We start from the raw sequence: 57,671 nt of genomic DNA, 5'->3' as shown, positions 1-57,671 counted from the left end.
ACGCATCCCGCTGGATCATGGCCCCCATCTATCTTGGGCTCAGCCTCATACTGCTGGCACTGGGGGTGAAATTCTTTCAGGAGATCCTCCATATCCTGCCCAACATACTGGAGATGAAAGAGGTGGATCTGGTGCTGGTCACACTGTCGCTGATCGATATCACCCTGGTAGGGGGACTTATCGTGATGGTGATGTTTTCCGGCTATGAGAACTTCGTCTCGCGCCTCGATGTAGGGGATGAGAGCGACAAACTGGTGTGGCTCGGCAAGCTCGATGCCGGCTCCCTGAAAAACAAGGTCGCCGCCTCCATTGTCGCCATCTCCTCCATTCACCTGCTCAAGGTGTTTATGAATGCCGAAAACCTCCCCAACGACAAGATCAAGTGGTACCTGCTGATCCACATCACCTTTGTCCTCTCGGCCTTCGCCATGGGCTACCTCGACAAGCTGACCCGCAAATAGAAGTCAGCCTGTAATAGACGCTATGCCCGATAACGCAATCCGGATCGGGCATAGCGGTCGCCCCGAGCTGGGGATGGATTGGCAACGGGGATAAGCAAGTCACCAACATAGATGGCCGCCCGCCTTGGCCGGTATTGTGGCCGCCTTGAATGCCATGGCGGCATTCTCTACAATGACCCACTTTTTATTCATTTCGGGTTATATCGATGAGCGATACCAGCACCAAACCGGCTCTGCCGGATCACCTCTCCTGCAATCCCCGCAGCCCTCACTATGTGGCAGCCTGCTTCGAGCACCCGATCGGTATTCGCCTGAACGGCAAAGAGCGCACCGATGTCGAGGAGTACTGCATCAGTGAAGGCTGGGTGAAGATCCCCTCCCCCAAGGCGCTGGATCGCCGTGGTCAACCCATCCTGATCAAACTCAAGGGCACCGTCGAAGCCTATTACAGCTAATCGCGGCAACCCGCTTCGGGTAAAACAGAAGGCCACCCTCGCGGTGGCCTTCTGTTTTTCGGCATTTGTGCTGGCATCTGCGCTCGCATCGTCGCCAGCACCAGACCATATTTCTCGCCGGGCAGCCCTTATACCCCCAACCGATCGCGTAAGGTGTACCAGGCGGCGCCCGCGGCGGTGAAGGGAATGCGGAACAGGCGACCGCCCGGGAAGGGGTAGTGCGGCAGCTTGGCAAAGGCATCGAAGCGCTCCGCCTGACCGCTCAGCACCTCGGAGAGCAGCTTGCCCGCCAGATGGGTACAGGTGACACCGTGGCCGCTGTAGCCCTGCATGTAGTAGATGTTGGGGCCGATGCGACCAAACTGTGGCAGCCTCGACAGGGTGAGCAGGAAATTGCCTGTCCAGGTGTACTCCACCTTGACGTCTTTAAGCTGGGGGAAGGTCTTGAGCATCTTGGGGATGATCAGCCGCTCGATATCTGCCGGATCCCGTGCGCCATAGACCACGCCGCCGCCATAGATCAGCCGGTGATCGGCGCTGGTGCGGTAGTAGTCGAGCAGGTAGTTGCAATCCTCCAGGCAGTAATTCTGCGGCAGCAGCTCGCGGGCCCGCTCCTCCCCCAGCACCTCGGTGGCGATCACCTGGGTGCCGCAAGGCATGCTCTTGCCGGCAAGCTCGGGCACCAGATTGCCGAGGTAGGCGTTACCGGCCACCACTATGTAGCGCGCCTTCACCGCTCCTTTGGCGGTCTTGACCAGAGCAGGCTGGCCCGGGGTGATGCTGGTAACGGCAGACTGCTCGAAGATCTGCCCACCCTGCATGCGGATCGCTTCAGCCTCGCCGAGAGCCAGATTGAGGGGGTGAATATGGCCGCCGCTCTTGTCGAGCAGGGCGCCGACGTAGCGATCGCTCTCCACCACTTCGCGCACGCCTCTGGCATCGAGCAGCTCCAGCTTGTCGTTGCCCCACTTCTGCCAGCGCGCCTGCTGCGCCTTGAGCTCGTGGAACTGTTTCTCGGTCTCGGCGGCAAAGACGCCCCCCTCCTGCAGATCGCACTGGATGTTGTAGCGTTTGATCCGCTCGCGGATGATCTGCCCCCCCTCAAACAGCATGGAACCGAGCAGCCTGGCCTGATCCGGCGGGCAGTTCGCTTCTATGGTGTCAATGTCGCGGCTGTAGGAGTTGACTATTTGGCCGCCGTTGCGGCCGCTGGCGCCAAAACCGACCCGGGCTGCCTCCAGTACCACCACCTTGTAGCCCTTCTCCACCAGATGCAGGGCACTGGAGAGGCCGGTATACCCCGCCCCGATGACGCAGACATCGCACTCCAGCTGCTCGGTCAGTGTCGGGTAGGGCGCGTGTTTATTGGCGCTGGCTGCGTAGTAACTGTTTACATGTTCGGTCATGATCCTGTTTCCTTACCGGTTTGGTTGGCAAACCCTATTCCAAGATTAAAAACTGGCCGGGGTATGGGCACTGACGATGCGACAGGTCTCCCCCGACGGATTGCTGAAGCTGTGGGGTTCGCCAGTGTCGATCACATAGCTGTCACCCGCCTCCAGCTGATAACTCTCTCCTGCCACGGTCAGGATCACCGAACCCTCCAGCACAGTGCCCACCTCTTCTCCCTGGTGGGTCACCTGACCACCGGTGTCGGTGCCCGGGGGGTAGGTCTCCAGCATAAAGCCGAGCTGGCGGCGGTTGTTGCCGTTGTGCACCAGCTTCATCGAGACCCCCTGACTGCCCAGCTCGATCAACTGATCACCCTTGATCACCACCTGCGGCGGGCGACTCAGCTCCTCTTCGGCAAAAAAGCGTGACAATGGCAAGCCATATACGGTGAGCAGCTTTTGCAGCGAGGCGACCGAGGGGCTCACCTTATCCTGCTCGATCATGCAGATAGCACCGTGGGTCAGGCCGCTCAGCTCGGCCGCCCTCCGCTGGGAGAGCCCAAGTTGATGACGCACCGCCGCCAGCCGCTCCCCCATGCTCGCCTGCCGTGCAGCCCCCTGACCGAAGCGGGTACTGCTGCTCTGGGTTGGCGCCCCGCTCATGGCAGGCCTCCGCCATCGATTCCCTTGTCACGTTGGTACATTGGCCACCTCCCTGTTGCCACTGGTTAAAATAGCGGACCAGCCATGGCATCACTGTTTGCTATCTTACACAGCCTGGCGTTCATTATTTTGCACACCACTTATCGTGCGATACCCTGTTCATCTGGTTAAACTGCGCTACACAGCCCAATTTCTAGCATGCGACACACCAACAATTCAAATATATTTAACACTTGAAAAACATTTGCGCTCAATTTATGGTCTCTCTGTGCTTATTATTTTATACGGCAGCAGTACAGGATGAGCCGCATCATCGCCACCTTGCTGCCAGGTTTCATCATCGAGGCTTGCCATGTCCGCTACCAGTTCCAATCAAAGCTTGATCAAATCCCGTGCCTATATAGCTGGTCACTGGTGCGAGGCCGCCAGCGGCCGCACCTTCGAGGTGACCAATCCTGCCAGCGGGGCCGTCATTACCCAGGTGCCCGACATGGATGCCGAGGATACCCGCCGCGCCATCGCGGCCGCCCACGCGGCGCAACCCGCCTGGGCTGCGCTGACCGCCAAGGAGCGCAGCAACAAGCTCTACGCCTGGTTTGCCGCCATCACAACCCATAGCGACGAGCTGGCGCGCATCATGACCTGCGAGCAGGGCAAGCCGCTGGCAGAAGCCAAGGGCGAGGTGGCCTATGGCGCCAGCTTTATCCAGTGGTTCGCCGAGGAGGGCAAGCGCGCCTATGGCCGCACCATCCCGGGTTTTAGCGGCGATCGCCGGCTGGCCACCATCAAGCAGCCGGTCGGGGTAGTCGCCGCCATCACTCCGTGGAACTTCCCCATTGCCATGATCACCCGCAAGGCGGGCCCTGCGCTGGCAGCGGGTTGCACCATCGTCATCAAACCCGCCGCAGAAACGCCGCTCTGCGCGCTGGCGCTGGCGGTGTTGGCCGAGCAGGCGGGCATCCCCGCCGGTGTCATCAATATCGTCACCAGCCATCAGGCGAGCGCTGTGGGCAACGAGCTGTGCAGCAATCCGGTGGTGCGCAAGCTCTCCTTCACCGGCTCCACCCGCATCGGCAAGCTGCTGATGCGCCAGTGCGCCGACACCATGAAGAAGCTGTCGCTGGAGCTGGGCGGTAACGCCCCCTTTATCGTCTTTGACGACGCCGACCTCGACGCCGCCGTGGCCGGGGCACTCGCCTCCAAATACCGCAACGCCGGGCAAACCTGCGTCTGCGCCAACCGCATTCTGGTGCAGGCCAGTATCTATGACGCCTTCGCCGAGAAGCTGACCGCTGCCGTCAGAGCCTTCAAGGTGGGAGATGGCATGGCGGAAGGCACCCAGATCGGCCCGCTCATCAACCCCGCCGCCGCCAGCAAGGTAGCCGAGTTGGTGCAGCAATCAGTCGCCGCCGGTGCCGAAGTACTGCTGGGGGGCGAAGCCCACCCCGCCGGCCCCCTCTTCTACCAACCCACCATTTTGGGCAAGGTGGATAAAACCAACCCCATCCTGCAGGAGGAGATCTTCGGCCCGGTCGCCCCGCTGGTGCGCTTCGAGACGGAAGCCGAAGCCATCGCGCTGGCTAACGATACCCCTTATGGGCTCGCCGCCTACTTCTATGGCCGCGATATCGCCCGTGTCTGGCGCGTCGCCGAGCAGCTTGAATACGGCATGGTCGGCATCAACGAGGGGATCATTTCAACTGAGCTGGCTCCCTTCGGCGGCATCAAGGAGTCAGGTCTGGGCCGGGAAGGGGCCGCCGAGGGGCTGGAGGAGTATCTGGAGACCAAATATCTCTGCTTTGGCGCCATTCGCTAGGGCAGTAAAACAGAGACGACAGGCCGCCGATCTGGCCCGATGGGCTGTTCGGCGGTAATGGGCGCCAGATCGCCCACCACATTTTCAGGGAATATCCGGGGCTGCGGCCCCTCAGGGAGGAAAGATGAGTCAGTCAGAATCAAACAAGGCGTGGCAAGCACGCCGCGAAGCGGCCGTGGTCAACGGCGTCGGCACCCTGCTGCCGGTCTTTATCGACCGTGCGCAAAATGCCGAGCTGTGGGATGTGGAGGGCAACCGCTACATCGACTTTGCCTCCGGCATCGCCGTGCTCAACACCGGCCACAACCACCCGAAGGTGGTGGCGGCGGTGCGCGAGCAGCTGGAAAAATTCAGCCACACCTGCTTTCAGGTCACCCCTTACCCGGGCTATATCGAGCTTGCCGAAAAGCTCAACGCCCTGGTGCCCGGCCCGACCCCGAAACGCACCCTGTTTCTCTCCACCGGTGCCGAGGCAGTCGAGAACGCCATCAAGATCGCCCGCGCCCATACCGGTCGCAGCGGCACCATCGCTTTCAAGGGGGGCTTTCACGGCCGCACCATGATGGGGATGGCGCTCACCGGCAAGGTGGTCCCCTACAAGAGCGGCTTTGGCCCCTTCCCGGGTGAGGTCTACCACATCCCCTTCCCCGCCGATTATCTCGGGGTAAGTGAAGAGGATGCCCTGCACGCCCTCGATCTCTGCTTCAGCGCCGACATCGAACCCTCCCGCGTTGCCGCCATCATCATCGAGCCGGTACAGGGAGAAGGGGGCTTCTATCCTGCCTCCGCGAGCTTTATGCAAAAGCTGCGCAGCATCTGCGATCAGCACGGCATTCTGCTCATCTGTGACGAGATCCAGAGCGGCTTCTGCCGCACCGGCAAGACCTTCGCCACCGAGTATGCCGGCATCGAGCCGGACATCATGACCCTGGCCAAGAGTCTGGCGGGGGGCTTCCCGCTCTCTGCAGTAGTCGGCAAGGCAGAGATCATGAATGCCGCCAAGCCGGGGGGCCTGGGTGGCACCTATGCCGGTTCCCCCATTGCCTGCGCCGCCGCGCTGGCGGTGTTGCAGGTGATCGAAGAGGAGCAGCTCAACCAGAAGGCCCAGGCGCAAGGTGAGCAGATCAAGGCGGGACTGGAACGCATAGCCGAGCGTTTTGACTGCATAGGTCAAATTCGTGGACCCGGAGCCATGGTGGCCATGGAGCTGGTGAAACGGCGTGATGCCAGTCAGCCCGATCCCGACCTTACCAAGCGACTGGTGGCCGAGGCGGGCAAACGGGGTCTGGTCCTGCTCTCATGCGGGGTGCGCGCAAATGTCATCCGATTTCTCGCCCCCCTGACCGCCCCTGCGGCAGTGATTGACGAGGGGCTGCAACTCCTTGAAAAATCACTGGAGGCCGTGCTGGCCTGACCAGCAGGAAAGTGACCACTTACCTGTGCAAATAAATGCAATTTTGCCCCCTTTTTTTCTTGTCAAGGGGGCCCTGCAAATGCACAATGCGCCGCCACTGAAAGAACCGATGTAAAACAATGGCATCGGTTCTTTTTTAGACAGTGAACACACCCATAAACGAGGCCGGATCACCCCCGGAAAAGATAGCGAGATTGGCAGCAGTCTCCCGACACCAAGTCTAGTGAGGAACAACATGGGGCATCTCAATGCTTTCCAACCGGCCATGGCCGGTGTGCGCCGCCCTGGCGCCCTTGATTCCCGGGCCTCTCTCCCGGTTTCGTTGATGGAGTGTGCCGCCCTGGCACCGCGTGAGGAACAGGCATGATGAACGCCCAACCGGTTGGTCTGAAAAAGACCCTGAAACTGTGGCAGGTCGTGGTCATGGGTCTTGCCTACCTCACTCCCATGGCGGTATTCGATACCTTCGGCATCGTCACCGAAATTACCGAAGGCCATGTGCCGACCGCCTACCTCTTTGCCCTCATCGGCATGTTGTTCACAGCCCTGAGCTACGGCCATCTGGTACGCAAGTTCCCGTCGGCAGGCTCCGCCTATACCTATGCCCAGAAGGTGTTTCACCCCTATGTCGGCTTTATGGTGGGCTGGACCTCCCTGCTCGACTATATGTTCATGCCGATGATCAACATGCTGCTGGCCAAGATCTATCTGCAGGCTCTCTTCCCCGAGGTGGAGCCCTGGACCTATATTTTTGGTCTGGCGGCGGTGATGACCGCCCTTAACCTGCGCGGTATCAAGCTGGTGGCCAACTTCAACAGCCTGATCGTCATCATGCAGTTCAGTATTATCGCCGTCTTCATCGGCCTGATCGCCTGGGGCGTCCACAACGGTGAAGGGTTGGGGACCGTGGCCAGCAGCCGTCCCTTCTTCTCCGAGCAGATCAACATCTCGCCGTTGTTGATGGGTGCCTCCATCCTCTGTCTGTCGTTCCTCGGCTTTGATGCCATCAGCACCCTGTCGGAAGAGACACCGGACGCGGATCGGGTGATCCCCCGCGCCATCGTGCTGACGGCGCTGATCGGCGGTGTGCTGTTTGTCAGCACGTCCTACTTCCTGCAGCTCTACTTCCCGGACATCTCCCGCTTCAAGCAACCGGATGCAGTCCTGCCGGAGATCGCTCTCTATGTCGGTGGCAAACTGTTCCAGGCGGTGGTACTGGTCTGCACTACGGTGGCGGTGCTGGCCTCGGGACTCGCCTCTCACGCCGGGGTGTCGCGCCTGCTTTATGTAATGGGTCGTGATCGCGCTCTGCCGAGTCGCTTCTTCTCCTATGTGCATCCGAAGTGGCAGACCCCGGCATGCAATGTGCTGCTGGTCGGTCTGCTGGCCCTCTCCGCGGTATCGTTCGATCTCGAGATGGCACTGGCACTGATCAACTTTGGCGCCCTGGTGGCCTTCACCTTCGTCAATCTGGCGGTGATTGCCCACTTCTATGTGAAGCTGGGCCGCAACAAGTGTCTCAAGGATCACCTGATGTACCTGCTGCTGCCGCTCTGTGGCGCCGCCTGCATCGGGGTGTTGTGGCTCAATCTGGAACCCGCCTCCTTCGAGCTGGGGCTGATCTGGGCGGCGCTGGGTGCCATCTACCTGTTCCTGCGCCTCACCGTGTTCCGCATCCCGCTACAACCTGCTGACAAGGTGGAGATCGCCCAGTAATCGCGGCTCAACCATACCGCCATACAAAACAAGGAGCCTGCGGGCTCCTTGTTGTTTTTGCGGCGAGCTGGTTGCCAGAAACGCGGTTTCTGCAGGAAGTGTGACTGATTTCAAATAACTACCCAGCCGGACCGCTCGCCGTGCCATGGCCCGAGCCGCGTCGCCTCCTATCATTAGTCACTAATGTGAATGGATATGCAATCACTCTTTTTCCATTTCACCCCCTCCCATCCCCCGCCAGCCGATAAGATCGCTGGACTCGAGCCCGGGGGAACGCCGGCAAATATGATCAGGATCAATGTTGAGGCGCTATGCACCCTGCAGCCCCAATTTGCCGACTTTTCATACGTTACGACAGGGTTCTCTTCCCCCCCGAAAAGGGGGGAGCGGCTCGGGGACGGCTGCCGGGGGCGAGTGACCACTTACCCGCCCCCTGCGTATGCAAAAAAATGCGTTTATCCGCCCTTTTTTGCTTGTCAAGGGGGCTGACCGAATGCACAATACGCCGCCAATAAAGGACCGATGTTCACTGCGACATCGGTTTTTCTATTTTGAAGTGCAGTACAAACCCACCACAAGAGGCCGGAACATTTCCGGAAGTGATATCCGAGATTGCCAAACAATCTCCCGACGTTGAGAGGATAACAATGGGGCGTTTTAATGCTTTCCTGCCGGTACAGCCCGGTATGCGCCTCCCCGGCGCCCTTGATGTACAGGCTTGCGAATCCATCGTATCCCTGCGCTCGTTGCAAGCACGTGCTGCGGCACTGATTGAGGAGAAAGCGTAATGGCATCGCAAAACGCCAAGCTGCTCAAGACCCTTACCCTGACACAAGTGATTGTGATGGGTCTGGCCTATCTAACCCCCATGGCTGTCTTCGACACCTTCGCCATCGTCGGTGACATCACCGATGGCCGGGTCGCCACCGCCTATCTGCTGGCTCTGGGTGGCATCCTGCTCACCGCTTTCAGCTACGGTCATCTGGTACGCAAGTTCCCCTCTGCGGGCTCTGCCTATACCTATGCCCAGAAGGTGTTCAACCCCTACGTCGGTTTCATGGTCGGCTGGTCATCCCTGCTCGACTACATGTTCATGCCGATGATCAACATTCTGCTGGCCAAGATCTACCTGACCGCCATGTTCCCGGGCGTCGAGCCCTGGGTGTTCATCTTCGGTCTGGTGACCGTGATGACCTTCCTGAACCTGCGCGGCATCAATCTGGTGGCCAACTTCAACGGTCTGATCGTGGTGATCCAGCTGGCCATCATCACCCTCTTTATCGGCCTGATGGCGTGGGGCATCTACCACGGTGAAGGGGCTGGCACCCTGATGAGCAGCCGTCCGTTCCACTTCGAGTCAGCACAGCTGGTGCCGCTCTTCACCGGTGCCACCATCCTCTGCTTCTCGTTCCTTGGCTTTGACGGTCTGAGCTCCCTCTCCGAAGAGACCCCGAATGCCGGCAAGGTGATCCCCAAGGCGATCGTGCTGACGGCCCTTATCGGCGGCATCATCTTCGTGGTGGTCTCTTACTGCCTGCAGCTCTACTTCCCGAGCCTCGCCCGCTTCCAGCATCCGGATGCGGTACTGCCGGAGATCGCCCTCTACGTTGGCGGCACCTTCTTCCAGTCCGTGGTGCTGGTCTGCACCACGGTCGCGGTACTGGCCTCCGGCATGGCGGCTCACGCCGGCGTGTCGCGCATCCTCTACGTGATGGGGCGTGACCGCATGATCCCGGAGCGGGTGTTTGGCTACATCCACCCGAAATACCGCACTCCGGCCATCAACGTGCTGATGGTGGGCGGTCTGGCCCTCTCCGCCGTGTCGTTTGATCTGGATACCGCACTGGCGCTGGTCAACTTCGGCGCACTGGTGGCGTTCAGCTTCGTCAACCTGTCGGTGATCGGTCAGTTCTGGGTGCGCGAGAAGCGCAACAAGACCCTCAAGGATCACGTCATCTACCTGTTGATGCCGCTGCTCGGCGCCGCCACCATAGGTGCTCTGTGGATCAACCTGGAGCAGAGCTCGCTGGAGCTGGGCCTGATCTGGGCGGGCCTCGGCGCAACCTATCTGTTCCTGCGTCTGGCGGTGTTCCGCATCCCGTTCCGCCAGTACGAAGAGGCGGCTGACGCCTGATCCTTTGCGGATAATGGATAGACAGAAGGGGAGCCATGGCTCCCCTTCTTGCTGCCGGTCTGTGGCCGGTCACACGGGCTTGGGCCCGGTCTGCTTACTGCTTATCCAGTACGGCGGTCGCCGCAGCCTTGAGCGGATCGCGAGCGATGCTCTTGGCATCCTGCTCCGCCTTGTGCAGCTGCTGGTTTGCCTTGTCCATCTTCTGCTGCATACCGTTGCCGCTCTCCTTGAGGTCGGCACGCTTCTCGCCCAGCAGGTCGGTGCGGCCTTTTTGCACCTCAGCTTTCACCTTCTCTTTCTCCTGCTTCACCAGCTTGCTGGTATCACAGTTGCCCTTGACTCCCAGAGTGGCATTCACCGCTTCGTTTTTGAGGGCCTTGTCGAGGTTGCAGTCGGTTTTCAACAGGCTGGCCTGTGCCCCTGCCGAGAGCAGCCCCAGCGACAGAGAGAGGATCCATGCACGCATCATCTTGTTTACTCCTGCTTGCCAATAAAGGGGCGCAGTGTAGCGATCACATTCCGGCTGACAAGGCGGCAGTGCTTTCGTCCCCCCTTTTGCCACCCCAGAGCCAACTGGCTCGGTCAGCGCCTGTCGCCGCAGTTCGTCGTCATAAAAACATCATCGAAATGTCACGTTGTCATATTTCTGTCATTAACCATTGATTAAATGCGCGGGTCATCAACAACCCAAGACGGAACGACCGTCTCAAGAGGCTTTATGCAACACCATCACTCCTTGTCACAGCCGCCCGCGACCCGCGCCCTGTTCAACTGGATGAGTGTCATCGTACTGGTCTACCTGATCCTGGTTGCCGTGGGCGCCATCTCCCACGGCTTCAAAGATTTCTCCGGCGGCGCCGAGGGCGCAGCCCAGATCTTCGCCTTTGCCAACAACCCCTTTGTCGCCCTGCTGCTGGGTATTCTCGCTACCGCGCTGGTGCAATCCTCCAGCACCGTCACCTCGGTGATCGTCGGTCTGGTGGCTGGCGGCCTGCCCATCAGCATGGCCATCCCCATGGTGATGGGTGCCAACCTCGGCACCACCATCACCAACACCATTGTCTCCATGGGCCATGTGCGGGATCGCGCCGAGTTCCGCCGCGCCTTCGCCGCCGCCACCGTGCACGACTTCTTCAATCTGCTGGCGGTGTTCATCTTCCTGCCGCTGGAGCTGATGTTCGGTCTGCTGCAACACAGCGCCGAGTGGCTGGCCAACCTGCTGGTAGGCTCCGCCAATATGTCGATGAAGGGCATGGATTTCATGAAGCCGCTGACCGCACCGGCCCAGCAGCTGATTGACAGCGCCGTTGCCTTCCTGCCGGGCAAGGGTGCCGCCATCGCCACTATCGTCATCGGTATCCTGCTGATCCTCGCCTGCGTCACTTATCTGGGCAAAGTGCTGCAACAGGTACTGGTTGGCCGTGCCAAAGAGGTGCTGCACAAGGCGCTGGGCCGTGGCCCGCTGACCGGCATTACCTCCGGTGCGCTGGTGACCATCATGGTGCAATCTTCCTCCACCACCACCAGCCTGATGATCCCGCTGGCCGGCGGCGGCGTGTTCAGCACCCGTCAGCTCTACCCCTTCACCCTGGGGGCCAATATCGGGACCACCATCACCGCCCTGCTGGCTGCCACCGCCATCAGTGGAGCCGGTGCCCAGCTGGCCCTGACCATCGCGCTGGTCCACGTGCTATTCAACCTCTTTGCCGTGGTCATCATCTATGGCATCCCCTTCCTGCGTGACCTGCCGGTACGCGCCGCCGAGGGGCTGGCCCGGGTCGGCAGCGAGAACAAACTGCTGGCTCTGGGTTATGTAACAGGTCTCTTCTTCGCCCTGCCCGCCCTGATGATGGTGGCCGCCAAGTAAGCGTCACAACAATGACAAGGGGCGAGTCAGCGACTCGCCCCTTTTTGCGTCCAGCTCGCCGGGCTTTGCCTGCCCGCTCACATCCTCCCGCCCTGTGGCTCGCCATCAGGGGCGGTGCGCGATAAGATGGCGTCCTCATTGCACTTTTTACATTTCATGGAACAGGAAAAACCGATGAAATTCATACTGATCGCGCTGCTCATCGCCGGTGTGGCCTACTACTTCTACTCCAGCAGCAACAACAAGAAGCTGGCGGCCGACAACGTGCGGATTGGCGCCGAGTTCCTCGCCAGCAACAAGGACAAACCGCTGGTGACCACCACCGCCTCCGGCCTGCAGTACGAAGTGCTGACCCCCGGCACCGGCACCGTTCACCCCACCGCCACCAGCAAGGTGAAGGTGCACTACGAGGGCAAACTGCTGGACGGCACCGTCTTTGATAGCTCGGTCGCCCGTGGCGAGCCCACCGAGTTTGGCCTCAATCAGGTGATCGCTGGCTGGACCGAAGGGGTGCAGCTGATGGTGGAAGGTGAGAAGACCCGTTTCTACATCCCCGCCAACCTCGCCTACGGCGACCGCGCCGCAGGCAAAATCCCCCCGGGATCAGTCCTGATCTTTGACGTGGAGCTGTTGGGTATCCAGTAAGCGCACCATCAGCAACAAGGCCAGCATTATGCTGGCCTTGTTGCTATGGGAACCTCATTCCCCCTTGGCGATCCCTTCCCGGCGCGGATCCGCTGCGCCAAACCAGCCGCCAGCGTTTCGCTCAACCCCCTGCAGGCCGGAAGTTTGTTCATTTAGCACCACCTCGTGTCCCCTCTCCTTCAATCCCTCGACCACCGACATGGGGGTGCGTCCCGCTTCCAGCTCGGTGGGGCCGTTGCGGCTGCCAAAGTTGGGCAGGTTGATGGCCTGTTGCAGGTTCAGGCCCCAATCCTGAGTACCGAGCAGGGTCTTGCCCACATAGTTGATGATGGCGGAGCCCCCCGGCGAGCCCAGCGTCATGGTCAGCTCGCCGCTTGGCTTGTCAAACACCAGCAGCGGTGACATGGAGGAGCGGGGCCGCTTGCCCGGCTCCACCCGGTTTGCCACCGGCAGACCGGCGGCATCCACCGAGGTGAAGGAGAAATCGGTGAGCTGGTTGTTGAGCAGGTAGCCGTTGACCATCTGACGCGATCCGAAACCATCCTCGATGGAGCTGGTCATGGAGATGGCCATCCCCGCCTTGTCGACGATCGAGACATGGCTGGTAGAGGGGAGTTCCGGGGTCGCATCCTTGCCGCGCGCCAGCGCCAGTGGCGGCGTACCGGGCTTGGCAATCCCCATGGAGTGCTGACCGACAAGCTTGCCGCGCTCGGCCAGATAGCCCTTGTCCAACAACCCCTGCACCGGCACGCTGACAAAATCGCTGTCGGCGACGTACTGGTTGCGATCGGCGAAGGCCAGACGCGCCGCTTCGCTGTAGAGGTGGATAGCCTCGCTGGAGGCAGCCAGTCCCCCCTCCTTCGTGGTGATCGGCTTGAGGGCCGCCATATCACGGCTCTCCAGCATGCCGAAAATCTGGCCGAGCGCCAGAGTGCCGGACGAGGGAGTGGGGAAACCGCAGATCTTGCTCTGGCGATAGTCAAAGCAGAGGCCATCCCGCAGTTTGGCCTGATAGCTGGCCAGATCGGTGGCCGCCAGTACCCCGGGATTGGTGGGATGCTGGCGAACCTTGGCCACCATGGCATCCGCCAGCGGCCCCTGATAGAAGGCATCCACCCCCTCAGTGGCCAGAGTGTGCAACACCCTGGCCAACGCCGGGTTGGTCAGCCGGGTGCCCGCCGTTTTGGGGCTGCCATCCGCCTGATAGAAATAGGCTCGCGCCTGCGGATCCCGTGCCAGATAGGGATCCTTGGCCAGCAATGTGGCCAGCCGTGGACTTATCACAAATCCTTGTTCTGCCAGCGTGATGGCGGGCTCGAACAGCGCAGCCCAGGGCAACTTGCCATAACGCTGATGGGCCAGTGCCAGAGCGCGCAGGGTGCCGGGAACGCCGACCGAGCGGCCCCCCACCACCCCGTCATAAAACGCCAGCGACTTGCCATCTTGCATAAACAGCTGGTCGGTGGCGGCAGCCGGCGCCATCTCGCGGCCATCCACCGCACTCACCTTGCGGCCATCCCACACCAGCAGCAGCGTCCCGCCACCGATCCCGGAAGATTGCGGCTCCACCAGCGTCAACACCAACTGCACCGCAATGGCGGCATCGACAGCACTGCCACCGGCCTTGATGATCTGGTAGCCCGCATCCACCGCCAGCGGGTTGGCGGCCGCCACCATGAAATCATGGCCCTGCCAGCCCTGTTTGTCGGTCCAGCCACTGGCGGCTTCGGGTGCGATCAGGGTCTGGGCTGGCGGGGTGTAGTGAAAGCCGTTGTCACTGGCACAACCGGCCAGCAGGGCAAGGGCGACAGCCAGCCCCAGAGGTTTGCGCAACATGACACTCTCCTTGTCTGTTTTATGACCATGAAGAGGGACTATGTCACGATTGGCGCTGACAGCTCAAGTTATTGAACCAGATCAATATCTTACTCATCTATCAATAATGGCAATCCGCAATAGATATAAAAAAACCGCCCGAAGGCGGTTTTTACGATGGAATGGCAGAGGCCAAACAGGCGCAAGTCCGGTTAGATGGACTGCTCTTCGCCACCCAGGGCAGCAAACAGCGCCGGGATAAACTGGGACAGCTCGGCGGTGACCAGCGCGAAGTCCGCATCCAGACGGGCGGCCGGATCTTCGCTGGTGACATCGTCGTTCTGCTCGCGCAGCTCTTCGCTGAATTTCAGGCGTTTGATGGAGAGATCATCCCCCAGCACGAAGCTGACGGTCTCGCCCCAGTTGAGGGCCAGCTTGGTCACCAGCTTGTCGTTGGCCAGGTGGTTCTTGATTTCATCCGTCATCAGATCCTGCTGCTTGCAGCGGATGATGCCGCCGTGCTCCATGGCACTGCGCAGCTCGGCTTCGTCTTCCAGAGTGAAGGAGGCTGGCAGATTGCCCTCGTTCAGCCACTCGGTCATGGTGATCTCGGGCGGGTTCTTGAGGGCCACCGGCACCACCGGCAGGGAGCCGATGGATTTGCGCAGCAGCGCCAGCAGATCGTCCGCCTTCTTGGCAGAACCTGCATCCACCACCATTAAATTGTCGGCCGGATTGATCCAGGCGAAGGTCTGGCTGGTACGACTGAAGGCACGGGGCAGCAGGGTGTGGAGGATCTCCTCTTTCAGCGCCTCCTTCTCTTTCTTCTTGAGGGCGCGTCCCTGTTCGAACTCGATCGCTTCTACCTTCTCGGCCAGCATCTCCTTGACCACGGTGCCGGGCAGCATCTTCTCCTCTTTGCGGGCGCAGATGAGGATGTGGCCGGAGGCAGAGTGGGTCAGGGTTGAGCCGAATTTGCCAAGGGGCTTGACCCACCCGAAACGGGAGATGTCCTGACTGCCGCAAGGGGTGAAGGCACAGGCTTCCAGCTGGGTTTCCAGCTGATCCACGGTCAGGTCAAAGGGGCGGGTAAAGCGATAAATCTGCAGGTTTTTAAACCACATGGCGTCCTCGGTCTCTAGATTGTCCGGCGGGCATTGTACTAGAGAGGCGCTTTGTGATCAGCCAATCATTCTCGCTAAATAAAGGGCGATCGACCTCACAGGGTCTCATTTATATCACCTGAACGGCCGTCAAGTTCCCCTAGACTGCGAGTGTACAAGTTGTTACCAAGGATGGATTTATGTTGCGGCCCAGTCGCCCGGAAGATATGGAAGAGATCGTCGAAATCTGGCTGCTGGCCTCCCTGCAGGCCCACGATTTCGTCGATGCCTCCTGCTGGTGGCAGGCCCAGGAGGATCTGCGTACCCGCTATCTCGATCGTGCCGCCATCTGGGTGTTTGAGGAGCGCGGCGATCTGCTCGGCTTTATGGCGCTGGTGGACAACTATCTCGCCGCCCTCTTTGTGCGTCCCGACCGTCAGGGTCGCGGTGTCGGCCACGCCCTGCTGCAGGAGGCCAAGCGTCAGGGGGCGTCGCTCTACGCCCGGGTCTTCGTCGAGAACGATCAGGCGGTACGTTTCTATCGTCGCCACGGTTTCGTCATCAAGGGTGAAGAGTCCGATCCCCTCACCGGTCACCCCCAGTACAAGATGTGCTGCGAACCCGCATGAACTGATGACAGACCGCTGTTTTACTTGAAAAAAGCACGGGGCATCCTCATCTTGTCTCCATCGGGTGCCGCGGGCACCATCCCTGCAACCGGGCTGCTTTCCAATGAAAATCCTCCATACCGCCGACTGGCATCTTGGCCATCAACTCCATGGTCATGACCGCCGTTTTGAACACGATGCCTTCCTCGACTGGCTGAGCGACACCCTCAAGGCGCGCGAGATCGACGCCCTGTTGGTAGCGGGCGATCTGTTTGATACCGCCAATCCGCCCGCCAGCGCCTGGCAACAACTCTACCGTTTTCTGGCGCGGCTGCGCGCCGAGATGCCCCACCTCAACATGGTGCTGATCGGCGGCAACCACGACTCTCCCTCCAAGCTCGATGCCCCCCACGAGCTGCTGCGCGCCTTTGATCTGCATCTGGTGGGCAGCATCAGTCGCGACAGTGAGGGCAAGCTCGAGACCGACCGCCTGCTGGTACCGCTGCAAGACAAGGAGGGCAACATTGCCGCCTGGTGCGCCGCCGTGCCGTTCCTGCGCAGCAGCGACTTGCGGGTGGAGCCGTTGGAAGAAGGGCAGGACCGGCTGATCGAAGGGGTACGCCAAATCTACGCCGAGGTATTGGCCGAAGGGCGCGCCCGCTGCGGGGAGGGTCTGCCGCTCATCGCCATGGGCCATGCCTATCTGGCGGCGGGCCAGCTCTCGGAGCTGTCGGAGCGGCGGGTGCTCGGCGGCAACCAACACGCACTGCCTGCCGAACTCTTTGCCGGTGCCGACTACACGGCGCTCGGCCACCTCCATCTGGCCCAGAGCCCGGCCGAGGGGGTGCACTACAGCGGCTCGCCGCTGCCGCTTTCGCTGGCCGAAGCCAACTACAACCATCAGGTGCTGGAAGTGACCTTTTCAGAGGGGAAACTGGCCGGGCTGGAGCGGATCCCTGTACCCCGCGCGGTGGAGATGATCCGCCTGCCCCAGAGCAGCCTCGACGACGCACTCCAAGCCATCGCATCGCTCGAGCTGCCTGCTTGTCCACAAGAGGCACAACCCTTCCTCGAAGTGCGGCTGCTGCTGCCCAAGCCAGAAGCGCGCATCCGCGAGCGCATTCTCGCCGCAATCGCAGACAAACCGGTGCGTCTGGCCCGCATCAGCACCCAGTATCAGGGCTCGGGCGAAGGGCTGGCCGATGGTCGCGAGCGGCGCAGGCTCGATGAGCTCTCCCCCACCGAGGTGTTTCGCCTCTGCTATCAGCGCCAGTTCGATGGGGAACCCGAAGCACAACTGGTCGCCTCGTTTGAAGAGATCCTGGAGCAGGTGAAGGAGTCAAACCAATGAAAATCTTGTCTCTGTCAGGTGAGAATCTGGCCAGTCTGACCGGCCCCTTCACCATCGACTTTACCAGGGGGGCGCTCGGCGCCGCCGGTCTGTTTGCCATCACCGGCAACACTGGCGCGGGCAAGAGCACATTGCTCGACGCCATTTGTCTGGCCCTCTACGATGAGATGCCGCGCTTTATTGCCAATCGCAAGAACGTGGCCGAAGTGGGCCGCATGGATGACGAAGAGAAGCTCAAGGCCAACGACGTGCGTGGCATCCTCAGTCGCGGCCACGCCAGCGGCTTTGCCGAGGTGCAGTTTCGTGGCTGCGATGGCCGCATTTGGCTGGCCCGCTGGGCGGTGCGCCGGGCGCGAAACCGCTCGGAGGGGCGTTTTCAGGCGCAGGAGCGAACCCTGACCGATGTGGAGTCAGGGCAGGTTTTCTCCGGCAGCAAGCGGGAGCTGCAGGATCGCATCGACGAGCTGGTGGGTCTCTCCTGGGAGCAGTTCCGCCGCGCGGTGATCCTGCCGCAGGGGGAATTTGCCGCCTTCCTCAAATCGGATGCCAACGAGCGCTCCGCCCTGCTCGAACGGATGACCGGCACCGAGCTCTACTCCGCCATCTCCATCCAGACCTATGAACGGGCACGGGAAGAGCAGCAGAAGCTGGCCACCATCGCCCAGCGCCTCGGCGATGTGGCGCTGATGGACGAGGCCACCCGCGAACAGTGGGTAAGCCAGCAGGTAAGCCTCTCCACCACCCTCAAACACGAGCAGCAACAGCAGCAGCTGATGCAGGACTTGCGCGACCTCAACAGCCGTATTGCCGCCCAGCTGCAGGGCTGCGCCGAGGGACAGGCGGCGCTCGATGCCGCCCTGCAGGCCCACGGCGCCGCGGCCCCCGAGCGCGAGGAGTTTGCACGTGCCGAACAGGCCCAAGTAGCCCGCGCCGATCACGACGAGCTGGCCCGCCTCACCCTTGAGGTGCAGCAGCAGGAGAAGGTGATCGCCGAGCTGGGCCCAGAGCTGGCCAAGCTCGAGGAGCAGACCCAGCAGAGCGCGCTGACCGAACAGCAGTTGCTGGCGGAGAAGATTGCCGCCGAGCGGGAGTGGGGCGCCCTGCAACCCGAACTCAAGCGGGCGCAGGAGCTCGATACCCGCATCCGGGAAAAAGTGCAGCAGTTGCAGAAGATCCAGCAGGAGGGGGCGCAGGAGCGAGAAGTGCAACTCACCCTCGAGCAGGGCTGGCGCGAGCAGAGCAGACAGGTGGAGCTGCTCAAGCAGCAGCACCAGCAGTGGGGGCTTTGGCTCGAAGAGCACAAGGAGCTGGCACCGGTGGCCCGCCAGTGGCAGCCCCTGCTCACCGCCATGCAGGATTGGGCCGAGGATGCCGACAAGCTGCAACAGCTGCTCACCCTGCGGGATCACAAGCTGCGCGCCCTGCAACAGTTGCAGCGCCAACTGGAGCAAGGTCAGCAGGAGCGCGACTACTGGCAACATGAACAAGACAGGCTGCAACAGCAACAGAACGAGCTGCAGGAGCAACAGTGGGAGAGCCGCCTCGCCAAGGCGCAGGAGCAGTGGCAGCAGCAGACCGAACAGCTGGGTCAGCTGCGTCAGCTGCTGGAGCTGGCCGATTATGGCCGCAACCACGGCGAGCAACATGGCCGCTTGCAGCAGGAGATTGCCCAGCTGGAGCAGGCGCTGGGCAAGCTCGCCACCCTAAGCGAAGAGCTGGCACCGGCCCGCGAGCGGCTCGCCCTGCAGCGGGATGAGGCGCGCCACGCGCTGGAGCAGTCCCGCGCCATCGCCAGCTTCGAGCAGTATCGCCATATCCTGAGCGATGGCGAACCTTGCCCGCTGTGCGGTTCCGGGGAGCACCCCTACAGCCAGAGCCAGCCCCAGGTGGCGGGGATCCTGGCTCAGCTGGCGGAGCGGGTCAGAAGCCTCGAACTCGAATGGGAGCAGCTCAACCATCAGTACATTCAGTGCGAGAGCGAGCGTCAGGAGCTGGCCCGCCAGCTGGCGGTGCGTCAGCAACATCTGCCGGAGCTGGAAACCCGCGCCGAGCAGCTGACCCAGCGCTGGCAACAGCTGGGGGGCGATACCCTGCTCGACCATCCGCTGCCGCTGCGCCAGAGCCCCATTGAGTGGAACGAGCTGATGAGCACATTGCTTGGCCGTGGCCAGGCGCTGGAGCAGGGGTTGGCCCAGAGCCAGCAGCAGCTGCGTCAGGCCCAGCTTGGTCAGCAACAGCTGCAAGGGGTGCGTCAGCAACTGAGCCAACTGGCTGCCCAGCACCAGCAGTTTGACCAGCAGTGGCAGGAGGCCGATCGCCAGCGCATCGCGCTGGAAGGGGAAGTGAAGGGGATGGGCGAGCAGGAGGCGACCCTGCGCCAGCGCCTTGAGCAAGGCGCCCACCGCCTCGACGAGCAGATGGGCGGCCAACCGTGGCGCCAGTGGCTCGGCAGCCAGCAGTGGCACGAGTGGCAGCGAGCCTGCGAAGCCTGGCTGCACGGCCAGAGCGAGTGGGAGCGGCTGGCCAGCGAGATCGCCAGCCTCACCCCCGCCCTGAGTGCGCAGGAGGCACGCCTGCAGACCCAGCGCGAGCTGCTGCACAAACTCGAGCGGGACTACAAGGAGCACGAACAGCAGCGTCAGGGGCTGCTCACCAGCCGTGCCGCCTGTCTGGGTGGCGAGGAGATCCCGCTGGTCGAGAGCCGCTGGCAGCAACGACTGCAACAACTCGCCAGCGAACTGGAGCTGATGCAAAGCGGCGGCCGTGCTCTGCGGGAGCGGCAGACTGAACTCAAGACCCGCCTCACCCATGTGGAGCAGGAAAAGCAGACCAGCAGCCGCCGCAAGCGGGAGGTGCTGGGGCGCTGGGCTGCCCACGCCAGCACCCTTGGCATTGCCGAGTACGACCTTCGCCGCCTGCTCGCCATCAGCCCCGATGAACTCAAGGCTCGCCGCTCTGCCCTGCAAGGGCTGGAAGATGCCCTTGGTGAAGCGCGTACCCGCCTTGCCGAGCGGCAACGGGCGCTGGCGCTGGAGGAGAGCAAGCGGGATCGCTATCGCGAGCACCATCCCGAGCTGGCCGCCCTGCCGGATGCAGAGCTGAGCGATCAGCTGACGGCGCTCGATGCCCGTTGTCGCGCCCTTGAAGAGCAGCTGTTCGAGTGCAAGAGCAAGCTGGCACAGGCCGAAGCCGCAGCGCTCAAGGCGGGCAGCCTGCAACAGGAGCTGGCCGCCCAGCAGGCAGTCGCGGATCACTGGCAGCAGCTGTGCGATCTGATCGGGCAGGCCAACGGCGCCAAGTTCCGCACCTTCGCCCAGAGCCTCACCCTCGAGCGTCTGCTGCTGGAGGCCAACGCCCAGCTCGCCGAGCTCTCGCCCCGCTACCGACTGGAGCGGGTGCCCGGCACCGATCTGGCGCTGCAGGTGGTGGATCTCGATATGGGGGACGAGGTGCGCTCGGTGGACTCTCTCTCCGGCGGCGAGAGTTTTCTGGTGTCGCTGGCGCTGGCGCTGGCCCTCTCCAGCCTCTCGTCACGCCAGACCCAGGTCGAGTCGCTGTTTATTGACGAAGGGTTCGGCACCCTCGATCCGGACAGTCTGGATCTGGCGCTCGCCAGCCTCGACTCCCTGCAGGCCGCCGGTCGCCAGATCGGGGTCATCTCCCACGTCCAGACGCTGGTAGAACGGATTGGCGTGCAGATCAGAGTCGAAGCCCTCGGCGGCGGCGAGAGCCGGGTAGTGGTCCCCTGAGTAGCATCAGCTCAATCACCAGTACCATCGGCTAAATCACTACGCCGAAAATAACAAGACCCCGCCAATTGGCGGGGTCTTGTTGAGAGGCTATCAGCCGAAGCGGTAGGCGCCCATATAGAGGCTGCCGCCATCCCAGCTCTCGTGCAGCCGAGCGGGCGCCACACCATCAGCGGCCCCCAACGCCACAAAGAGTGGGCGCAGATGATCGTCGTGGGGATGGGACTCCACCGCGCCTGGAGCCAGCCGACGATAGTCGAGCAGCGCCAGCCGATCCTCGTCGGCCATCTTCTGCTCCAGCCAGTCGACAAACAGGCTGGCCCACTCCGGCACTGGCGAGCCTTCCGGTGCCAGCGCCCGCAGGTTGTGGGTGATGGCGCCGGAGGCGAGGATGCCAATTCCCTGACTGCGCAGTGCCCCCAACACCTCTCCCAACTGCCACAACTGGGCCGGGGTGAAGCTCGCGGGAATGGAGACCTGCACCAGCGGGATCTCGCTGTTTGGGTCGATCAGGGAGAGCGGCGACCAGACCCCGTGATCCAGCTCGCGCCGCACCGGGGTGGCGGTCAGTCCGGCCAGTGCCAGCTGGTCGCTCACCCCTTGTTGCAGCCACTCGGGGCTGCTGGCAGGCCAGCGCATCCGGTAGAGGGGCTCGGGAAAGCCGTAAAAGTCGTACATCAGCTCCGGTTTGGGCTCGACGTTGATCTGCAGCTCGCGGCTGAACCAGTGGGCGGAGATGACCACCAGCCCCTTGAGCTCACCCAGACGCAGGGTTCGCAGAAAGCGGGTGGCGGGTTGCTCACGCAGCACCAGATCCGGTGCGCCGTGAGAGATAAACCAGACGGGGGCGAGGGACATAAAGCAGACTCCAACAAAGTATCAGGGGGCGATACCGGAGGGGATATCGCTGTTGGAATCGATTATCCCCCTGCCATTAAAGGTGAACAATCCAGCAAGATAGATAAGAACTATCAACCAATGGTTGATAATTTCACGCCTTCACGACAGGTAATCGGCAATAGATATCAAGGCTGAGGAGCATCCGGCAGCGGTCGGGCTGCACGAAGCGCCATCCGGGTCGCTGCACTGTGAGCCTGCCACTCTCGCCACGCCAATCCCTCGGCGGCCACCTCCCCTTTCACCGGATGGGAGAAGATCGCCAGCAGTCGCGCATTATCAGGCCAGTAGCGGGCTGGCAGTGTCTGAACCAGCAGCAGGGCGGCGCACAGCAAGAGAAAAGCCCATCCGGTTTCATGGCTGTTTTTCATCTCGGCCTCCTTCACCCGTGCGCCAATGAACTAACATTTTTGCGCAAGCCGGTGACAAGACGGTGACAGCGGACGGGTGGTCATTTTACAACATCTGAACCTCAACCCGGCCAAACAACCACAGATGGCAACATTTGTATCCCTTCAGCCCGAACCTGTGGCCGTATGCTCTAAAATGTGACTCACAGGAAAACGTTATCCCTGAAAAGAAAACGTTATCTGGTCAAAACGTTGTTTCTGGATCATAAAAAGATTCCAAAAACTGGTGTATATTGCTCGGCGGAAATTCCTTAACCATGAAGATTGACATGAAAAAGACCAAAATTGTCTGCACCATCGGTCCGAAGACCGAATCCAAAGAAATGCTGGCCAAAATGCTGGACGCCGGCATGAACGTCATGCGCCTGAACTTCTCCCACGGTGACTACGCCGAGCACGGCAGCCGCATCAGCAACCTGCGCGCTGTGATGGCCGAGACCGGCAAGCACGCAGCTATCCTGCTGGACACCAAGGGTCCGGAAATCCGTACCATGAAGCTGGAAGGCGGCAACGACGTCGCGCTGGTCGCTGGCCAGACTTTCACCTTCACCACCGACCAGACCGTGGTTGGCAACAAAGACAAAGTGGCTGTGACCTATGCCGGTTTCGCCAACGATCTGCGCGTCGGCAACCGCATCCTGGTTGATGACGGCCTGATCGGTCTGGACGTTATCGAAATCACCGAGCGCGAAGTTATCTGTAAAGTGCTGAACAACGGTGACCTGGGCGAGAACAAAGGCGTTAACCTGCCGGGCGTCTCCATCAAGCTGCCGGCCCTGGCCGAGAAAGACAAGCGCGACCTGATCTTCGGTTGCGAGCAAGGCGTTGATTTCGTTGCTGCTTCTTTCATCCGTAAGAAAGAAGACGTTCTGGAAATCCGTGAGCACCTGAAAGCCCACGGTGGCGAGAACATCCAGATCATCTCCAAGATCGAAAACCAGGAAGGTCTGGACAACTTCGACGAGATCCTGGCTGTTTCCGACGGCATCATGGTTGCTCGTGGCGACATGGGTGTAGAGATCCCGGTTGAAGAAGTTATCTTCGCCCAGAAGATGATCATCGCCAAGTGCAACAAAGCCCGCAAAGTGGTTATCACTGCCACCCAGATGCTGGACTCCATGATCAAGAACCCGCGTCCGACCCGCGCCGAAGCTGGTGACGTGGCCAACGCCATCCTGGACGGTACCGACGCAGTCATGCTGTCCGGTGAATCCGCCAAGGGTAAGTACCCGCTGGAAGCCGTGACCATCATGGCCACCATCTGCGAGCGTACCGATGCCGTGATGCCGTCCAACCTGTCTGCTGCCAACGACAGCAACAAGCTGCGCATCACCGAAGCCGTATGTAAAGGCGCCGTAGAGACCTCCGAGAAGCTGGACGCCCCGCTGATCGTGGTCGCTACCGAAGGCGGCAAGTCTGCCAAGGCCATTCGCAAGTACTTCCCGAAAGCCTGGATCCTGGCTATCACCACCAACAAGAAAACTGCTGCCCAGCTGGTTCTGACCAAGGGTGTGGTTGCTCACGTGGTTGACAGCATCGCCTCTACCGACGATTTCTATCGCATCGGTAAAGAAGCCGCGCTGGAAATCGGCATGGGTCTGAAAGGTGACGTGGTTGTGATGGTCTCCGGTGCTCTGGTACCGAGCGGCACCACCAACACCGCTTCTGTTCACGTTCTTTAATCAGAGCTGAACGAGTTGAAAACGGCGCCTGCGGGCGCCGTTTTTTTTGTCCCTCCCCCCTGCTTACCTGACAAGCCCGGTGTTAGAATCCACGCGAATTTAATCTATGCGGGAAATCTCCCGAATATCGCGTAATAACCCGGAAGTTATATGCCCTCAATACGTTTTAAAAGAGTCTCGGCCACCCTGTTGCCGCTGCTCTGTCTCCTCGCCAGCCTCTGCGTGTCGCAAGCCATGGCGCAAGATGTCCCCTCTCGCAACGCAGTTCAGCGAGCGCTGGATGGTCTGGGTAAATCAGAGACCCTGACCGTCAGTCAGCAAGCAGATCAGAAGTTGCTGACCGAAACCCTCGGACTGCTCGACAGCATCGACAAGGAAGAGGCGAAGGCCAAGACCCAGGCCCAGCGGATCCGCAACCTGCCCACCGAGCTCAGAGAGATCAGCGCCAAGCTCGATGCCCTGACCAAGGGCAAGAGTGCCGAGCAGATCAAGAGCGAATACGCCAGCATGAGTCTGGCAGAGCTCGACAGCCGTCAGCCGGAAGTGCTGGCCAACATGCAGGCGGCCCAGGAGGCCCTCGGCGCCATCGGCAGCCAGCTCACCAGCTTGCAGACCCTGCCGGAGCGCGCCCAGGCCAGCATGAGCCGCGCCTACCAGCGCAGTCAGGAGATCCGTACCCGCCTCAACGCAGGTGAAAGCGTCTCCAGCGCCGAGAAGATGAAACTCGGTGCCGAGCTGGCCCTGCTCGACCTGCAGCTGGCCCACCTGCAAAAGGAGCTGGATAACCGTACCAGCATGCAGGATCTGGCGATCAAGCAGCGCGACTACCAGAGTGCCCGCCTCGCCAGCGAAGAGCAGAAACTGCAGCTGTTACAGGATCAGAGCAGCGCCAAGCGCCTCGGCGACACCGAAAAAACTGCCGAGCAGACCGGTGAACTGGTGGCGACCGAAGACAGCCCGCTGGTGCAAAAAGAGCAGGAGCTCAACCACCAGCTCAGCCAGCAGCTGATCGGTGCCACCACCAGCCTCAACTCGCTGGTCCAGAAAAACCTGCAAGCCAAGAGCTGGCTGGAGCGCGGCATCCAGACCGAGCGCAACCTCAATGAACAGGTGCAGATGCTCAAGGGCAATCTGCTGCTATCACGCATCCTCTATCAGCTCTACCAGCAGCTGGAAGCGGCACCCACCATCGCCGTCAAAAACCTGGAAGAGCAGATCGCCGATCTGCATCTGGCCCAGTTCGAGCTGAGCCAGCAGCGTGACCAACTGTTCCAGAAGAACCTCTATCTGGACAATCTGATCGCCGGCAGCAAGGATCCGGTGAGCGAAGAGGACAAGGAGAGCCTTGCCAAGCTGCTCGACACCCGCATCAATCTGCTCGATCAGCTCAACCGCCAACTCGACAGCCAGCTCACCAACGCCATCAGCCTGCAGCTGACCCAGCAGCAGCTGGCGCGGGTCTATGCCTCTATCGAATTTACCCTGCAGCAACACATCTTCTGGGTAAGCAGCAACAAGCCCATCGACAGCAAGTGGTTTATCAGCTGGCCCGCCCAGGCCTACAAACAGGCCTCCGACTGGGTATTGAAACCGGACTGGAAACGCTGGCGCGAAGAGCTGCTGGGGATCTCCCTGCTCGCCTTCCCGCTGCTGCTGATCGGCGGCCTGCTGGTCTGGAAACGTCCGGCGCTGGTTGAGCGCGAGAAGAAGATCACCAAGGACCTTGGCCGTTTCCGTCAGGACAGCCAGTGGCACACCCCGCGCGCCCTGCTCTATACCGTGCTGCAACGCCTGCCGGGCAGCATGTTCATTCTGGCTGGCGGTCTGCTGCTGACCTACTGCGGTCTGCTCAGTCCCAAGCTGATGTTCCAGATCACCCTGAACCTCGCCCTCGGTTATCTGGTGTTCAGCGTCTATCTGGCGGTGATGCGCCCGGGCGGCATCGCCGAGACCCACTTCCGGATCCCGAAAGCGGAGCTGCAGGCCAAGCGCAACAGCATGCGCTACATCTGGTTGCCACTGCTGCCGCTCATCATGCTCGCAACCAAGGCGGTGGTTGAACCCTCCACCCTGGGCAACGACGTGATCGGCCAGGCCATGACCCTGACCCTGCTGGGGCTGGCCGCCTATCTGGTGTTCCCCATCTCCCGCGCCCGTATCAAGGGCGAGGCGAGCATGCAGAAGTCGCTGATCGCCATTGCCCTGGCGCTGGCACCGGTGGCGCTGATCGTGCTGGCGGTGCTCGGTTACTACTACACCGCGCTGAAGCTGACCGGTCGCCTGATCGAATCCTTCTACCTCATCATCATCTGGAGCCTGGTCTACCGTACCGCCCTGCGCGGTCTTGAGCTGGCGGCCCGTCGTCTGGCCTACCGCCGTGCGGTGGCCAAGCGTGAGCACAAATCTTCGGAAGATGCAGAAGGTGGCGAATCCATCGAAGAGCAGCCCATGGATCTGGAGGATGTCAGCCAGCAATCCCTGCGTCTGACCCGTACCGTGCTGATGCTGATCTTCGGCGTCGCCTTCTACTGGCTCTGGTCCGATCTGGTCGCAGTCTTCTCCTACCTCGACAGCATGGTGCTGTGGCACCGCAGTGAAGGCACCGGCGCCAACGCCGTGCTGTTCCCCATCAGCCTGAGTGACGTGCTGATCGGCTTCCTGCTGCTCGGCGGTGCCTGGTCACTGGCGCGCAACCTGCCGGGCTTGCTGGAGGTGCTGGTGCTCTCCAAGCTCAACCTGGCTCAGGGGACCGCCTACGCCATCACCACCATGCTCAACTACGTGCTGATCGGCTTTGGCTCCCTCACCGCTCTCTCTATGATGGGTGTGCAGTGGGACAAGCTGCAGTGGGTTGCGGGTGGTCTGTCAGTCGGTATCGGTTTCGGCATGAAGGAGATCCTCTCCAACTTCGTCTCCGGCATCATCATCCTGTTCGAGCGTCCGGTGCGGATCGGTGACACCGTCACCATCGGCTCCTTCTCCGGTACCGTCTCGCGGATCCGCATTCGCGCCACCACCCTGACCGACTTCGACCGCAAAGAGGTGATCATCCCCAACCAGCAGCTGATGACAGAACGGCTCATCAACTGGTCGCTGAGTGACACCGTCACCCGGGTGATCGTACGGGTGGGCGTGGCGTATGGCTCGGATCTCGAGCTGACCCGCACCCTGCTCAAGCAGGCGGCCGACGAAAACAGCCGCGTGCTGAAAGACCCAGCCCCCATCGTCTACTTCCTCACCTTTGGCGCCAGCACGCTGGATCACGAGCTGCGCTTCTTCGTGAGCGAACTGGGTGATCGCAACCCGGCGGTAGACGAGTTGAACCGCAAGATCGACCAGCTGTTCCGCGAGAACGGCATCGAGATCGCCTTCAACCAGATGGATGTCTACATCAAGAACATGCAGGGCGAAGAGCAGAAGGTGGAGTCCAACTCCGCCGCTCTGCCACCTCCCGCGGAAGATGGCAAGCAGCCAGCCTGATAGCGAACTGCACTGATCTGATGACAACAGCCGCTCACCCAGGTGAGCGGCTTTTTTATGTTCCCGTTGCCACGACCGTCCACTCAGGCAACCGCCGGAGAGTGATAAATGAGTTTACCCGCTGCGGTCTCTCACCTAATGTAGGCTGACGAACGGGAGAGCAGGGAGCCGCGTTTTCGCCCATGGATGACCAACAACTAGAGCACATTCTGTTTCGCTCCTTTGATGTGATCCCGCTCCCAATCCTGGTGTCCGAGTCGACAGCCAGCCAGGGTCATATGTCACCCGACCGGATCCCCCTGCGTCGCCATCTCTTCCTCAACAGGGCCTTTCGCGAACAGCTGGGCTATGAGCTGCAGGATCTGCCGGACATGGAGAGCTGGTTTCACCTCGCCTATCCCGATGAGAGCTATCGCAACTCGGTAATTCAGGCTTGGCATAACCAGATAGAGCAGAGCCTGCACCATGGACTGGAGGTCGCCGAGATGCCGGCGCTGATCCGATGCAAGAGTGGCCACTCTCGCTGGTTTATCGTCACCGCCCAGCTGGGGGCAGATGCCATCCCGGATAGCCATATCGTCACCTTTCGCGATATCCACGACCTGCAATGCATGGTAGAAGAGGTGAGCCGCCTCTCCTGCACCGATCCCCTCACCGAACTGACCAACCGGCGTGGCGCCCAGCAACAGCTGCAGGCTCTCTGGTTGCAGGGCCAGCCCCTCTCGGTGGTGTTGGGAGATATCGACCATTTCAAGCAGGTCAACGACCGCTACGGCCATCCTGCGGGCGATGCCGCACTCTGCGCCGTCGCCCATGCCATGGCGGGCCAGTTGTTGCCCGGGGAAAGCCTGGCCCGTTGGGGTGGAGAGGAGTTTCTGTTGATCCTGCCAGACTGCAGCATTGAGCAGGCGGCACAACGTGCCGAGCAACTGCGCCAGCATGTCAGTACCACCCGCTTGCCATGGCAAGGAGAACAGATCGCGCTAACCATCAGTCTGGGGTGTGCCGGCATGAAGGGTCAGGAGAGCATCGACTATCTGCTGATGATGGCAGACCGAGCCCTTTATCAGGCGAAGGAGCAGGGACGTAACCGGGTGGTCATGTCGGCACAATAGCCTGATAGCCAGAAAGGGAAGCTCGCACGCAACCATAAAAAAACCGAAGCACCAGGCTTCGGTTTTTTACTGCGGCAACTGGCATAGGCCAGCCGACCATTACTTCTTGATGCGGATAACCGGAGTCTCGCCCACAGTCACGGCACCAGTCATCTTCACCAGCTCTTTGATCTCGTCCATGTTGGAGATGACCACCGGAGTCAGGGTAGATTTGGCTTTTGCTTCCAGAACGGCCAGATCGAATTCGATGATGGTGTCACCGCGCTTGACCTGCTGGCCTTCCTGAGCGATACGCTTGAAGCCTTCGCCTTTCAGTTCAACGGTGTCGATACCGAAGTGAACGAACAGCTCGATACCAGAGTCGGACTCCAGAGAGAACGCATGGTTGGTCTCGAAGATTTTGCCGATGGTGCCGTCGCACGGAGCAACCATCTTGTTGCCAGCCGGCTTGATAGCGATGCCGTCACCCACGATCTTCTCGGCGAAGACAACGTCAGGCACATCTTCGATCGGCACGATTTCGCCAGACAGCGGAGCAAAGATTTCGATGCCGCCGGTATCAGCGCTATCGTCGGACACCAGTTTCTTCAGTTTGTCGAACAGACCCATAGTAAAAGCTCCTAAAGATGATTTGTCGCTGTTTGCAGCCGATCTTAGCAGACTGCCTTCTGCTTGATAAAGTTATCTACGCACGCTTCGATTTCAGCAGCGGTGGCAAAGCTCAATGCCTGGTCAGCCATTGCCTTCACATCTTCGAAGCTGGTGTTGCGGATAAGCTTCTTGATACGCGGTACAGAGATGGCGCTCATGGAGAACTCATCCAGACCCATACCCAGCAGCAGCAGAGTGGCGCGCTCGTCACCAGCCAGTTCACCACACATACCGGTCCACTTGCCTTCGGCGTGGGACGCATCGATAACCATCTTGATCAGGGTCAGGACGGAGGGTGACAGCGGGTTGTACATAGCGGAGATCATCTCGTTACCACGATCGACAGCCAGGGTGTACTGGGTCAGGTCGTTGGTACCGATACTGAAGAAATCCACTTCCTTGGCCAGATGATGAGCCATCACGGCAGCGGCCGGGGTCTCGATCATGATACCCACTTCGATGGATTCATCAAAGGCTTTGCCTTCGGCACGCAATTCGGCTTTCAGCGTCTCTACGGTAACTTTCAGGCTACGGAACTCTTCGACAGAGATGATCATCGGGAACATGATGCGCAGTTTGCCGAAGGCAGACGCACGCAGAATTGCCCGCAGCTGAGCGTGCATGATGTCTTCGCGGTCGAAGAAAATACGCACGGCACGCCAGCCCAGGAAGGGGTTCATCTCTTTCGGGAAATTCATGTACGGCAGCTCTTTGTCGCCGCCAATGTCCATGGTACGCACGATGATCGGCTGATCCGGCATCGCTTCGGCCACTTCTTTGTAGGCTTTGAACTGCTCGTCTTCGGTCGGCAGCGCGTCACGGTCCATGAACAGGAACTCGGTACGGTACAGACCCACGCCTTCGGCGCCATTACGGATGGCACCTTCGGTATCCTTGACGGTACCGATGTTGGCGCACACTTCGACCTGGTGACCATCCAGCGTGATGGCAGGCAGATCTTTCAGCTTGGCCAGCTCATCTTTCTCGGCCTGGAACTGAGCCTGGAACTTCTTGGCTTCGTTCAGCTGTTCAGCGGTCGGATTGATGATGATCTGGTTATTGATCGCATCCAGCACCAGCATGTCACCGTTCTTGACGAGCTCGGTGATGTCGTTGGTGCCTACCACGGCCGGCAGCTCCAGGGAGCGGGCCATGATGGAGGTGTGAGAGGTACGGCCACCGATATCGGTGACGAAACCCAGCACATATTTCAGGTTGATCTGAGCGGTTTCAGACGGGGTCAGGTCTTTGGCGACCAGGATCACCTCTTCGTCGATGGTGCTCAGGTTGACAACGGCGATGCCCAGCACGTTCTTCACCAGACGGGTACCGATGTCACGGAAGTCGGTAGCGCGCTCGCGCAGATAGGGGTCATCCAGCTCGGCCATCATCTTGGCGTACTGCTCGATCACCTCATAGATGGCTTTGTCGGCGGATGCCTTGTTCTCTTTGATGAAGGATTTGATATCCCCTTCCAGCTCCTCATCTTCGAGCAACATGATGTGGCCTTCGAAGATGGCCTCTTTTTCCTCACCGAAGGTGCGACCGGCCATCTCTTTGATGGCTTCCAGCTGGGCAGCTGACTTGGTACGAGCTTCGAGGAAACGGTTGATCTCGCCATCAATCTGATCAGCAGAGATTTTGCCCTGATTGATAACGATTTCATCTTCTTTAAGAAGAAGCGCCTTACCGAATGCGATACCGGGGGACGCAAGAATGCCAGATATCATAATCCTTCCTATTAAAACGACTGTGGGGGAGGAATCTAAAGCTGGATTACTCCAGCTCGTCCATCAGGGCAACCAGCTTCTCAACAGCTTGCTGGGCATCCGGGCCGTCAGCCTGGATGGTTACGTTGGTGCCCTTGGTCAGGCCCAGGGTCTGCAGCTTGAACAGGCTCTTGGCGCTGGCGGACTTGCCACCGGAGACCACAGTGATCTCGCTTTGGAATTCTTTGGCTTCTTTCACGAACTGAGCTGCCGGACGGGTGTGCAGGCCGTTTTCAGCAGTAATAACAACAGACTTCTCGTACATGGTTTCACCCCATATTATTGATATTTTTTGGTGGATTGGTCGTTTTTGAAGCAACCTGACCCACCGTGTCAGTATGGATATGTTGTAAAGTAACGAAAGCAGACCCGCAATGGTTTAATCCAGGTCAAGTTTCTGTGCAGTAATCGGCGCGCTGGTTGGCAATTTTCAGTTATTGGGCTACAAGCCGCATCAGGACTGGCCTGAAATTATTTTATAACGAAAAATAACACTTTGTTACTTTGTGATACCCAGCCAGCAAACACCGCGTGACGCCGCACAGGATATGAGATTTAGAGCGGAATGTCTGCTTTTTTTCTCACTCCGGAACTTGTTATTTTACCCCAAAAAATAAGGATCAAGTGACACTAACAGGGGTTGAGTCTAGCCCATAAAGAAGCGGCGCTCCTGGGAGCGCCGCTGTTTTGAAAGATTCCGATCAGTTACTGCTGCAGTTCCTGCTCGCTGAACACCCCGGCAAACAGGGCGCTGGAGAGGTAACGCTCCGCCGCACTCGGCAGGATGACCACAATGGTTTTGCCCGCAAATTCCGGCAGCTCGGCAAGACGGCTGGCTGCCACCACCGCAGCACCGGAACTGATACCGGCCAGGATCCCCTCCTCCTCCATCAGGCGACGGGCCATCTCGATGGCTTCATCGCTGGTCACCTTCTCCACCCGATCGATAAGGGAGAGGTCCAGGTTGCCCGGGATAAAGCCGGCGCCGATCCCCTGGATCTTGTGGGGGCCCGGTTTGATCTCTTCCCCGGCCAGCTTCTGGCTGATGACCGGCGACTCCGCCGGTTCGACCGCAACAGAGACCACCGCCTTGCCTTTCGTCTGCTTCAGATAGCGGGAGACACCGGTAATGGTGCCGCCGGTACCGACCCCGGCCACGAACACATCTACCTCGCCGTCAGTGGCATCCCAAATCTCGGGGCCGGTAGTCTTTTCGTGGATCTCCGGGTTGGCCGGGTTTTCAAACTGTTGCAGCAACACATACTTGCCCGGCTCGGATTCGAGGATCTCGTTGGCCTTGGCAATGGCCCCCTTCATGCCAAGCGGCCCTTCGGTCAGCACCAGATTGGCACCGAGCGCCTTGAGCAACTTGCGGCGCTCCAGGCTCATGGTAGCCGGCATGGTCAGGGTGATAGGATAGCCGCGAGCTGCCGCGACAAAGGCCAGAGCAATACCCGTGTTGCCGCTGGTGGGCTCGATGATCTCCTTACCCTTGGTCAGGATGCCGCGCTTCTCGGCATCCCAGATCAGGTTGGCACCGATCCGGCACTTGACGCTGAAGCTGGGGTTGCGGCTCTCGATCTTGGCCAGCACGCGACCTTTGGTAACACGGTTGAGACGAACCAGCGGGGTGTGACCGATAGTCTGGCTGTTGTCCTCAAAAATTTTGCTCATGGCGCTATCCCTGTGTTTGTTACGACGATGAAACAAGATTACCCTGTGGTTTCTGAATGAGAAGTGACTATTCGTTATAACCATATGGTATTACAACATATAGAGCTTATTCTCTCTGGCCCCTGACTCCAGGCGCCAATCGTCAAAGGAACCGACGTTATGGGATTTTCAGGAAGCAGCCAGTATCTCGCCTCCGATGCATTGAAGATGGCGGTCAATGCCGCCATCACCCTCGAAAAACCGCTGCTGATCAAAGGGGAGCCGGGCACCGGCAAGACGGTGCTGGCGGAAGCGGTCGCCGACCATCTCGGCACAGACCTGATTGCCTGGCATATCAAGTCCACCACCAAGGCCCAACAGGGACTCTACGAATATGATGCGGTGGCCCGGCTGCGGGACTCCCAGCTCGGCGACCCCAGAGTGGCCGATATCAGCCACTACATTCGTAAAGGCAAACTGTGGCAGGCCTTCAGCGCCGAGCAGCGACCTGTGCTGCTGATCGACGAGATCGACAAGGCCGACATCGAATTCCCCAACGATCTGCTGCTGGAGCTGGATCGGATGGAGTTCGACGTCTACGAGACAGGCGAGCGAGTCAAGGCACGCCAGCGGCCTGTGGTCATCATCACCTCCAACAATGAGAAAGAGCTGCCGGACGCCTTCCTGCGCCGCTGTTTCTTCCACTACATCCGCTTCCCCGACAAGGTCGAGATGCAGGCCATCGTCAAACTCCACTACCCCGACCTCAAGGAGAGCCTGCTTGGCGAGGCAATGGATCTCTTCTTCGAGCTGCGCGAGGTAGAGGGGCTGCGCAAGAAACCCTCCACCTCGGAGCTGCTGGACTGGATCCGCCTGCTCTTGGCCGACGATATCGCCCCCGAGGCGATGCGCGCCCGCGAGCCCGGCAAGCTGGTGCCCACGCTATATGGCGCCCTGCTCAAGACCGAGCAGGATTTGCATCTCTTCGAGAAGCTCGCCTTTCTGGCCCGGCGCGGCAGCTGAACCATGCTGATCGACTTTTTTACCCATCTGCGCCGCCACAAGCTCCCCTGCAGCCTGCGTGAGCTGCTGGACTTGCACGCCGCACTGGCTGCCCGGCTGGTCGCTGTCGATATGGAGGAGTTCTACCAACTCTCCCGCTGCCTGCTGGTAAAAGACGAGGCCCACTACGATCGCTTCGATCGCGCCTTCGCCGAATACTATGAGGGGCTGGACGCCATCCCCCTGCTGCCGGAAAGCCTGCCCGAGGAGTGGCTGCGCAAGGAGTTCGAGCGACTGTTGAGCCCAGAGGAGAAGGCGCTGCTCAAATCCCTTGGCGGACTCGACAAGCTGCTTGAAACCCTTAACCAGCGCTTAAGCGAGCAGAAAGAGCGCCACGCCGGCGGCAACAAGTGGGTAGGGACCGGTGGCAGCAGCCCGTTTGGCCATGGCGGTTTTCACCCCGAGGGGGTGCGCATGGGTGGAGAGAAGCAGCACGGCAAGGCGGCCAAAGTGTGGGAGGCCCGTCACTATCGCAACTTCAGCGACGACTCACCGCTTGGCCAGCGCGCCATCCAGTTAGCACTGCGCAAACTCAGACGCTGGGTGCGCAAAGGCAATCCCGACGAGCTGGATCTCGACGACACCATAAAAAGTTCGGCCCGCCAGGGCTGGCTCGATGTGAAGCTGCGGCCCGAGCGCCACAACGGGGTGAAGCTGCTGGTTTTCTTCGATGTGGGGGGCTCCATGGATGCCCACGTGGCCGAGGTGCAGCGTCTCTTCTCTGCGTTGCGCCACGAGTTCAAGCATCTGGAGTACTTCTATTTTCACAACTGCCTCTACGACTTCGTCTGGAAGGATAACGCCCGCCGCTTTGAGGAGCGGTTCGATACCCTGCGGCTACTGCGCACCTATGGCAGCGACTACCGGGTGATCCTGGTGGGGGATGCCACCATGGGCCCCTACGAGATCACCTGGCCGGGCGGCAGTGTCGAGCAGTGGAACGAGGAGTCGGGTCAGGTGTGGCTCACCCGCTTGCAGCAGCACTTTCCCAAACTGGTGTGGATCAACCCCACCCCGCGGCGGGAGTGGCTCTGGCATCCCTCCATCAAACTGATGAATGACGTGGTTGGCGGACGGATGCATCCGCTGACTCTGGCGGGTCTCGCTGCGGCGATCGACCAGCTGTAACCCTCTCTACCCTATAAACCGACAAGCCGGGAACGCACCCGGCGAGGAGCAAAGATGACCTCTATCGTGATCAGTGGCTCAGGCCTCTATACCCCACCCTTTGCCGTCAGCAATGAAGAACTGGTGGCCGCCTTCAACCAGTATGTGGATCTCTACAACGAGGAGAACGCCTCCGCCATCGACGCCGGCCAGCTCCCCGCCAAGCAGCACTCCAGTTGCGAGTTCATCGAGAAGGCGTCCGGCATCAAAAGCCGTTATCTGGTGAGCCGCGAAGGGGTACTCAACCCCGACATCATGCAACCGCTGCTGGCGGAGCGGCCCGATGAGATGCCCTCCATCATGGTGGAGATGGCGGTGGCTGCCGCCGAGCAGGCGCTGATCGCCGCCGGCCGCGAGCCGGGTGAGATCGATCTGGTCATCGTCGCTGCCTCCAACATGCCACGCCCCTATCCGGCGCTGGCCATCGAGCTGCAGCACTATCTGGGAGCAAGCGGCATGGCCTTTGACATGAACGTGGCCTGCTCGTCCGCCACCTTCGGCATCAAGACTGCCGCCGACATGCTGGCGGCAGACACCGCCCGAGTGGCGCTGGTGGTTAATCCGGAGATCTGCTCGGGGCACCTCAATTTTCGCGATCGGGATAGTCACTTTATCTTCGGCGATGCCTGCACCGCGGTGCTGCTGGAGCGGGAAGCAGATTGCAAGGTGGCCAATCCGTGGCAACTGGTGGCCAGCAAGCTGGTGACCCAATACTCCAACAACATCCGCAACAACTTCGGCTTTTTGAACCGGCTGAGCCCGCGCACTCGCTACAGCGACGACAAGCTGTTCCGCCAGCAGGGGCGCAAGGTGTTCAAGGAGGTGTTACCGCTGGTGTGCGACCAGATTGCCAACCAGCTCGATGAGCAGGGCTGGCCCGCCGAGAGCCTGAACCGGCTCTGGCTCCATCAGGCCAACCTCACCATGAACCAGTTCATCGGCCGCAAACTGCTCGGCCACGATGCCAGCCAGCAGGAGGCGCCGGTCATTCTTGATAGCTATGGTAATACCAGCTCGGCGGGTTCCATCATCGCGTTTCATCTGTACAATCGCGACCTTCCTGCGGGGGCTCGCGGCGTACTGTGCTCCTTTGGCGCAGGCTACTCCATCGGTAGCCTGCTGCTACAACGACAGTAACAGAGTGCGCGGGGAGAGTGGCCCGCGCCCTGTACTCTGATTGGGGTTTGGCGCTGTTTCGCCGCTAGCCCCTCTCTCGGTTCACCCTTACGAGAGGAGAAAACGGGCATAAATAGTGGCCAGACCATGACTATTGATCCGAAAACACCGGACTACTGTGACAACGCATACCGACAAGCCATTGATGAAAAACTTATTTTTCAGATTGGTTGCAATTTTTGAGTACCATGGTGCAACGGGGCGATATCTGGATCACAAGATGACAGGAAAAGGCTGCAATTTGTCATCCTTTGCCAATGATGGCTTCCAATGAATTCGAGGTTTGCTATCATCCGGAGACATTTCTTATCTGTCGCCGGCTACAAAAGAATCCCCTCATGTACACACAGTTCTTCGGCCTATCGGAACCGCCTTTCTCCATCTCGCCCAATCCCAAGTACCTCTATATGAGTGAGCGCCACGGCGAAGCCCTTGCTCACCTCAACTACGGATTGCAGGATGGTGGCGGCTTTGTGCTGCTGACCGGCGAAGTGGGCACCGGCAAAACCACCGTCTCCCGTTGCCTGCTGCAGCAGTTGCCAGCAGATACCGAGATCGCCTACATCCTCAACCCCTCCCTGACCGAACGGGATCTGCTGGCAGCCATCTGCGACGAGTTTCAACTCCCCTACCCCGCCGAGGCCGGGATCAAGCAACTGTTCGACCTGATCCGCGACCACCTGCTGGCCAACCTGACCGCAGGCAAGCGCAGCGTGGTACTGGTGGATGAGGCCCAACATCTGTTGCCCGGGGTGTTGGAGCAGTTGCGTCTGCTCACCAACCTGGAAACCGACGAGAAAAAACTGCTGCAAATCGTGCTGATCGGCCAACCCGAACTGCAACAGATGCTGCGCCAGCCCCTGTTGCGCCAACTGGCCCAGCGCATCACCGCCCGCTACCACCTGCTGCCCCTCTCCGCCACCGATGTGGATGCCTACGTCCGCTTCCGGCTGCAAGTAGCCGGTTGTGTGCAGCCCATTTTTACCCCCAGAGCGATCCAGACGCTGCATCGGCTCTCCGGCGGCATTCCGCGCCTGATCAACCTCATCTGCGATCGCGCCCTGCTCGCCGCCTTCGCCCGTGGCAGCTACAAGATTGTTCATGGCGACATCAGCCAGGCAGCGTTCGAGGTGAGCGGCGTCCGTGATGAGGGGAGCTGGCTTTCCGGTCTGATGGTGACACTGGCTGGCGCCTTGCTGGTAGCTGCAGGCTGGTGGGGTTGGCAATTTTTCGGCGTATTCCCCGAACGGCCTGTGGTCAAGGTCGAGGTGCCTGTCACCGTTGACGAGACGGCCGAACAACAGGAACAGTTGACCGAGGCGATCAATCAGGCCCTCGACCCCGAGAGCGCCATGCAGAATCTCTATCGGGTCTGGGGCTATGAACCGGAACCGTTCGATGCCACCTGTGACAACGCCCCTCGCGCCGGTCTGCGCTGCCAGGAGGGAGAGGCAAGCCTCGAGGAGCTGCGCGCCCTGCAGCATCCCGCCATGATCACGCTCACTGACCAGAGTGGCGGTCTCTATTACGCCACCCTGGTCAATCTGGGGCCAAGCAAGGCCAGCCTGATGATCGGCAACCAAAGCTGGCAAGTGGATCGCCAGTGGCTCAGCGACAACTGGGGTGGCAGCTATACCCTGCTCTGGCGCATGCCGAAAGGGGGCGTCAGCCTGATCGCCAGCAATGCCGGACAGACCCAGATCCAGTGGCTCGACAACGCTCTGAGCCGAGCATTGCAACAACCCGAACGCAAGGTGCGCCGTTTCGATGGCGAGCTCAAGAACAAACTGCAGCAGTTCCAGCGGGATCAGGGGCTCACCCCTGACGGCATCGCTGGCAGCAACACCCTGCTGCGGCTCAACGCACTCTCCGGCGAACCCATGCCAAGACTGGAGGAGACCTCCTGATGTCTACCCTGCTCAATGCCCTGCGCCGTGCCCAGCAGCCTTCGCAACAGAGCCATATTCCCGCCATGGGGTTGGCGATAGCCCGCGAGGAGGCGCAACCCGCGCGTCGCGTCGGCTGGTTGCTGGCGCCCCTTGCCCTGCTGCTGGGGGCGGGTGCCAACTATGGCTGGCATCTAATCCACCTGCGTCCCATCGAGGAGAAGGTGGAGGTAAAAGAGGTGATTGCCTCCCCCTTCGTGCGGGTTGAGCCCAAGGCGATGGTGACCCGTCCGCTGCCCCCGCCCCTGCCGGAACCTGTAGTGCAGCAGCCCAGGGTCGCAGCGGCTGCCAGCAATCCGGCAGCCAGTCGACCGACCTTGGCCGAACAGCTGATGCGCGCCCTCAACGAAACACCGCTGCAACAGGAATCAGGTACAGTTTCCCAAAGCGTGCAGCCGGCCCAGTTGATGTCGCTGAATGCCGCTCCGCTTTCGGTTCGCCAGCAAGTGCCCGCATTCAGCTATGGCTCCCATGTGTTCTCATCCAATCCGGCCAAGCGGGCCGTGGTGCTCAATGGCCGCGAATACCGGGAAGGGAGCGAAATAGCCCCCGGGGTCGTGCTCGCCACCATCGACCAGCAGTACATTGTGCTGGATGTCGGAGGCCAGAGCGTAACCCTCAAGGCGTTGCAGGATTGGCAAGGGTGAGTACACACCTTCCCCTGATAATCGCTGGCAAGCAGGATGCACCTCGCCTGAGTGCCACTTTTATGAGCATTCAAAGGTTTACGGTGTGATGAAATATCCATTTTTACGGTTTGGTGCGCCCCGACCCGTTGTGTCACAGCACGCAGCCGTACACAATACGCAGCCGCCCCAGAGCCTGGAATTTGTTGATTAATATGACGCTACGATTCAGGGATGACATCTTGACCCTGCTGCTGGCCCGGTGCCGGCAGCTTCCTTTGACTCGCGTCACCGGAGTGTTCTTTCTGGCGCTGCTGCTGATGCTGGCCCAGCAGAGCGCAGCCCTCACCTGGCGCTTGCTCACTCTGGCAAACCCGCAATCCAGCCAGCCGTGGCAACCCTCCACCGTGGCGGTCAGCGGCCAGAGCAGTCCGCGCCTTGAATTGGGCGAGGTGAGCCGACTGGCGCTGTTTGGCAAGGCGATCCCCAAGGCGCAGGCAAAAACCGCCGTGGCCGCCAATGCGCCGCGCACCCAGCTCAATGCCCAGCTCAACGGGGTGTTGGCCAGCTCGGATCCGGCCAAATCCATCGCCATCATCGCCATGTCCGGCATCCAGAACTCCTACGGGGTTGGCGACATGATTGACGGCACCCAGGCGCGGATCCGGCAGGTCTATCCGGATCGGGTCATCATAGAGCGGGATGGCCGCGACGAGACCCTGATGCTGGATGGCGAGGAGTATGGCAAGCCGCTACCGCAAACAACAAATACCACTCTCCTTGGCTCTCTGCGCAGCGAGCTGATGGCCGATCCGGGCAAGATCACTGATTACCTCAATATTTCACCGGTTCAGATGGATGGCCGCATGGCCGGTTATCGCCTTAACCCGGGCAACAATCCGGAATTTTTCAACCAAAGCGGGCTGCAGGCCAATGATCTGGCCATCAGCATCAACGGACTGGATCTGCGTGACAACATGCAAGCCATGCAGGCGATGCAGCAGCTGGCTGGCGCAACGGAAATGACAGTAACCGTCGAGCGGCAGGGCGAACAGTTCGACATCTATGTGCGCTTGTCAGAATAATGATTTGGAGTCGTACCAATAATGACCACTAAAGGGAAAGGCTGGCGTCTGGCCACTATCGCAGCGGCTCTGATGATGGCGGGCTCAGCCTGGGCCACCGAGTACTCTGCCAGCTTCAAGAACGCCGACATCGAAGAGTTCATCAATACGGTGGGCAAAAACCTCAACAAGACCATCATCATAGAGCCCTCGGTGCGCGGCAAGATCAACGTGCGCAGCTACGACCTGCTCAACGAGGAGCAGTACTACCAGTTCTTCCTGAGTGTGCTCGATGTCTACGGCTTTGCCGTGGTGCCGATGAATAACGGCGTGCTCAAGGTGCTCCGCTCGCGGGATGCCAAAACCTCCGCCATTCCGGTGGTGGATGGCAATAACCCGGGAGTGGGCGACGAGATGGTGACCAGAGTCGTGCCGGTACGCAACGTCTCGGTGCGTGAACTGGCTCCCCTGCTGCGCCAGCTCAACGACAACGCCGGTGGGGGCAACGTGGTGCACTACGAGCCATCAAACGTGCTGCTCATCACCGGCCGCGCCGCCGTGGTCAACCGTCTGGTGGAAGTGGTGAACCGGGTCGACCGCGCAGGCGATCAGGATGTGGACATCATCAAGCTGAGATATGCCTCGGCCGGCGAGATGGTGCGGCTGGTGACCAACCTCAACAAGGATGGCAATCCACAAGGGGGCACCGCCTCTCTGTTGCTGTCGCCCAAGGTGGTGGCCGACGAGCGTACCAACTCTGTGGTGGTGAGCGGTGAGCCGAAAGCGCGCGCCCGCATCATCCAGATGGTTCGCCAGCTCGACCGCGACCTGCAGAGTCAGGGCAACACCCGGGTCTTCTATCTCAAATATGGCAAGGCCAAGGATATGGTCGATGTGCTCAAGGGGGTCAGCTCCAGCATCGAGGCTGACAAGAAGGGGGGCGGAGCAACCACAGGGGGCGCCAGCATCGGCGGTGGCAAGCTGGCCATCTCTGCCGACGAGGCAACCAATGCCCTGGTCATCACCGCCCAGCCGGATGTGATGGCGGAACTGGAGCAGGTGGTGGCCAAGCTCGATATCCGTCGCGCCCAGGTGCTGGTAGAAGCGATCATCGTCGAAATTGCCGACAGTGACGGCCTCAATCTGGGCGTGCAGTGGGCCAACACCAACGCTGGCGGCACCCAATTTACCAACACAACACTGCCCATTGGCGGAGCCATCGCAGCCGGTAAGGATTACCAGGATGGCAATACCGAGACAGCTACCAACTTGCTTGGGAGCTTTAACGGGATGGCCGCCGGTTTCTATCACGGCGATTGGGCCATGTTGGCGACGGCTCTCGCCTCCAATACCAAGAGCGATATTCTCTCAACCCCGAGTATCGTCACCATGGACAACAAGGAGGCCTCCTTCAATGTCGGACAGGAGGTGCCGGTGCAGAGCGGTTCACAAAGCTCCACCACCAGCGATCAGGTGTTCAACACCATAGAGCGCAAGACGGTGGGCACCAAGCTGACGGTTACGCCGCAGATTAACGAAGGGGACTCGGTACTGCTCAACATCGAGCAGGAGGTCTCCAGCGTCGCCAAGGTCGTATCAGACAGTACCAAGGGACTAGGTCCCACCTTCGATACCCGCACGGTGAAAAACGCCGTACTGGTGAAGAGTGGCGAGACAGTGGTACTGGGTGGCCTGATGGATGAGCAGACCAAGGAGGAAGTTTCCAAGGTGCCGTTACTCGGCGATATCCCGGTACTGGGTTACCTGTTCCGCTCCACCAGCACCAACACCAACAAGCGCAACCTGATGGTCTTTATCCGGCCCACCATCTTGCGTGATGCGGAGGTTTATACCGGCGTCTCCAGTAACAAGTACAGCCTGTTCCGCGCCGAACAGCTCAATGCTGCCGCCCAGGAGGGGTATCTCACCTCGCCCGCCCGTCAGGTTTTGCCCGTCTATGGCCAGGATGTGATGATGTCACCCGAAATCCGGCAGGAAGTGGAAAATCAGATGGAGCAGATAAAACGCCGCCAGCAGAACACAGCTGACAGCACCACCCCCTTTGTGCAGAGCCGTCCCTGATGAGTGCCTACCATCTTGATGGCGGCGAGTTGCCGCCCCCGCTGCCGGAGCTGCCCTTCGCCTTTGCCCGCAACTTCGGGGTGATCCTGATTGAGCGGGACGGCGCTCCCGTGCTGCAGTGCCGCCCCGGCGTCACCCCGCAGGCCCTGCTGGAAGTTCGGCGGGTAGCGGGTTGCAGCTTCGCGGTGGAGCAGCTCGACAACGAGGCCTTCGAAGAGCTGCTGATGGCCCACTATCAGCGCGACTCCTCCGAAGCGCGCCAGCTGATGGAAGATCTCGGCAACGAGATGGACTTCTTCGCCCTGGCCGAAGAGCTGCCGCAAAGCGAAGATCTGCTGGATGCCGATGACGACGCCCCCATCATTCGCCTCATCAACGCCATGTTGAGCGAGGCGATCAAGGAGGAGGCCTCCGATATCCATATCGAGACCTTCGAGCGGGCACTAGTGATCCGTTTTCGTATCGATGGGGTACTGCGGGAGATCCTGCGCCCCCATCGCAAGCTGGCATCACTGCTGGTCTCGCGGATCAAGGTGATGTCGCGGATGGATATTGCCGAGAAGCGGGTACCGCAGGATGGCCGTATCTCGTTGCGTATCGGCGGCCGCGCCGTCGACGTGCGGGTCTCCACCATGCCGTCCAGCTACGGCGAGCGGGTGGTATTGCGTCTGCTCGACAAGAACAACGTGCGCCTCGAGCTCAAGCAGCTGGGGATGACCGCGGCCAACCGCAGCATCATCAGCGAGCTTATTCGCAAGCCCCACGGCATTATTCTGGTCACCGGCCCGACCGGTTCCGGTAAATCCACCACCCTCTATGCGGCGCTGTCAGAAATCAACTCGCGGGATCGCAACATCCTGACGGTGGAAGACCCCATCGAGTATGACCTCGAAGGGGTGGGCCAGACCCAGGTCAACACCAAGGTGGACATGACCTTCGCCCGCGGCCTGCGCGCCATTCTGCGCCAGGATCCGGACGTAGTGATGGTGGGGGAAATTCGTGACCTTGAAACCGCCCAGATTGCGGTGCAGGCGTCACTGACCGGTCACCTGGTGATGTCGACCCTGCACACCAACACCGCCATCGGCGCCATCACCCGGATGCGGGACATGGGGATCGAGCCCTTCCTGCTTTCCTCGTCGCTCTTGGCGGTGCTGGCCCAGCGGCTGGTGCGTACCCTCTGCCCCGATTGCCGCGCCTCGCGTCCGCCCACCGAGCAGGAGCGACTTGCAATGGGTATCACACTGGAACCTGATCAGCCTATCTGGCATCCGGTGGGCTGCGAACAGTGCAACCACACCGGCTATCGTGGCCGGACCGGCATCCACGAACTGGTGGTGGTTGACGAGGCGGTGCGTGAAGCCATTCACGGCGCCAGCGGCGAGATGGCCATCGAGCGGCTGATCCGCGGCCACACCCCCAGCATCCGCCGCGACGGTATCGACAAGGTGCTCAAGGGGCAGACCAGCCTCGAAGAGGTACTGCGCGTGACCCGGGAAGATTGAGATGGCGGCATTCGAATATAAGGCCCTCGACAACAAGGGGCGCAGCAAGAGCGGCGTGATGGAGGGTGACTCGGCCCGTCAGGTGCGCCAACTGCTGCGCGAGCAGGGGCTCACCCCCCTCGAGGTGAACGAGACCACCGAGAAGGCAAAACGGGAGGCGACCCGCTTCGCCCTGTTCCGTCGTGGCGCCAGCACAGCCGAGCTGGCCCTGATCACTCGCCAGCTGGCCACTCTGGTGGGGGCCGGCCTCACCATCGAAGAGGCGCTCAAGGCGGTGGCCGAGCAGTGCGAAAAAGCTCACTTGCGCTCTCTGGTGGCGACCGTGCGCAGCAAGGTGGTGGAAGGCTATTCGCTGGCCGACTCGCTGGGGGCCTTTCCCCATGTATTCGACCAGCTGTTTCGCTCCATGGTGGCGGCCGGTGAAAAATCGGGCCATCTGGAGAAGGTGCTCAACCGTCTCGCTGACTACACAGAGCAGCGCCAGCATATGCGCACCAAGCTGCTGCAGGCGATGATCTACCCCATCGTGCTCACCTGTGTCGCCATCGGGGTTATATCGATCCTGCTCACCGCCGTGGTACCCAAGGTAGTGGCCCAGTTTGAACACATGGGCCAGCAGCTGCCGGGCACCACCCGTTTTCTCATCGGCACCAGCGAACTGATGCAGGCCTACGGCCTCTGGTTCCTGCTGCTGATCTTCCTTGGCAGCTTTGTCTGGCGCTGGTGGCTCACCGATGAAAAGCGTCGCCGACGCTGGCATCAGGTGCTGCTCGGCCTGCCGGTGATTGGCCGGGTCAGCCGCGGTCTCAACACCGCCCGCTTCGCCCGTACGTTAAGCATCCTCAACGCCAGTGCGGTACCGCTGCTGGAGGGGATGAAGATCTCCGGCGAAGTGCTCTCCAACGACTTTGCCAGAATGCGCATTCTCGAGGCCGCCGAACGGGTGCGCGAGGGGACCAGTCTGCGCAAGTCGCTGACCGAGACCAAGATTTTCCCGCCCATGATGCTGCACATGATCGCCTCCGGCGAGCAGAGCGGCGAGCTCGACAGCATGCTGGAGCGGGCTGCAGACAACCAGGATCGGGAGTTTGAATCCCAGGTCAATATCGCCCTCGGGGTGTTCGAACCCATGCTGGTGGTCTCCATGGCCGGGGTGGTGCTGTTTATCGTGATGTCGATCCTGCAGCCGATCCTCGAGCTCAACAATATGGTGAATATGTAAGTTTCCGGTGTTCGGTGGCGCCGCTGGCGGCCCGTCGAACCCACCCAGTGATCACTCTCTGATGGGCCATCCCATCTCATTCGTTACGGAGCAACTCATGAACAAACGTCGTCAATCCGGTTTTACCCTGCTGGAAGTCATGGTGGTCATCGTGATCCTCGGCATTCTGGCCAGTCTGGTGGTGCCCAACCTGATGGGCAACAAGGAGAAAGCTGACCAGCAGAAAGCGGTCTCCGATATCGTGGCGCTGGAAAACGCCCTCGACATGTACAAGCTGGACAACAACCGCTACCCGACAACAGAACAGGGCCTGGACGCGCTGGTGACCAAGCCTTCCATCGATCCGGCACCGCGCAGCTACCGCGATGGCGGCTACATCAAGCGCCTGCCGCAAGATCCCTGGGGCAACCCGTACCAACTGCTGAGCCCGGGCCAGTTCGGCAAGATCGACATCTTCTCCATGGGTCTGGATGGTGAAGCCGGTACCGATGATGACATCGGCAACTGGAACCTGAAGGATTTCCAATAAGTGATATGTCGCCAGCGCATTCACTCCGCCTTGCTGGAGCAGCCTGAATGAGGGTTGTTCCATCTGCCCGTCGCCAATCAGGCTTTACTCTGCTGGAAGTGTTGCTGGTCGCCATGCTGATGGGACTAGTGGCCACCGCCGTCACTCTCAGCATGGGAGGCGCCAGAGGAGATCGGGAGCTGGACAAGCAGGCGCGTCGCCTGATGGCGACGCTGCAGCTGGCGCAGGAGTATGCGGTGATGGATGGTCGGCTGGTAGGCATTCGCATCGAGGATAACGGCTGGCAGTTTATGCAGCGTCAGGCCAAGGATCGCAAGTGGCTGGCCCTGACTGGCGACAAGCAGCTGGGGCCGGTGCAACTGGCCGAGAACATGACGCTGGCGCTGGAGCTGGAAGGCTTTGGCTGGCAGCCGGACTCCGACGAGAAAACCGAACAGAAGCGCGACGAGAAGGAGCGCACGCCGCAGCTACTGATCTTCCCGGGCGGCGAGCTGAGCCCGTTCGTGCTCACCTTCACCCAGCAGGATGACGATGCCCGCTACACCCGCATCGTCAAGGGGGACGAGTTCGGCCGCCTCACCCTGCTCACCGGTGATGAAGATGAAGAGGTGAGCGAATGAACGCTCGCGGCATGACGTTGTTTGAGAAAGGAGTCATGGTGGCGCTACTGCTGTGCCAACCACACCCTCAACAGGTGGCACGATGAACGCCCGGGGCATGACCTTACTCGAAGTGATGGTAGCGCTGGCAGTCTTTGCCATCGCGGGTCTCGCGGTAATGAAAACCGCCAGCGAACACCTCTCGGCCCTCAACTATCTGGAGCAGAAGACACTCGCCACCTGGGTGGTAGAGAACCAGCTGGTGCAACAGAAGCTCGAGAACAAGTGGCCCGGCGACAGCTGGGTGGAAGGGGATGAGCAGATGGCGGGCAGCACCTGGTACTGGCGCTATCGCGGCGTCGCCACCGCCGACAACAACTTCCGGGCGCTCGATATGGAAGTGCGTACCGAGGCCAAGGCCGAGAACCCGGTCGCCATGATGCGGACCTATATCAGCCGATGACCCTGCTATCCGCCCGCACGCCTCGCTCCGTCCGTCACGCCGGTTTTACCCTGCTCGAAATGCTGGTGGCGATCGCCATCTTCGCCACTCTCAGCATGGGCGCCTATCAGGTGCTGCAGGGGGTGCTCACCAGCGACGAGGTGGCCAAGCGCAAGGAGACCCGCCTCAACGAACTGCAACTCGCCTTCACCCTGCTGGAGCGAGACATCACCCAGATGGTGCCGCGCAGCGGTCGCATCGAGGGGGAGAACAACAAGGTGCTGCTGGCGGCTTCCCGGTTCGGCCAGCAGAGCGATGACTGGGGCATGGCCTTTATGCGCAGCGGCTGGCTCAACCCGGACGGCATGCTGCCCCGCTCCCATCTGCAGCGGGTCGGCTGGCGCCTCAAGGATCAGAAACTGGAGCGCCTGAGCTACCTCTATCCGGATCCGGTGATCGGCACCGAGCCGCGCATCCAGCCAGTGCTGACAGGGGTCACGGCGTTTCGCCTCTACTTCTTCGACAAGGGCAACTGGAAAGAGGAGTGGAGCCAGCGCAGCGTGCTGCCCCACGGGCTGGCAGTGGAGCTGGATCTGGAAGATTACGGCACCATTCGCCGTCAGTTCCTGATTGGCGCCGGTGGCCAGCGCGCCGAAGAGAACAGCCAGAGCAGCAACCCCGACCAAGGTGGCAACAACAACAACAACAACGGGAACAACGGCAATACCAATGGCGGTAATGGTGACAGCCAGAACGGAGGGGGCGCCAATGCGGGCTAATCTCGCCGCTCCCGGTCGCCAGCGCGGCATGGCGCTGCTGGTGGTGCTGCTGATCCTCTCGGTGATGGTGATCATCGCCAGCAATATGAGCGGCCGCCTGCAGCTTGAGCTGCGCCGCACCGCCAACATCACCACAGGCAAACAGGCATGGTGGTATGCCCTCTCGGCGGAAGCGCTGGTAAGCAAGGTGCTGACGCAGGATTTCAAGGACAACCCCGAGGTGGTTAACCTCAGCCAGAACTGGGCCCGCAAGAACACTGTGTTTCCAGTGGATGATGGCCAGCTCAAGGGCGAGGTGACCGACCTGCAATCCTGCTTCAACCTCAACAGCCTGAGCGTGGCCTCCAAGGCGGGAAGCGGCGAGGAGCTGGCGCAGCAGCCCTATCCGGTGCAGGTGTTTCGCGAACTGCTCAAGGAGCTGGCAATGGATGATTACGAGGCGGCCCAGCTCACCGATGCCATTCGTGACTGGACCGACAAGGATACGGTGCTGGTCTCCAGCCTTGGCGCAGAGGACGCCTATTACGAGGGGCTCAAGCCACCCTACCTGACCGCCAACCAGTGGATGTTGGGCAAGGATGAGCTGCGGGCGGTGCGCGGGGTGACGGCCAGGGTCTATGCCAGACTGGCCCCCTACGTCTGCACCCTGCCCAACGACAAGTTGAAGATCAATATCAATACCCTTGCCCCCCAGCGCCCCGAGCTGCTGGTTGCCCTCTATCTGGGCACTATCGGGCTGGATGATGCCAAGCGGGTACTGAATGAGCGGCCACAGAAGGGGTGGAAAGAGAGCAAGCTGATGACAGACATGCTCGCTCCGGTCGATTCGGTGAAAGGGCTGAAAGAGGCGCTGGTGGTCAAGAGCGACTTCTTCGAAGCCCGGGTCGTGGCCGAGGTCGGCGACAACCGGGCCTGGCTCGAAACCCTGTTCCAGCGGGGCAAGGACAATAAACTGGTGATACTGCGCCGCCTCAGTAGCGGCGCCGAATAAACAGCGCACCTGCAGGCCATCGCCTGCGGGTACGAGAGATGTTGGATGCAGCCTGCGGGCTGCGCACCGGTTGCCAGGGCGCACAACGCCCTTTGCAAACCGGTATCGCAGGAGAGAGATGCGTGAGCGAAAGTCTGGTCATCCGACTGGGGACCAATAAACAACAACCCGTGGCCTGGCTGGTCTGGTCCGGTCAGGAGCAGGAGATCATCGCCTCCGGCACCCTGCCCTCGGCCGATGCCCTGAGCGAGCTGCAGGATCGGGCCGGTGGCCGCCCAGTGGTCACGCTAGTGCCGGGCAGCGATCTGATCTTCCGGCGCGTCACCCTGCCGGGTCGCTACAACCGCCAGTCGGCAGCGGCCCTCCCCTACCTGCTGGAGGAGCAGATCGCCTCCGATGTGGACGAGCTCCATCTGGTGGTGCTGGCCCATGAGGGCCAGCAGGTGGATCTGATGGCGGTGGATCGGCAGAAGATGGCCCAGTGGCTCGGCTGGCTCGATGCCGCTGGCCTCAAGAGCCTGCAACTGCTGCCCGATGTGCTGGCGCTGCCACAGGCCGCTGATGGCTGGTCTGCGCTGCAACTCGGCAATGAGTGGCTGGTACGCCAGGGCCCCTGTCAGGGGATCGTCGCCGACGAACCGCTGCTGGCCATCTTGCTGGCAACCGAAGTCGAGCCGGTCACCATCCACAGCCACACCCCGGAGCCCGCCATTGCCGCCGCCAACTGGCAGGCGGCGGAGCCTGAACTCCCTATGCTGCTGCTGGCCAAGGGGGCCCTCACCTGCCGCGCCAACCTGCTGACCGGCCCCTATCGACCCCAGACCGAATATGCCCGCTACTGGTTGCAGTGGCGCAAGGTGGCCATCACCGCAGGCTTGTTGCTGCTGGTGGCCCTCGGCCAGCGCGGGGTACAGCTCTATCAGCTCACCGAGCAGGACAAGGCGCTGAAAGCGGAGATCCGTGCCGTCTATACCCGCATTTTCCCGGGGGAGAGCCGCATCGTGAACGTGCGCAGCCAGATGAACCAGCATCTGCAACAGATGGGACAGGCCCCGCAAAACGGTGTGCTGCTGATGCTCACCGAGCTGGCCCCCACCTTTGCCGAAGTCCCCGGCCTCAAGCCGCAGGTGATGCGCTTTGATGCCAGTCGCCGCGAGCTGCGGCTGCAGGTGACCGCCCCCGGCTTTGCCGAGATCGAGCGGTTCCGCGAGCTGGCGGGCAAGCAATTCGAAGTACAGCAAGGCGAGGTGCGCAGCACCGAGGGCAAGGTTGAAGGGGCGCTGGTGCTCAAGGGTAAATCATCATGATGGAAAAATTGCAGAGCTGGTGGCACGGCATCACAGCACGGGAACAGCGACTGGTGGTTGCTGGCAGCATACTGCTGCTGGTCGGCCTCTTCTACTGGAGTGTCTGGCATCCTCTCAACAACCGCATCGCCGAGCGCGAACGCCAAGTACAAAACCAGCAGCAGACCCTCGCCTGGCTCAAGGAGAAGGGTGAAGAGGTGCTGGCCATGCAGGGTGGAGCGGGTCGCCAGATCGATACCAGCGGCACCCTGGAAGGGGTGGTCAACCGCACCGCCTTCAACCACAAGATCAAGATTGCCCGGCTGCAACCCCAGGCGCAGGAGCTGCAAGTGTGGATCGACACGGTCCAGTTCGATGACTTGCTGCTCTGGCTCTCCACGCTGGTGGAGCAGCACGGCATTCAGGTTCAAATCATCGAGATCGCCCGCGAGGATCTGGCCCCGGGTCTGGTCAAGGTCAGACGTTTGCAGTTGAGTCGTCCACAATGAAAAAACGCATCCTGATTGCCAGCCTGTTTCTGACAGCCTATCTGCTCTTCCTGCTGGCCACCCTGCCCGCGGCGCTGGTGGCTCGCTATCTGCCGCTGCCTGCCAACGTTGCCAACCTGCTGAAACTGGAAGGGGTGAGCGGCACCCTCTGGAATGGCCAGATCGCCCGACTGCAATATGCCAGCGAATCGGTGAACCAGCTGCGCTGGGATCTCAACGGCTGGTCGCTGCTGCGCTTCGCACCCGAAGTGGCCATACGCTTTGGCGATCGCAACGGGCTGAACGGTCAGGGCATTGTCGGCTGGAATGGTGCCGCCTTCGGCCGGGATCTGACCCTCAACGCCCCCGCCCCCTGGTTGCTGAGCCGGGTGCCGATGCGCTTGCCGATCCCGATCACCGTCAGCGGCCAGCTGCAGCTCAAAGTGGAGCAATTTGTCCAGGGCAACCCCTGGTGTGACAACCTCTACGGCAACCTCGACTGGTACAATGCCAGCGCCGATACCCCGGCGGGCAAGCTGGATCTGGCCGACCCCGAGCTGAAACTCACCTGCCTCGACTCCAGACTGGTGGCCGAACTCAAGCAGGGCTCGGATGCGGTACAGACCATGGGTCGCCTCGAGCTGCAACCCAATGGCCAATACCTGTTCCAGGGCACCCTGAAGCCGGGCCCGGAACTGCCACCACAGATGCAGCAAGGGCTCCCCTTCCTCGGACAGCCCGACAGTCAGGGCCGCTTTCCCCTGCGCTATCAGGGGCGGGTCTAACCCCTATCCCGCCGACCCCGGAGCCACTCCGGGGTCAGCTTGTTTATCCCTTTGTGCCTTCTCCTCTCACTGCACTGACCCCCTCAGCTCTTACTCATTCAACTCTCACTTAGCGCAATAACCTCTGCAAGGTGCCTGTTCACCCTCTCCTTCAACCCGCTCAGTGTGGAAAAAGCCCGCCTCCCTCGCCAATCCACTTGCCGTCAATGGTCAATGATCGAGCACCTTGTCGAAAAAGTGGCAGCTCATCCCCGCCCTTCTGAATGTCAATCAGGTTGCATTCCTTGTGAAATGTGAGCTAGCACCCGTTATTGATCTTTTTCAGCCAACTTGCAGCAATCTTTAAGGCCACAAAATAACCAACTGAAAAATAAAGATTAAACCAAGGAAAACATCCTCCTTGCGCCCCATCCCATCTCATTTCCGCTGCGCCTGCCCATCAAAAATGTGAGCGACGGCAAAAACCATGGTCAACCAAAGACTATTGATATAGGTATCGAAATACCGGATGAAACCCATGGGTAGATACAATGAGGTCAACTGGAGATGATTGATTTGTCTTGCTAGCACGACAGACACGCATCTCGACCGATCTGTTCATTTGGTTTTCAAGCGTTGAGGGAAGGGTTATGGAAAAGAAGCGTATCTACCTGTTTTGCTCTGCGGGCATGTCCACTTCACTGCTGGTTTCAAAGATGAAGGCGCAGGCGGAAAAATATGATGTGCCGGTGCTGATCGATGCCTATCCGGAGACCCTGGCAGGCGAGAAGGGACAGGATGCCGACCTGGTGCTGCTGGGCCCGCAAATCGCCTACATGCTGCCGGAGATCCAGCAGCAACTGCCGGGCAAGCCGGTCGAGGTGATCGACACCCTGCTCTACGGCAAGGTCGATGGCCTCGGCGTACTGAAGGCGGCAGTAGCCTCCATCAAGAAGAGCCTCGCATAGGTAAGGAGATCCCTGTGAGCAACATCATCGCATCGTTGGAGAAGGTCATACTGCCCATTGCCGTCAAGCTGGGCAAACAGCCTCATGTCAACGCCATCAAGAACGGCTTTATCAAGCTGATGCCCCTGACACTGGTCGGGGCCATGTTCGTACTGATCAACAACGTGTTCCTGAGCTTTGGCGAAGGCTCCTTCTTCTACTCCATCGGTGTGCGGCTCGATCCTGCCACCATCGCCACCCTAGACGGCCTCAAAAGCATCGGTGGCAACGTCTATAACGGCACTCTGGGGATCATGTCCCTGATGGCCCCCTTCTTTATCGGTCTGGCGCTGGCCGAAGAGCGCAAGAGCGATCCCCTGGCATCGGGCCTGCTCTCGGTAGCGGCCTTTATGACCGTCACGCCGTTCAGCGTGGGCGACGCCTATGCGGTGGGCGCCAACTGGCTGGGCGGAGCCAACATCATCTCCGGCATGCTGATCGGTATCGTCGTGGCCGAGATGTTCGCCTTTATCGTCCGTCGCAACTGGGTGATCACCCTGCCTGACAGCGTGCCGGCCTCGGTCTCCCGCTCGTTCTCCGCGCTCATTCCGGGCTTTATCATCCTCTCCATCATGGGGGTCATCTCCTATCTGCTGAGCGATGCGGGCACCAACTTCCACCAGCTGATCATGGACAGCATCGCCAAGCCGCTGTCCAATATGAGCGGTCTGGTCGGCTGGGTCTATGTGGTGTTCTCCTCCTTCCTCTGGTTCTTCGGGGTACACGGCATGCTGGCGCTCACCGCGCTGGAATCCGGCATTCTGTTCCCCTTTGCCCTGGAAAACGTCGCCCTCTACAACCAGTACGGTTCGGTCGAAGCGGCGCTGGAGGCAGGCAAGCAGTTCCACTTCTGGGCCAAGCCGATCACCGACTCCTTCGTCTTCCTCGGCGGTACCGGTGCCACACTGGGCCTCATCCTGGCCATCTTTATGGTCTCACGCCGCGATGACTACCGTCAGGTGGCCAAGCTGGGTCTGCCCTCCGGTCTGTTCCAGATCAACGAGCCCATCCTGTTCGGCTTGCCGGTCATCATGAACCCCATCCTGCTGGTGCCCTTCATCCTGGTGCACCCGGTACTGATGGGGATCACCATGGCGGCCTACTACGCCGGGATCATCCCTCCCATCACCAACATAGCGCCATGGACCATGCCGACCGGCCTGGGTGCCTTCTTCAACACCAACGGCAGCGTGGCCGCCTTCTGTCTGGCGATATTCAACCTGGGTGTCGCGACCATGATGTATATCCCCTTCGTGCTGATTGCCAACAAAGCGCAGAACGTCATCGATGAAGAAGAGGAGAGCGAAGAGGATATCGCTCTGGCTCTAAAGTTCTGATAACAGCCATTCCAATGACAGCAAGGGAGGAGCAAAACTCCTCCCCTAACAGCCTGGAGAAGTAACCCATGCAGTATCGTTTTCCGGATAACTTCTGGTGGGGCAGCGCCAGCTCGGCCCCGCAGATGGAAGGCGCCGCCAACCGCGGCGGCAAATCCACCAATATCTTTGACTACTGGTTCTCCATCGAACCGCAGCGTTTCCACAACGGGGTCGGCCCGACCGACACTTCCACCTTCTATGACAACTTCGAGAGCGACATCAAGCTGCTCAAGCAGCTGGGGCACAACAGTTTTCGCACCTCCATCTCCTGGTCACGGCTGATCCCGGACGGGGTGGGCGAAATCAACCAGGAGGCGGTCAGCTTCTACAACGCCGTCTTTGACCGGCTGCTGGCCGAGGGGATCACCCCGCTTATCAACCTCTACCACTTCGACATGCCGATGTGCATGCAGGAGCGTGGCGGCTGGGAGAGCCGGGAAGTGGTGGCCGCCTATGTGCGCTACGCCACCCGCTGCTTCGACCTGTTTGGCGGTCGCATCAAGCACTGGTTCACCTTCAACGAGCCGATTGTGCCGGTCGAGTGCGGCTACCTTGGCCACTACCACTACCCCTGCGTGGTCGATTTTGGTCGGGCGGCTACCGTCGCCTACCACACCGCGCTGGCCCATGCCGGTGCCGTGCAGGCCTATCGCGCCTGCCAGCATGATGGCGAGATCGGCATCATCCTCAACCTGAGCCCAACCTATCCCCGCTCGCAGGATCCGGCAGATCTCGCCGCCTCCCGCATCGCGGATCTGCTGCTCAACAAAAGCTTCCTCGATCCTGCCCTGAAGGGGAGCTACGACCCCGAGCTGGTCGCGCTGCTAGAGCAGTACGACTTGCTGCCGCAGATCGAAGAGGGTGACAAGGCGCTGCTCGCCGCCGGCAAGGTGGATATCCTCGGCATCAACTACTACCAGCCGCGCCGGGTCAAGGCCAAAGAGGTGGCTTTGCCGGGTGTACCGCGTACGCCGGAAGATCTGTTCGACTACTACGAGATGCCGGGCCGCAAGATGAACCCCCACCGCGGCTGGGAGATTTACGAAAAAGGGATCTACGACATCCTCACCGACCTGCGAGTCAACTACGGCAACCTGCCCTGCTACATCTCGGAAAACGGCATGGGGGTCGAAGGGGAAGAGCGCTTTATCGGTCCCGAGGGACGGGTGGAGGATGACTACCGCATCCAGTTCATTCGCGAGCACCTCCAGTGGCTGCATCGCGCACTGGAAGAGGGCAGCGCCTGTCGCGGATATCACCTGTGGACCTTTATCGACAACTGGTCCTGGCTCAACGCCTACAAGAACCGTTACGGCTTCGTCCGCCTCGATCTCAAGAGCCAGCAGCGCACCATCAAGAAAAGCGGCTACTGGTTTGCCGAGGTAGCGCGCAACCATGGTTTTAATTAACGCATTTACGTAAGGAACGACACATGTTCGATCTGGACAACATCACTGAAGAAGCCACCACCAGCAACGATCTGGAAGAGGTGGTAATGGGGCTTATCATCAACTCTGGGCAGGCCCGCAGCCTCGCCTACACCGCGCTGAAAAAGGCCAAGGAGGGGGATCTGGCCGCCGCTCACCAACTGATGGCCCAATCCCGCGAGGCGCTCAATGCCGCCCATCTGGTGCAGACCCAGCTGATCGAGGACGATCAGGGGGAAGGCAAGATCCCGGTCACCCTGGTGCTGGTACATGCCCAGGATCACCTGATGACCTCCATGCTGGCCCGTGAGCTGATCAGCGAGCTGATCGAGCTGCACGAAAAGCTGCAGAACCAATAACCTCCGGACGGGGCGAGAGGCCCCGTCATCGGCCCGCAGATCAGGAAGCGACTCATGAGCGTTAAAACAATCCGGGAAACCGAACTGTTTAACAACAAACCGTTCCACATGTTCATCTACAACAAACAGGTGAGCGGAACCGGTTTGCACCAGCACGACTACTACGAGTTCACCCTGGTACTGACCGGTCGTTACTATCAGGAGGTCAACGGCAAGCGGGTGCTGCTGGAGCGGGGGGATGTGGTCTTTATCCCGCTCGGCTCCCACCATCAAAGCTACTACGAGTTCGGCACCACCCGCATCTTCAACGTCGGGATCACCCGTACCTATTTTGACGAGCACTTCAAATACCTGCTGCCGGAACACTTCGTCGCCTCACAGGCCTATGCGCTCAAGAGCGAGTTCCTCAGCTACATCGAGTCGGTGCTGGTCTCGCCGGGGTTTAGGGAAGAGGCGCTGACCGAATTTCTCGAAGTGGTGACCTACGCGGTGATGAACCGGCTGCGTCACTACAAGGACACCTCCGCCAGCGATGATCTTCCGCTCTGGCTCCACGAAACCGTGGAGCGGATGCACGATCGCCCCCTCTTTGCCGAGGATGCGCTGGCCAACATGGTCTCCCTCTGTGGCAAGAGCCAGGAGTATCTGACCAGGGCCACCCGGCGTTACTACAACAAGACGCCGATGCAAATCATCAACGAGATCCGGATCAACTACGCCAAGATGCAGCTGGAGGTGACCAACAACTCGGTGGCCGATATCGCCTTCGAGACCGGCTACAACGACGTCAGCCTCTTTATCAAAAACTTCAAGAAGCTCACCTCGTTTACCCCGGGCAGTTACCGCAAATATCTCTATCCGAAATTCGAAAGTTCAGCCTGAGACCAGCGAGTTGCTGACCTAAACAACCCGGTTCAAGAGAACCAATCCATTGTCACCAGCCCCTGCCACAGGCGGCTGCGGCCCCTCTCACCCTGATGACTGAGCGGCCACCATCAAACCTAGAAAGATCGATAAAGAGGGATTTATGAGCGAGAAGATCAAGGTAGTCACCATAGGCGGCGGCAGCAGCTACACCCCCGAGCTGGTCGATGGTTTCATCAAGCGCTATGCCGAGCTGCCCATCAGCGAGCTGTGGCTGGTGGATATTCCCGCTGGCGAAGAGAAACTGAACATCATCTTCGACCTCTGCCAACGGATGATCCGCCAGGCAGGCATCCCCATGACCCTGCACAAAACCCTGGATCGCCGCGAGGCACTGGTGGGCGCCCACTTCGTCACCACCCAGCTTCGAGTCGGCCAGTTGCAGGCGCGGGAGAAGGATGAGCGCATTCCCTTGAGCCACGGCATGCTGGGGCAAGAGACCAACGGCGCAGGCGGCCTGTTCAAGGGACTGCGCACCATACCGGTCATCTTCGACATCATCCGCGACGTGGAAGCGCTTTGCCCGGATGCCTGGCTGATTAACTTCACCAATCCGGCCGGCATGGTGACCGAAGCGGTGCGCCGTCATACCAACTTCCGCCGCTTTATCGGGGTGTGCAACATTCCGGTCGGCATGCAGATGTTTGTGCGCGATGCCCTCCAGCTCACCGAGCATGATCACCTCTCCATGGATTTGTTCGGCCTCAATCATCTGGTCTTTATCGGCGATGTGCTGGTCAACGGCGAATCCCGCTTTGACGAGCTGCTGGAAGGGGTCGCCGATGGCAGCCTGACCCGCGCCAGCTCGGTCAAAAACATCTTCGACTTGCCGTTCGACCCCGGTTTTATCCGCGGCTTGCGCCTGCTCCCCTGCTCCTACCTGCGTTACTACTTCAAGGAGAAAGAGATGCTGGGGATCGAGATGGGCGAGTTCTACAAGGGCGGTGCCCGGGCTCAAGTGGTGCAGCAGGTCGAGAAGAAGCTGTTCGAGCTCTACCAGAACCCCGAGCTGTGCGAAAAGCCCAAGGAGCTGGAGCTGCGTGGCGGCGCCTACTACTCCGATGCGGCCTGCGAAGTGATCAGCGCCATCTACAACGACAAGCAGAGCGAGCACTACGTCATCGTGCCCCATCAGGGCCATGTCACCAATATCCCGGCCGACTGGACGGTGGAGATGAGCTGCCTGATCGGGCGTGATGGCGCCATCCCCCACCCGCGCCTCACCCGCTTTGACGACAAGGTGAACGGGCTGGTGCACCTCATCAAGAGCTTCGAGATAGCCGCCGCCAAGGCTGCCATCAGCGGCGACTTCGATGACCTGCTGCTGGCGATGAACCTCAACCCGCTGATCCACTCCGACAACGATGCCCGCATCGTCGCCCGCGAGCTGCTGCTGGCCCACCGCGAACACCTGCCCAACTTCGCCGCCGCCATCGACGCCCTCGCCTGAGGCCAACACGCCCCGCCCGAACTGGCGGGGCGCTTAACCGCAAGGGAATCCTCATGAGCAAAAGATTGATCATCAACGCCGACGACTTCGGCCTCTGCCGCGCCCAGAACTACGGCATCGTAGAGGCGTTCGAGCACGGGGTCGTCAGCTCCACCAGCGCCATCGTCACCTCCCCCGCTATCGCACACGCCGCCTGGCTGGCCGAACGCTTCCCCGAATTGCCAGTCGGGCTGCACTTTATGCTCAGCTGGGGGAAGCCGCTCACGCCGCTCACCTCGCTGGTGAACGAGCAGGGCGAGCTCAACAAGGGGATCTGGCACAAGAGCGAGGCGGGAGAGCTGGATCTGGCCGAGATATCCGGTGAGCTGGCGAGTCAGTATCAGCGCTTTGTCGCGATTTTCGGCAAGCAGCCGACCCATATCGACAGCCACCACCATGTTCATATGTTGCCGACACTCTACCCGCTGGTGGAGGCTTTCGCCAAGGCGCATGGCCTGCCCCTTCGCATCGACCGGGGCGAAATAGCCCGCCACGGCCTGACCGTCACCCACC

49 protein-coding genes and 1 pseudogene (2 of these 50 cut by a window edge) are annotated in these 57,671 nt (G+C 60.5%); 39 read left to right on the top strand and 11 right to left on the bottom strand.

Going from position 1 to position 57,671, the window contains the following annotated elements; all coding sequences use genetic code 11:
* Positions 1-461 carry the 3' portion of a TIGR00645 family protein gene (locus G5533_RS03245; protein WP_227096060.1) on the top strand. The gene continues 19 nt to the left of window position 1, outside the view, so only the last 461 of its 480 coding nucleotides appear in the window; the start codon falls outside the window, past its left edge; it ends in the stop codon at positions 459-461.
* A gap of 206 nt (positions 462-667) precedes the next feature.
* Positions 668-916 (top strand): DUF3297 family protein, encoded by a 249-nt coding sequence (locus G5533_RS03240; RefSeq protein WP_005347440.1) that lies wholly within the window; start codon positions 668-670, stop codon positions 914-916.
* A 128-nt stretch (positions 917-1,044) separates the two neighbouring features.
* Here the strand turns inward: G5533_RS03240 and G5533_RS03235 are convergent, their stop codons facing one another.
* Both G5533_RS03235 and puuR read right to left on the bottom strand, forming a co-directional pair.
* Positions 1,045-2,322, bottom strand: coding sequence for an NAD(P)/FAD-dependent oxidoreductase (locus G5533_RS03235; RefSeq protein WP_441254469.1), 1,278 nt, complete (start codon positions 2,320-2,322; stop codon positions 1,045-1,047).
* 45 nt (positions 2,323-2,367) lie between these two features.
* Positions 2,368-2,904: an HTH-type transcriptional regulator PuuR gene (gene puuR / locus G5533_RS03230; protein WP_337072501.1), complete on the bottom strand. Its 537-nt coding sequence runs from the start codon at positions 2,902-2,904 to the stop codon at positions 2,368-2,370.
* A 418-nt stretch (positions 2,905-3,322) separates the two neighbouring features.
* On the opposite strand from puuR, the gene G5533_RS03225 reads away from it, so the two are divergent.
* The 5 genes from G5533_RS03225 (at position 3,323) to G5533_RS03205 (ending at position 10,050) form a co-directional block, all read left to right on the top strand.
* Positions 3,323-4,786: an NAD-dependent succinate-semialdehyde dehydrogenase gene (locus tag G5533_RS03225; RefSeq protein ID WP_216953177.1), complete on the top strand. Its 1,464-nt coding sequence runs from the start codon at positions 3,323-3,325 to the stop codon at positions 4,784-4,786.
* Between the two features lie 124 nt (positions 4,787-4,910).
* Positions 4,911-6,200: a 4-aminobutyrate--2-oxoglutarate transaminase gene (gene gabT, locus G5533_RS03220; RefSeq protein ID WP_441254468.1), complete on the top strand. Its 1,290-nt coding sequence runs from the start codon at positions 4,911-4,913 to the stop codon at positions 6,198-6,200.
* A gap of 366 nt (positions 6,201-6,566) precedes the next feature.
* Complete coding sequence (locus tag G5533_RS03215; protein ID WP_227343014.1) at positions 6,567-7,916, top strand: APC family permease; 1,350 nt, start codon at positions 6,567-6,569, stop codon at positions 7,914-7,916.
* Between the two features lie 647 nt (positions 7,917-8,563).
* Positions 8,564-8,704, top strand: coding sequence for a hypothetical protein (locus G5533_RS03210; protein WP_005338239.1), 141 nt, complete (start codon positions 8,564-8,566; stop codon positions 8,702-8,704).
* Positions 8,704-10,050, top strand: a complete 1,347-nt coding sequence (locus tag G5533_RS03205; protein WP_021230506.1) for an APC family permease — start codon at positions 8,704-8,706, stop codon at positions 10,048-10,050. The genes G5533_RS03210 and G5533_RS03205 overlap by 1 nt, the downstream gene beginning before the upstream one ends.
* 94 nt (positions 10,051-10,144) lie before the next feature.
* On the opposite strand, the gene G5533_RS03200 is transcribed toward G5533_RS03205, so the two are convergent.
* Positions 10,145-10,519: a hypothetical protein gene (locus tag G5533_RS03200; RefSeq protein WP_421171738.1), complete on the bottom strand. Its 375-nt coding sequence runs from the start codon at positions 10,517-10,519 to the stop codon at positions 10,145-10,147.
* Positions 10,520-10,768: 249 nt separating this feature from the next.
* On the opposite strand from G5533_RS03200, the gene G5533_RS03195 reads away from it, so the two are divergent.
* Together G5533_RS03195 and G5533_RS03190 are read left to right on the top strand one after the other, a co-directional pair.
* Positions 10,769-11,917 carry a sodium:phosphate symporter gene (locus G5533_RS03195; RefSeq protein WP_005359054.1) on the top strand — a complete coding sequence of 383 codons (1,149 nt, stop codon included), beginning with the start codon at positions 10,769-10,771 and terminating at the stop codon, positions 11,915-11,917.
* A 174-nt stretch (positions 11,918-12,091) separates the two neighbouring features.
* Positions 12,092-12,562, top strand: coding sequence for an FKBP-type peptidyl-prolyl cis-trans isomerase (locus G5533_RS03190; protein WP_421275637.1), 471 nt, complete (start codon positions 12,092-12,094; stop codon positions 12,560-12,562).
* Between the two features lie 54 nt (positions 12,563-12,616).
* Here the strand turns inward: G5533_RS03190 and ggt are convergent, their stop codons facing one another.
* Both ggt and rdgC read right to left on the bottom strand, forming a co-directional pair.
* Positions 12,617-14,398, bottom strand: a complete 1,782-nt coding sequence (ggt, locus tag G5533_RS03185) for a gamma-glutamyltransferase (protein ID WP_441254467.1) — start codon at positions 14,396-14,398, stop codon at positions 12,617-12,619.
* Between the two features lie 191 nt (positions 14,399-14,589).
* Positions 14,590-15,501 carry a recombination-associated protein RdgC gene (gene rdgC / locus G5533_RS03180; RefSeq protein ID WP_005347467.1) on the bottom strand — a complete coding sequence of 304 codons (912 nt, stop codon included), beginning with the start codon at positions 15,499-15,501 and terminating at the stop codon, positions 14,590-14,592.
* Positions 15,502-15,680: 179 nt separating this feature from the next.
* On the opposite strand from rdgC, the gene G5533_RS03175 reads away from it, so the two are divergent.
* The 3 genes from G5533_RS03175 (at position 15,681) to G5533_RS03165 (ending at position 21,188) form a co-directional block, all read left to right on the top strand.
* Complete coding sequence (locus G5533_RS03175; protein WP_216978334.1) at positions 15,681-16,109, top strand: GNAT family N-acetyltransferase; 429 nt, start codon at positions 15,681-15,683, stop codon at positions 16,107-16,109.
* A gap of 103 nt (positions 16,110-16,212) precedes the next feature.
* Complete coding sequence (locus tag G5533_RS03170) at positions 16,213-17,439, top strand: exonuclease SbcCD subunit D C-terminal domain-containing protein (RefSeq protein ID WP_441254466.1); 1,227 nt, start codon at positions 16,213-16,215, stop codon at positions 17,437-17,439.
* Positions 17,436-21,188, top strand: coding sequence for an AAA family ATPase (locus tag G5533_RS03165; protein ID WP_441254465.1), 3,753 nt, complete (start codon positions 17,436-17,438; stop codon positions 21,186-21,188). The genes G5533_RS03170 and G5533_RS03165 overlap by 4 nt, the downstream gene beginning before the upstream one ends.
* Positions 21,189-21,281: 93 nt before the next feature.
* Here G5533_RS03165 and G5533_RS03160 read toward each other — a convergent pair whose 3' ends face one another.
* Both G5533_RS03160 and G5533_RS03155 read right to left on the bottom strand, forming a co-directional pair.
* Positions 21,282-22,046 carry a DODA-type extradiol aromatic ring-opening family dioxygenase gene (locus tag G5533_RS03160; RefSeq protein ID WP_421203093.1) on the bottom strand — a complete coding sequence of 255 codons (765 nt, stop codon included), beginning with the start codon at positions 22,044-22,046 and terminating at the stop codon, positions 21,282-21,284.
* A gap of 167 nt (positions 22,047-22,213) precedes the next feature.
* Entirely contained in the window at positions 22,214-22,456 is a 243-nt protein-coding gene (locus tag G5533_RS03155) for a hypothetical protein (RefSeq protein ID WP_421254976.1), read from the bottom strand.
* A gap of 308 nt (positions 22,457-22,764) precedes the next feature.
* Between G5533_RS03155 and pykF the strand changes: the two genes are divergently transcribed.
* The 3 genes from pykF to G5533_RS03140 all read left to right on the top strand — a co-directional run bounded on the left by pykF (position 22,765) and on the right by G5533_RS03140 (position 28,772).
* Positions 22,765-24,177, top strand: a complete 1,413-nt coding sequence (pykF, locus tag G5533_RS03150) for a pyruvate kinase PykF (RefSeq protein ID WP_031227651.1) — start codon at positions 22,765-22,767, stop codon at positions 24,175-24,177.
* A gap of 150 nt (positions 24,178-24,327) precedes the next feature.
* Positions 24,328-27,657, top strand: coding sequence for a mechanosensitive channel MscK (gene mscK / locus G5533_RS03145; protein WP_335818651.1), 3,330 nt, complete (start codon positions 24,328-24,330; stop codon positions 27,655-27,657).
* A gap of 182 nt (positions 27,658-27,839) precedes the next feature.
* Positions 27,840-28,772, top strand: a complete 933-nt coding sequence (locus G5533_RS03140) for a GGDEF domain-containing protein (protein WP_266134234.1) — start codon at positions 27,840-27,842, stop codon at positions 28,770-28,772.
* Positions 28,773-28,871: 99 nt separating this feature from the next.
* Here G5533_RS03140 and crr read toward each other — a convergent pair whose 3' ends face one another.
* The 4 genes from crr to cysK all read right to left on the bottom strand — a co-directional run bounded on the left by crr (position 28,872) and on the right by cysK (position 32,866).
* Positions 28,872-29,381 carry a PTS glucose transporter subunit IIA gene (gene crr, locus G5533_RS03135; RefSeq protein WP_216953167.1) on the bottom strand — a complete coding sequence of 170 codons (510 nt, stop codon included), beginning with the start codon at positions 29,379-29,381 and terminating at the stop codon, positions 28,872-28,874.
* Between the two features lie 44 nt (positions 29,382-29,425).
* A complete protein-coding gene (ptsI, locus tag G5533_RS03130; protein ID WP_441254464.1) occupies positions 29,426-31,153 on the bottom strand; it encodes a phosphoenolpyruvate-protein phosphotransferase PtsI in 1,728 nt (575 codons plus the stop codon).
* 46 nt (positions 31,154-31,199) lie between these two features.
* On the bottom strand, positions 31,200-31,457 hold the full coding sequence (locus tag G5533_RS03125) for an HPr family phosphocarrier protein (RefSeq protein ID WP_005338266.1): 258 nt from the start codon (positions 31,455-31,457) through the stop codon (positions 31,200-31,202).
* A gap of 440 nt (positions 31,458-31,897) precedes the next feature.
* Positions 31,898-32,866, bottom strand: a complete 969-nt coding sequence (gene cysK / locus G5533_RS03120) for a cysteine synthase A (protein ID WP_005338267.1) — start codon at positions 32,864-32,866, stop codon at positions 31,898-31,900.
* Between the two features lie 159 nt (positions 32,867-33,025).
* Here cysK and G5533_RS03115 point away from each other — a divergent pair, with 159 nt between their 5' ends.
* The 24 genes and pseudogenes from G5533_RS03115 to chbG form a co-directional block, all read left to right on the top strand.
* A complete protein-coding gene (locus G5533_RS03115; RefSeq protein WP_216978327.1) occupies positions 33,026-33,868 on the top strand; it encodes an AAA family ATPase in 843 nt (280 codons plus the stop codon).
* A 3-nt stretch (positions 33,869-33,871) separates the two neighbouring features.
* Positions 33,872-35,035, top strand: a complete 1,164-nt coding sequence (locus G5533_RS03110; protein WP_421203083.1) for a vWA domain-containing protein — start codon at positions 33,872-33,874, stop codon at positions 35,033-35,035.
* A gap of 54 nt (positions 35,036-35,089) precedes the next feature.
* Positions 35,090-36,211 (top strand): beta-ketoacyl-ACP synthase III, encoded by a 1,122-nt coding sequence (locus G5533_RS03105; RefSeq protein ID WP_216978325.1) that lies wholly within the window; start codon positions 35,090-35,092, stop codon positions 36,209-36,211.
* A 377-nt stretch (positions 36,212-36,588) separates the two neighbouring features.
* Positions 36,589-38,157 carry an ExeA family protein gene (locus G5533_RS03100; protein WP_216978324.1) on the top strand — a complete coding sequence of 523 codons (1,569 nt, stop codon included), beginning with the start codon at positions 36,589-36,591 and terminating at the stop codon, positions 38,155-38,157.
* Entirely contained in the window at positions 38,157-38,843 is a 687-nt protein-coding gene (exeB, locus tag G5533_RS03095) for a GspB family T2SS assembly factor variant ExeB (protein ID WP_216978323.1), read from the top strand. Before G5533_RS03100 ends, exeB begins: the two co-directional genes overlap by 1 nt.
* Positions 38,844-39,064: 221 nt before the next feature.
* Positions 39,065-39,907 (top strand): GspC family type II secretion system variant ExeC, encoded by an 843-nt coding sequence (exeC, locus tag G5533_RS03090; RefSeq protein ID WP_421203080.1) that lies wholly within the window; start codon positions 39,065-39,067, stop codon positions 39,905-39,907.
* Positions 39,908-39,928: 21 nt separating this feature from the next.
* The gene (gene exeD / locus G5533_RS03085; RefSeq protein ID WP_227342243.1) at positions 39,929-41,968 is read left to right on the top strand and encodes a GspD family T2SS secretin variant ExeD; all 2,040 of its coding nucleotides are present in this window, start codon (positions 39,929-39,931) and stop codon (positions 41,966-41,968) included.
* On the top strand, positions 41,968-43,473 hold the full coding sequence (gspE, locus tag G5533_RS03080) for a type II secretion system ATPase GspE (RefSeq protein ID WP_421203079.1): 1,506 nt from the start codon (positions 41,968-41,970) through the stop codon (positions 43,471-43,473). The genes exeD and gspE overlap by 1 nt, the downstream gene beginning before the upstream one ends.
* Position 43,474: 1 nt before the next feature.
* Positions 43,475-44,695, top strand: coding sequence for a GspF family T2SS innner membrane protein variant ExeF (gene exeF / locus G5533_RS03075; RefSeq protein ID WP_005338296.1), 1,221 nt, complete (start codon positions 43,475-43,477; stop codon positions 44,693-44,695).
* A 97-nt stretch (positions 44,696-44,792) separates the two neighbouring features.
* Positions 44,793-45,224, top strand: coding sequence for a GspG family T2SS major pseudopilin variant ExeG (gene exeG, locus G5533_RS03070; RefSeq protein ID WP_005338297.1), 432 nt, complete (start codon positions 44,793-44,795; stop codon positions 45,222-45,224).
* 47 nt (positions 45,225-45,271) lie between these two features.
* On the top strand, positions 45,272-45,844 hold the full coding sequence (gene exeH, locus G5533_RS03065) for a GspH family T2SS minor pseudopilin variant ExeH (protein ID WP_421203077.1): 573 nt from the start codon (positions 45,272-45,274) through the stop codon (positions 45,842-45,844).
* Positions 45,845-45,926: 82 nt separating this feature from the next.
* Positions 45,927-46,286, top strand: a complete 360-nt coding sequence (exeI, locus tag G5533_RS03060; RefSeq protein WP_005338301.1) for a GspI family T2SS minor pseudopilin variant ExeI — start codon at positions 45,927-45,929, stop codon at positions 46,284-46,286.
* Positions 46,283-46,930: pseudogene (gene gspJ, locus G5533_RS03055) on the top strand (type II secretion system minor pseudopilin GspJ); the annotation flags it as partial. The gene exeI and the pseudogene gspJ, both read left to right, overlap by 4 nt.
* A 103-nt stretch (positions 46,931-47,033) precedes the next feature.
* On the top strand, positions 47,034-48,035 hold the full coding sequence (gene exeK / locus G5533_RS03050) for a GspK family T2SS minor pseudopilin variant ExeK (RefSeq protein WP_266134240.1): 1,002 nt from the start codon (positions 47,034-47,036) through the stop codon (positions 48,033-48,035).
* 122 nt (positions 48,036-48,157) lie between these two features.
* Positions 48,158-49,342 (top strand): GspL family type II secretion system protein ExeL, encoded by a 1,185-nt coding sequence (gene exeL / locus G5533_RS03045; protein ID WP_319919441.1) that lies wholly within the window; start codon positions 48,158-48,160, stop codon positions 49,340-49,342.
* Positions 49,339-49,830, top strand: coding sequence for a GspM family type II secretion system protein ExeM (gene exeM / locus G5533_RS03040; RefSeq protein WP_319919440.1), 492 nt, complete (start codon positions 49,339-49,341; stop codon positions 49,828-49,830). Before exeL ends, exeM begins: the two co-directional genes overlap by 4 nt.
* Positions 49,827-50,594, top strand: a complete 768-nt coding sequence (exeN, locus tag G5533_RS03035) for a GspN family type II secretion system protein ExeN (RefSeq protein ID WP_421205440.1) — start codon at positions 49,827-49,829, stop codon at positions 50,592-50,594. The genes exeM and exeN overlap by 4 nt, the downstream gene beginning before the upstream one ends.
* 629 nt (positions 50,595-51,223) lie before the next feature.
* Entirely contained in the window at positions 51,224-51,541 is a 318-nt protein-coding gene (locus G5533_RS03030; protein WP_033135185.1) for a PTS sugar transporter subunit IIB, read from the top strand.
* A 14-nt stretch (positions 51,542-51,555) separates the two neighbouring features.
* Positions 51,556-52,917, top strand: a complete 1,362-nt coding sequence (gene chbC, locus G5533_RS03025; protein ID WP_421205442.1) for a PTS N,N'-diacetylchitobiose transporter subunit IIC — start codon at positions 51,556-51,558, stop codon at positions 52,915-52,917.
* A 68-nt stretch (positions 52,918-52,985) separates the two neighbouring features.
* Entirely contained in the window at positions 52,986-54,368 is a 1,383-nt protein-coding gene (locus G5533_RS03020; protein ID WP_441254462.1) for a glycoside hydrolase family 1 protein, read from the top strand.
* A 23-nt stretch (positions 54,369-54,391) separates the two neighbouring features.
* Positions 54,392-54,745 carry a PTS N,N'-diacetylchitobiose transporter subunit IIA gene (chbA, locus tag G5533_RS03015; RefSeq protein ID WP_005350025.1) on the top strand — a complete coding sequence of 118 codons (354 nt, stop codon included), beginning with the start codon at positions 54,392-54,394 and terminating at the stop codon, positions 54,743-54,745.
* A 54-nt stretch (positions 54,746-54,799) separates the two neighbouring features.
* A complete protein-coding gene (chbR, locus tag G5533_RS03010) occupies positions 54,800-55,627 on the top strand; it encodes a transcriptional regulator ChbR (protein ID WP_421205446.1) in 828 nt (275 codons plus the stop codon).
* Positions 55,628-55,772: 145 nt separating this feature from the next.
* The gene (locus G5533_RS03005; protein WP_421249321.1) at positions 55,773-57,119 is read left to right on the top strand and encodes a 6-phospho-beta-glucosidase; all 1,347 of its coding nucleotides are present in this window, start codon (positions 55,773-55,775) and stop codon (positions 57,117-57,119) included.
* Positions 57,120-57,172: 53 nt separating this feature from the next.
* Positions 57,173-57,671: the 5' portion of a chitin disaccharide deacetylase gene (gene chbG / locus G5533_RS03000; protein WP_441254461.1), read on the top strand. It continues 266 nt past the right edge of the window; 499 of the gene's 765 nt are visible here — the first part of the coding sequence; its start codon is at positions 57,173-57,175; its stop codon lies off the right edge, out of view.

This window comes from Aeromonas sp. A600620 (genome assembly GCF_029479985.1).
Classification (GTDB): Bacteria; Pseudomonadota; Gammaproteobacteria; order Enterobacterales; family Aeromonadaceae; genus Aeromonas; species Aeromonas veronii_A.
Note: the sequence above shows the minus strand (reverse complement) of the source record. Positions and strands in the feature narration are given on the sequence as shown.

Coding starts and splice junctions, on each gene's coding strand:
- G5533_RS03140 (WP_266134234.1), top strand. CDS start 27,840: ATGGATGACCAACAACTAGAGCACATTCTGTTTCGCTCCTTTGATGTG.
- G5533_RS03205 (WP_021230506.1), top strand. CDS start 8,704: ATGGCATCGCAAAACGCCAAGCTGCTCAAGACCCTTACCCTGACACAA.
- exeD (WP_227342243.1), top strand. CDS start 39,929: ATGACCACTAAAGGGAAAGGCTGGCGTCTGGCCACTATCGCAGCGGCT.
- G5533_RS03240 (WP_005347440.1), top strand. CDS start 668: ATGAGCGATACCAGCACCAAACCGGCTCTGCCGGATCACCTCTCCTGC.
- G5533_RS03155 (WP_421254976.1), bottom strand. CDS start 22,456: ATGAAAAACAGCCATGAAACCGGATGGGCTTTTCTCTTGCTGTGCGCC.
- G5533_RS03005 (WP_421249321.1), top strand. CDS start 55,773: ATGAGCGAGAAGATCAAGGTAGTCACCATAGGCGGCGGCAGCAGCTAC.
- exeM (WP_319919440.1), top strand. CDS start 49,339: ATGATGGAAAAATTGCAGAGCTGGTGGCACGGCATCACAGCACGGGAA.
- G5533_RS03100 (WP_216978324.1), top strand. CDS start 36,589: ATGTACACACAGTTCTTCGGCCTATCGGAACCGCCTTTCTCCATCTCG.
- G5533_RS03105 (WP_216978325.1), top strand. CDS start 35,090: ATGACCTCTATCGTGATCAGTGGCTCAGGCCTCTATACCCCACCCTTT.
- mscK (WP_335818651.1), top strand. CDS start 24,328: ATGCCCTCAATACGTTTTAAAAGAGTCTCGGCCACCCTGTTGCCGCTG.
- pykF (WP_031227651.1), top strand. CDS start 22,765: ATGAAAAAGACCAAAATTGTCTGCACCATCGGTCCGAAGACCGAATCC.
- G5533_RS03225 (WP_216953177.1), top strand. CDS start 3,323: ATGTCCGCTACCAGTTCCAATCAAAGCTTGATCAAATCCCGTGCCTAT.
- G5533_RS03190 (WP_421275637.1), top strand. CDS start 12,092: ATGAAATTCATACTGATCGCGCTGCTCATCGCCGGTGTGGCCTACTAC.
- exeN (WP_421205440.1), top strand. CDS start 49,827: ATGAAAAAACGCATCCTGATTGCCAGCCTGTTTCTGACAGCCTATCTG.
- chbA (WP_005350025.1), top strand. CDS start 54,392: ATGTTCGATCTGGACAACATCACTGAAGAAGCCACCACCAGCAACGAT.
- G5533_RS03195 (WP_005359054.1), top strand. CDS start 10,769: ATGCAACACCATCACTCCTTGTCACAGCCGCCCGCGACCCGCGCCCTG.
- G5533_RS03165 (WP_441254465.1), top strand. CDS start 17,436: ATGAAAATCTTGTCTCTGTCAGGTGAGAATCTGGCCAGTCTGACCGGC.
- G5533_RS03115 (WP_216978327.1), top strand. CDS start 33,026: ATGGGATTTTCAGGAAGCAGCCAGTATCTCGCCTCCGATGCATTGAAG.
- cysK (WP_005338267.1), bottom strand. CDS start 32,866: ATGAGCAAAATTTTTGAGGACAACAGCCAGACTATCGGTCACACCCCG.
- G5533_RS03200 (WP_421171738.1), bottom strand. CDS start 10,519: ATGATGCGTGCATGGATCCTCTCTCTGTCGCTGGGGCTGCTCTCGGCA.
- G5533_RS03110 (WP_421203083.1), top strand. CDS start 33,872: ATGCTGATCGACTTTTTTACCCATCTGCGCCGCCACAAGCTCCCCTGC.
- exeB (WP_216978323.1), top strand. CDS start 38,157: ATGTCTACCCTGCTCAATGCCCTGCGCCGTGCCCAGCAGCCTTCGCAA.
- G5533_RS03235 (WP_441254469.1), bottom strand. CDS start 2,322: ATGACCGAACATGTAAACAGTTACTACGCAGCCAGCGCCAATAAACAC.
- G5533_RS03175 (WP_216978334.1), top strand. CDS start 15,681: ATGTTGCGGCCCAGTCGCCCGGAAGATATGGAAGAGATCGTCGAAATC.
- exeI (WP_005338301.1), top strand. CDS start 45,927: ATGAACGCCCGGGGCATGACCTTACTCGAAGTGATGGTAGCGCTGGCA.
- ptsI (WP_441254464.1), bottom strand. CDS start 31,153: ATGATATCTGGCATTCTTGCGTCCCCCGGTATCGCATTCGGTAAGGCG.
- exeK (WP_266134240.1), top strand. CDS start 47,034: ATGCGGGCTAATCTCGCCGCTCCCGGTCGCCAGCGCGGCATGGCGCTG.
- G5533_RS03125 (WP_005338266.1), bottom strand. CDS start 31,457: ATGTACGAGAAGTCTGTTGTTATTACTGCTGAAAACGGCCTGCACACC.
- exeF (WP_005338296.1), top strand. CDS start 43,475: ATGGCGGCATTCGAATATAAGGCCCTCGACAACAAGGGGCGCAGCAAG.
- crr (WP_216953167.1), bottom strand. CDS start 29,381: ATGGGTCTGTTCGACAAACTGAAGAAACTGGTGTCCGACGATAGCGCT.
- G5533_RS03160 (WP_421203093.1), bottom strand. CDS start 22,046: ATGTCCCTCGCCCCCGTCTGGTTTATCTCTCACGGCGCACCGGATCTG.
- gabT (WP_441254468.1), top strand. CDS start 4,911: ATGAGTCAGTCAGAATCAAACAAGGCGTGGCAAGCACGCCGCGAAGCG.
- G5533_RS03210 (WP_005338239.1), top strand. CDS start 8,564: ATGGGGCGTTTTAATGCTTTCCTGCCGGTACAGCCCGGTATGCGCCTC.
- rdgC (WP_005347467.1), bottom strand. CDS start 15,501: ATGTGGTTTAAAAACCTGCAGATTTATCGCTTTACCCGCCCCTTTGAC.
- G5533_RS03170 (WP_441254466.1), top strand. CDS start 16,213: ATGAAAATCCTCCATACCGCCGACTGGCATCTTGGCCATCAACTCCAT.
- G5533_RS03215 (WP_227343014.1), top strand. CDS start 6,567: ATGAACGCCCAACCGGTTGGTCTGAAAAAGACCCTGAAACTGTGGCAG.
- G5533_RS03020 (WP_441254462.1), top strand. CDS start 52,986: ATGCAGTATCGTTTTCCGGATAACTTCTGGTGGGGCAGCGCCAGCTCG.
- G5533_RS03030 (WP_033135185.1), top strand. CDS start 51,224: ATGGAAAAGAAGCGTATCTACCTGTTTTGCTCTGCGGGCATGTCCACT.
- chbR (WP_421205446.1), top strand. CDS start 54,800: ATGAGCGTTAAAACAATCCGGGAAACCGAACTGTTTAACAACAAACCG.
- puuR (WP_337072501.1), bottom strand. CDS start 2,904: ATGGGGGAGCGGCTGGCGGCGGTGCGTCATCAACTTGGGCTCTCCCAG.
- gspE (WP_421203079.1), top strand. CDS start 41,968: ATGAGTGCCTACCATCTTGATGGCGGCGAGTTGCCGCCCCCGCTGCCG.
- exeG (WP_005338297.1), top strand. CDS start 44,793: ATGAACAAACGTCGTCAATCCGGTTTTACCCTGCTGGAAGTCATGGTG.
- exeH (WP_421203077.1), top strand. CDS start 45,272: ATGAGGGTTGTTCCATCTGCCCGTCGCCAATCAGGCTTTACTCTGCTG.
- ggt (WP_441254467.1), bottom strand. CDS start 14,398: ATGTTGCGCAAACCTCTGGGGCTGGCTGTCGCCCTTGCCCTGCTGGCC.